Here is a 55,892-nt window from a genome sequence, read left to right as displayed (position 1 = left end):
GCGCGCACCGCGGCCTCGTCCAGATCGACCGCGACCACCCGCGCGCCGCCCGCGACCAGCCGGTGCGTGAGCGCCGCGCCGATGCCGGCACCCGCGCCGGTGACGACCGCGACCCTGCCCGAAATCTCCATGCCCCGCACCCTAGCCGGGCGGGCGCCCGTTGCGGGCCAGCCGGTGCAGCAGCGGGGTGCTGCGCGGGCCGACCAGCTCGCGCATGACCAGCGCCATATTGGTGCGCTCGACGCCGGGGATCTTCAGGATCTGCCCGGCGATGCGGTAGAGGTCGTCGGCGTCGGTGGCGACCACCCGGACGGTCAGGTCGGTCTCGCCGGTCATGCCGCACACCTCGGTCACCTCGGGGACCTCGGCCAGCTCGGCCACCACCGGATCGAGGCGGTGCTGATCCACCACCACCGCGACGAAGGCGGCGAGCGGGTAGCCGAGGGCGCGCGGCTCCACCCGGCGCTCCACGCTGCCGAGCACGCCGCTCGCCTCCCAGCGGTTCAGCCTGGCCTGCACGGTATTGCGGGAGAGGCCGAGCCGGGTGGCGAGCTCGACCCCGGTGGCGCGGGGGTTGTGCACGAGTTCGAGCAGGAGCCTGGCGTCGGTGGCATCGAGTGAACTGGACATGCGACGCAGTATGACAGCGACTGCGCCCTAGAGATTGCGCATTCTGCGCAGTCGTGTCGCTGTCGGTTGCGCGGATCGCGTGATGGTGGATGCTGAGTGGTACGGCTCACAAGGCCCGCACGACAGGAGACGGCACATGTCCGAGCGAGCGCGCGAACGCGCATACCCCGTGCAACTGGTCCAGCCCGACGGCAGGCGGGTGCTCGACCCCGAGTACGCCGCGCTGGTCGCCGATATCGGCGCCGCCGAGCTGCGCGAGCTCTACGCCGACCTGGTGATCGCCCGCCGGATCGATACCGAGGGCACCGCGCTGCAGCGGCAGGGGCAGCTCGGGCTGTGGGCGCCGCTGCGGGGACAGGAGGCCGCGCAGATCGGGTCGGCGCGCGCCCTGCGCCCCGACGACTACGTCTTCTGCAGCTACCGCGAGGCGGGGGTGGCGTGGTGCCGCGGCGTCGACCCGGCCGACATGACCCGGCTCTGGCGCGGGGTCGCGCACCACTGCTGGGATCCGGACGCCGTCGGGATGACCAACCCGGCCATCGTGGTCGGGGCACAGGGGCTGCACGCCACCGGCTACGCCTACGCCGCGCACCTGGACGGCGCCGAACTCGCCACCGTCGCCTACTTCGGCGACGGCGCGACCAGCCAGGGCGATATCGCCGAGGCGCTCGGTTTCGCGGCGAGCTGGGCCGCGCCGGTGGTCTTCTTCTGCCAGAACAACCACTGGGCGATCAGCGCGCCGGTCCGGGTGCAGAGCGCGGTGCCGCTGGTGCGCCGGGCCTACGGCTACGGCATGCCGGGTGTCCGGGTGGACGGCAACGACGTGCTCGCCGTGCTCGCGGTGACCAGGCAGGCGCTGGCGAGGGCGCGCTCCGGCGGCGGCCCCTCCTTCATCGAGGCGCTCACGTACCGCATGGGCCCGCACACCACCGCCGACGACCCCACCCGCTACCGCGCCGCCGCCGAGGCCGACGAGTGGCGCGGCCGCGATCCCATCGACCGGGTGCGGCGGCTGCTGGAGCTGGAGTCCGGCTGGGACGCGGAGTTCGAGCGCGCGGTGGCCGAGCGGGCCGACGCCGTGGCGCATCGCCTGCGCAGCGCCACGCTGGCGATGCCGGACCCGGCGCCGGAGACGCTCTTCGACCACGTGTACGCCACCCCGCACGCCGGGCTGGAGCGGCAGCGACGGGAGTTCGCGGAGTATCTGGCCGACGAGCCGGGTGCGGCCGTGCCGACCGGCCCGCACGCGTCCGGGCCGGTCTCGTCCAGCGCGGACGCCGAGCGGCAGGGGGTGCCCGCATGATCACCACCTTCGCCGCCGCGCTGAACGCCGGGCTGCGGGCCGCGCTCGACGACGACCCGAAGGTCGTGGTCATGGGCGAGGACGTCGGCAGGCTCGGCGGCGTCTTCCGGGTCACCGACACACTGCAGAAGGACTTCGGCGAGCACCGGGTGATCGACACCCCGCTGGCCGAATCCGGCATCATCGGAACGGCTTTCGGCATGGCGCTGCGCGGCTACCGTCCGGTCTGCGAGATCCAGTTCGACGGCTTCGTCTACCCCGCTTTCGACCAGATCGTCTCGCAGGTCGCCAAGATCCACTACCGCACCCAGGGCAAGGTGCGGGCCCCGCTCACCATCCGGATCCCGTTCGGTGGCGGCATCGGCTCGGTGGAGCACCACTCCGAATCGCCGGAGGCGTACTTCGCGCACACCGCCGGGCTGCGGGTGGTCGCGCCAAGCACGCCGGAGGATGCCTTCCACATGATCCGGCAGGCCGTCGCGCTGGACGACCCGGTGCTCTTCTTCGAGCCGAAGCGCAGGTACTGGGACCGTGCGGAGGTGGATTTCGACGCCCCGCCCACGCTCCCGCTCGACCGCGCGCGGGTCTGCGCCGAGGGCGACGACATCACGATCGCCGGGTACGGCGGCACCGTCGCCACCGCGCTGAAGGCGGCGGAAATCGCGGCGGCCGAGGGGCATTCGGCGGAGGTCGTCGACCTCCGCAGCCTGAGCCCGCTCGACCTGGAGACGGTCGAAGAGTCGGTCATGAAGACCGGGCGGCTGGTGGTGGTGCACGAGGCGCAGGTCTCCGGCGGGCTCGGCGCCGAACTCGCCGCGCGGATCTCCGAGCGCTGCTTCTACCACCTGGAATCCCCGGTGCTGCGAGTCGGCGGATTCGACATCCCCTACCCCCCGGCTAAGCTCGAGAAACACCACCTGCCCGACGCCGACCGCATTCTGGCCGCGGTCGACCGCTCCCTCGCCGCTTGAATCGCTCCGTGAGAGGTGCCCTTCGTGAACGATGCCGCCGTTCGAGACGCAGCCACCCCGGGTCCGGTGCTGGAATTCCGGCTACCCGACCTGGGGGAGGGGCTCGCCGACGCCGAGCTCGTCTCCTGGGCCGTCGCGGTCGGCGACGAGGTGGAGCTGAATCAGGTGATCGCCGAGGTGGAGACGGCCAAGGCGGTGGTGGCGCTGCCCTCCCCGTTCGCCGGAGTGGTCGCGGAGCTGCTCGCCCAGCCGGGCGAGACGGTGCCGGTCGGGTCGCCGCTCATCCGGGTGCGGGGGCGCGGTGCGGTTGCCGCGCCGGTGAAGTACTCGGCGCCGGAACCGGATTCGGCACCGCGGGGCGGGGTGCTGGTCGGGTACGGGCCGTCCGGGGAGACGGAGACGCGGCGCAGGCCGCGCAGTGCCGCCGAGGCGGCCGGGGCCGCGGCGCGCGCGATGGCGCGCGCGGAGCCGGGCCGCGGTCCATCGGCGATCGCGGGCGATATCGCCAATGCGGCGGCGGCGCCGCCGCCCGACCCCGCGGCGGCGCGGCAGAACCCGACCTCCGATGGGCGGGCTCGCTCGCCGCTGGGCGGTGATCCCAAGGCGCGCCGGGCCGCCGCGACCCCCGCTGCCCGCAAACTCGCCAAGGAACTCGGCATCGACCTGTGGTTCCTGGCCGGTTCCGGGCCGGAGGGCGCGGTCACCGTCGAGGACGTGCGCGGAGCCGTCCCCATCTCACAACCCCGGCGCGCACCGGGCGCCGAACCGGCCGCGGCGGAACCGCACGTCGCCTCGGACGCGCGCACCGGCGTCATCCGCCCGGTCTCCCGGGAGACCCGCACCCCGATCGCCGGGGTGCGCAAGCGCACCGCCGCCGCCATGGTGGTGAGCGCGCGGACCATCCCGCAGGCGGGCGCCTCGGTCACCGTCGACTTCACCGCCGCCATGGAGCTCCTCGACCACCTGCGCAGTACCGCGTCGTTCGAGGGGCTCCCGCTCACCCCGCTCACCCTGGTGGCCAAGGCGACGCTGGTCGCGCTCGGCGACTTCCCGGCTGTGAACGCCTACTGGGACGACGCCAACCAGCACATTGTCACCAAGCACTACGTGAACCTCGGCATCGCGGTGGCCACCGAGCGCGGCCTGCTCGTCCCGAATCTCAAGGAGGCGCACACGCTCTCGCTGCGCGAGCTGTGCCGGGAGCTGAGCTGGCTGGTGGAGACCGCGCGGGCGGGCAATGCAGGCACCGCCGACCTGCGCGGCGGCACCTTCACCATCACCAATATCGGGGTGTTCGGGGTGGACAGCGGGGTGCCGCTGGTGAACCCGGGCGAGGGCGGGATCCTCTGCCTCGGCGCGGTCCGCAAGCGGCCGTGGGTGGTGCGCGACGAGCTCGCGGTGCGCTGGGTGACCACGCTCGGCGTCGCGTTCGACCACCGGATGATCGACGGCGACACCGGCGCCCGCTTCCTCGCCGATATCGCGCACCTGCTGGAGGATCCGCTCACGCTGCTGAGCCGGGGGTGAGGGGGAGGGCTGCGCGCCCCCGGGGCCCTGTATCCGCCTGGGTAGCTCGGGCGGTCGCGGTCGGCGTGCGCTGCTCGGCCGGTCTCGTGCCGGTGCGCTGATCAGGCGGGATCCACCGGTCGCCGGAGCAGCACGGCACGCACCAGGAGCCCGGCCAGCAGGGCCCAGAAGGCGGCGCCGACGCCGAGGAAGCCGACACCGGAGGCGGCGATCAGGAAGGTCACCACACCGGCGGTGCGGTGCTGCTCGTCCGCGAGCGCGCCGGTCAGCGAGCCGGCGAGGGTGGCGAGCAGCGCGAGCCCGGCGACCGTCTCCAGCACCCCGGCGGGCGCCGCCGCGACCAGCGTCACCAGCGCGGCCGAGGCCGGGGCGAGCACCAGATAGCAGGCGCCGGTGCTGAAGGCCGCGATCCAGCGCCGCTGCGGATCCGGGTGCGCGGCGGGCCCGGCGGCCAGCGCCGCGCTGATGGCCGCCAGGTTGATGGCGTGTCCGCCCGCGGGGGCGCCGAGCACGGTGCCGATGCCGGTGACGGTCATGGCGGCGCGCCACGGCGCCCGGTACCCGAACGAGCCGAGCACCGCCGTCCCGGGAATGTTCTGCGAGGCCATCGTGACGATGTAGAGCGGCACCGCGAGCCCGATCATGGCCTGCCAGCTCCAGTGCGGCCAGGTGAGCTCGAGGGCGGGGACCATGGCGCCTGCGTCCAGCGGGGTGTGCCGCACCCCGATGGCGATGGCGGCGCCGACCGCGGCTGTGCCGAAGGCCGCGAGCACCGCCCAGCGCGGCGCGAACCGGGTGAGCACCAGCCACACCGCGATCACCGGCAGCACCACCGCGGGCGAGCTGCGCACCGCCTCGACCGGCGCCAGGCACAGCGGGACGAGCACCCCGGCCAGCATGGCCTGCGCGATCGGCACCGGGATCGCCGCCACCAGCGCGCCGAGCCGCCCCCATAGCCCGGTCAGCACGATCAGCGCCCCCGCCAGCACGAAGGCCCCGACCGCCGCGGGCCAGCCACCCGCCACCGCGCCGGTGCTCGCCAGCAGCGCCGCGCCCGGCGTCGACCAGGCCAGCGTGATCGGCATCCGGAACCAGCGGCTCAGCAGCAGCATGCCGACCGCCTGGGTGACGCAGAGCGCGGCCAGCCCGGAGGCCGCCTGCGCCGGGGTCGCGCCGACCGCGGTGATCCCGGCGAGCACCACCGCGAACGAACTGGTGAAGCCGACCAGCGCGGTCACCACGCCCGCGCCGACGGGTTGCGCCCGGTTCGCGGGTTGCTCGGTGTCGGCGGCGAGGCGCTCTGCGGGACCGTTCACCTCCGGCATCCTGCACCCCGGACCTCCCGGTGTCCGTAGCCGGTCGCGCGGAACTGGCCCGGTTCCGTACACCTTCGCGCGCTATGGTGTGCGGATTCCCACGCACTGACGCGTGACCGGCGACCATGAGGAGCTGTGGTGAGCGGGGTACTGATCTCGCCGTCCGAACTGCGCGCGAAGGTGGCGGAAGGGCGGGTCCGGCTACTGGACGTGCGCTGGGACCTCGGCGATCCCGAAGGCCCGCAACAGTATTCGGCGGGCCACATTCCGGGGGCGGTCTTCGTCGACCTGGATATCGAGCTCGCGGCGCCGCCGTCGCCCGCCCGCGGCAGGCACCCGCTGCCCGACCTCGGCTACCTCCAGCAGTGCGCCAGGAGCTGGGGCATCCACCGGGGCGATGCCGTCGTGGTCTACGACGCCACCGGCGGCCTGGCCGCGGCCCGCGCCTGGTGGTTGCTGCGCTGGGGCGGGATCGCCGACGTGCGGATCCTGGACGGCGGGCTGCCCGCCTGGGTCGCCGCCGGGCAGCCGGTCGCGACCGGCGCGGAGGCGGAGACGCCGCTCGGCGACGTGGTGCTGACCGCGGGCCACCTCCCGGTCATCGATGCCGACGCCGCCGCCCGCTGGCCTGGCGCGCTGCTCGACGCCCGCGCCGCCGAGCGCTTCCGCGGCGAGACCGAGCCGATCGACCCGCGCGCCGGGCACATCCCCGGCGCGGTGAGCGCCCCCGCCGCCGAGAACCTGGACGGCGACGGCCGCTTCCGCCCGCTCGACGACCTGCGCGAGCGCTTCGCCGGGCTGGACGGGCCGGTGGCGGTGTACTGCGGGTCGGGGGTGACGGCGACGCACCAGATCGCGGCGCTCGCCGTGGTCGGGATCGAGGCGGCGCTCTATCCGGGCTCCTGGTCGCAGTGGGCGCACGATCCCAAGCGGCCGGTGGCGACCGGGGCCTGAGCTACGGGCACTTCTCGGCGATGTCGCGCAGCGCGGCGCTGTCGGCGGCGGTGAGCGGGAGGTCGTAGTCGGTGGCGACGGCCAGGTACTTGCCCGCGTAGAAGCAGTGGCCCGAGGTCGCCGGTGGTAGCCATTCGCCCGGCGTGCCGTCGCTCTTGGCCTGGTTGGCGGCGCCCGCGGTGGCGACCAGGTTCACGGTGACGTCGTTGGCGAAGCGCACCCGGAGCGGTTGCGGCCAGGTGGCGGCGCCGAGATCCCAGGCGGCGGCCAGCGGGAAGACGTGGTCGATCTGTACGGCCCGCGCGTCGGCCTTGTCGAAGGTGATGTGGGTGCCGGTGTAGGGGTCGTCCAGGGAGCCCGCGACGACCACGCAATTCCGCGTCCCCGGGCGGAACCGCACGGCGGTGAGCTGGGCCGCGAGGACATTGTTGCGAGTGTCGCAGCCGTCGCGGCCGCCGGGAGCGTCGCTGGCATCGGTCCACGACTCCCCGAAGACGCAGGCCTGTCCGTCCTTGCAGCCGCGCTGGTAGCCGCCGGGGTGCGGGCGGTCCGGCACCACCCGCACCCGCCCGAGCAGCTGCTCGAGCTCGGCCCGGGTCGGGCTGCCCGGTGCGGGCGCGTCGGCCGGGCCGAAGGCGGCACAGCCGGTGAGCACGGTGCAGACGGCGGTGAGGGCGACTAGCGAGCGGAGCATCGGCGCTGGCATGAGCCCACCTGTACCGTGCGGCACCGACAGGCGCCTGCCCGGCCGGTGCCGGGCTGGGGATGGCGCGATTCGCTCCCCAACGAGCGCCGCCCCTGGCACCGGGCACGAGCCGGGTTGTCGGAGCCTGGTGCTTGGATGGGCTGATGCTGCACGCTCTGTGGTCGCCCGGCGCCGGCCTGCTGCTGTGGCGTGACGAGCGCCGGGGGGCGGAGCCGCCGGAACCGCTCGGCGGGCTCCTGGCTCGCGCCCGCTTCCGGCACCGCGCCGAGGCACTGCAGCCGACCGGCGCCGTCGCCGAGGTCCCCGCGCACGCCCTCGCCCCCGCGGCCGCCGCCGAGGTGCTGCGGCAGCGGCTGCCGCCGGAGAGCGCCGCGGGCGACCTGCGCTTCCTCGCGCACGTGGCGCACGGCATCGAGCGCTGGGTGCGCGCGGGCCGGGTGGTGCCGCAGCTGCGCCGCGCCGACGGGCAGTGGTGGGCCCGCTGGGAACTCGTCGGCGGCGCCCGCCAGCGCGCCTGGAGCGCCGAGCTCGCCGCCCTCATGCCCGCTGCCCTGCGGGTGCCCGGCAGACCGGCGGCGGTCCTGGAGGATCTGCTCGCCGAGCTCACCGACCCTATCGCCCGTTCCCTGCTCGGCCACGCCGCGCGCTCGCAGCACCCGCTGGTCGCCGGGCTGTACGACGACGAACCGGTGGAGCCGGGCGGCTACCGCCCGGCCGAGGTGCTGGAGCGCTGGCGCGCCGGCCTGGAGGCCGAGGAGTACGAGCTGGTCCTCCGGCTCGGCGAGCCCGACGGCGACGGCGGCGAATTCACCCTCTGGCGCCTCGAGGTCTGCGTCCGCGCCGACGAGGCGCCGGAACCCGTTGCCCTGCACGGTGACCCGGTCCGGCTGCGCACCGGGATGGCGAAGCTGGAGCAGGCGAGGGCCGCCTACCCCCGGCTGCGCGACCTGCCCGGCGACGACACCACCCTCGACCTGCTGCTCCCCACCGAGGTGGTGGCCGACCTGGTCGAGCACGGCGCCGCCGCGCTGCACGCGGCGGGCATCCGGCTGCTGCTGCCCCGACCCTGGACCGTCACCGCGCCCACCCTCAAACTCCGGGTGACCAGCCCGCCCGCCGCGGAGAGCGCCGTCGGGCTGCCCGGCATCCTCTCCTACCGCTGGGAGCTCGCGCTCGGCGACACCGAGCTCACCGAGGCCGAGATGCGCAGGCTCATCACCGCCGAATCGGACCTGGTGCGGCTGCGCGGCGAGTGGGTGCAGGCCGACCGCACGGCGCTGAGCGCGGCCGCGCGCTACGTGGCCGCGCACCGGGGCGACGAGGCGACGCTGGCCGCGCTCTTCGCCGAGCTCGCCCGCGAGCGGGTCGACGGCGTGCCGATCACCGAGGTCACCGCCACCGGCTGGGCCGCCGAGCTCTTCGACCGCCACACCGAGAGCGCCGAGGTGCCCGACCCACCCGGCTTCGGCGCCACCCTGCGCCCCTACCAGCGCCGCGGGCTGGCCTGGCTGGCCACCATGAGCAGGCTCGGTCTCGGCGCGATCCTCGCCGACGACATGGGCCTCGGCAAGACCATCCAGGTGCTGGCGCTGCTGCTGCACGAGCGCGCCGCCGCGCCGACGCTGCTGGTCTGCCCCATGTCGGTGGTCGGCAACTGGCAGCGCGAGACCGCGCGGTTCGCGCCCGGGCTGCGGGTGCTGGTGCACCACGGGGCCGGGCGGCTCTCCGGCGCCGCGCTCGCGGCCGCCGCGGCCGAGGCGGACCTGGTGATCACCACCTACGCCCTGCTCGCCCGCGACGTCGCCGACCTCGCCGAATGCCGCTGGGAGCGGCTGGTTCTGGACGAGGCGCAGCACGTGAAGAACGCCGCGACCAGGCAGGCGCGGGCGGCCCGCGCGGTGCGGGCCCGGCACCGGCTCGCGCTCACCGGCACCCCCATGGAGAACCGGCTGGAGGAGCTGCGGGCGCTGCTCGATGTCGTGGTCCCCGGGCTGCTCGGCAGCGCCCAGGCGTTCCGTGCCCGGTTCGCGGTGCCGATCGAGCGGGAGGCCGATCAGAACGCGGTCACCCGGCTGCGCGCCATCACCGGCCCCTTCGTGCTGCGCCGGGTGAAGACCGACCCGGCCGTCATCGACGACCTCCCGGAGAAGCTGGAGATGACGGTGCGCGCCAACCTCACCGCCGAGCAGGCCGCGCTCTACCAGGCGGTACTCGACGACATGGTGGAGAAACTGCGCTCCGCCGAAGGCATGGCGCGCCGCGGCGCGGTGCTGGCCGCGCTCACCCGGCTGGCCCAGGTGTGCAACCACCCCGCGCACTTCCTCGGCGACGGCTCGCCGGTGCTGCGCCGGGGGCGGCACCGCTCCGGGAAGCTGGCGCTGCTGGAGGACATCGTCGACGGTGTGCTCGGCGACGGCGAGAAGGCGCTGCTCTTCACCCGGTTCCGCGAATTCGGCGAGCTGGTGGTGCCGTTCCTCACCGAGCGGTTCGGCACCGCGGTTCCCTTCCTGCACGGCGGGGTGGCGCGCGGGGCGCGGGACGCCATGGTCGAGCGGTTCCAGAGCGCGGACGGGCCGCCGCTCATGGTGCTCTCGCTGGCCGCGGGCGGCACCGGGCTCACCCTCACCGCCGCCAATCACGTGGTGCACCTGGACCGCTGGTGGAATCCGGCGGTGGAGAACCAGGCCACCGACCGGGCCTACCGGATCGGGCAGCGCCGCGCGGTCCAGGTGCGCAAGCTGGTCTGCGTCGACACGCTGGAGGAGCGGATCGACGAGATGATCGCGCACAAGCGCAAACTCGCGGATCTCACCGTCGGGGTCGGCGAGAACTGGGTCACCGAGCTCGGCACCGACGAGCTCCGCGATCTCTTCGCGCTCGGCGCCGAGGCGGTGGGGGAGTGAGCCCCGCCGGGCGGGACGGTGCCCGCCGGGCAGGCGCGGCGCGATCCGCTCCGCGGTGGGGGCGGGCCCTGCTGGCCGGGATCGACCGGGTCGGGGAGCACGGGCGGCTGGCGCGGGGGCGGGCGGTGGTGCGGGCGGGACAGGTGCTGAGCTGGCGGGCCGAGCCGGGGGTGGTGGTCGGCGAGGTGCAGGGCAGCCAGCCGCGGCCGTTCACCGCGGCGCTCGTGGTGCGGCGCATGCGCCCGGAGGAGCTGGAGCTGCTGGTCGAGGAGATCCGCGCGACCCCAGGCACGCTCGCCGAGGTGGTCGCCGGACTCCCGCCCGCGCGCCTGGAGCCGCTCCTGCTCCCGGACACCGCCGCCGACCTCGACTTCGACTGCACCTGCCCGGATTCCGCCCGCCCGTGCAGGCACGTCGCCGCCGTCTGCCAGGTCTTCGCCGACCGGATCGACGAGCACCCGCGCGACCTGCTCACCGTGCGCGGCGTCGACCCGGACGCCCTGATCGGCGCGGTCGAACGGGAACGCGACAGCACCGACCCGGCCGACCCCTACGGCGAGAATCTGCACCTCCCCGCGCTGCCGCGCCCGGCCCCGCGCCCGGCCGTGGACGACCTGGACCCGGTCCTGCTCCGCCAGGCCCTGCGCAGCACCGCCCCGGACGAGGCGATAGCCACCGCGGGCTGGAAGGATCTGGCCGCGCTGTACCGCGCGCTGGAGGAGTGATGAACACCCGGCGCCGGGGCCGAAGACACACCGGGGCTCGTGGGCGGGGCCATCGGGTGTCGAGTGGGGGCCGGAACGTCCCGGCGTCGGGTGCCGTTCTCCAGTGTGATCCGGCTAACCGTCAGCCGGAAGGTAGCGGCGCTGCCCGCCCACTGCCCTACACCCGCCTCAGGCGGCGGAGAACCGGTAGTCGCCGAGATCGAAGTGCCCGGCCCGCCACGCCGCCTCCAGCGTCGTCGACGGCCGCAGCGGCACGTCGCCGTGCTTGTCGAAGTAGTAGCTGTTCGCGTTCGCGCAGCTGTCCTGCCAGAACACCTGACCGCCCCGGCGCGAGAGCATCTCCCGGAAGTACCGGTCGTTGGCCGCCTCGCTGATCTCCACCCGGGTCGCGCCGCGCGAGCGGGCGTGTTCGAGGCAGCGCAGGATGTGCTTCGTCTGGTTCTCGATGAGGGTGAAGTACGAGGCGCCGTTGTAGCCGTACGGCCCGATCACGCAGAAGAAATTGGGGAAGCCGGGAATGCTGACCCCCTCGTACGCCTGCAGCCGGTTCTCGTCCCACCACTGCTCCAGATCGCGCCCGCCGACCCCGCGCAGGTCGAAGGTCGGCATGCTGCCGGACTCCATCACCCGGAACCCGGTGGCCAGGATGAGCGCGTCGACTTCGTGCTCCACCCCGGACACCGTGCGCACCCCGGTCGCCGTGACGGCGGCGATCGGATCGGTCTCCAGCGCGACGTTCGCGCGGTTGAAGGTGCTCAGGTAGTCGTTGGAGAAGCTCGGCCGCTTGCACCCGAGCGCGTAGCGCGGCGTGAGCTTTTCGCGCAGCGCCGGATCGCGCACCGAGCGGCGCAGGTGCGCGTGGCCGATCCGCTCGGCGGCCGCCGCGGTGGGCAGGGTGGCGTAGTAGTGCGCGGCCACCGGGAAGGTGAGCTCCACGTAGGTCTGGCTGGCCAGCCGGGTGAGCAGTTTGCCGCCGGGCAGTTTCAGGGCCAGCCGGAGCGGGCCGGGCAGCGGCGCGTCCGGCCGGGGCAGGCACCAGATCGGGGTGCGCTGGAAGACGGTGAGCCGCTCGACCTCCGGCGCGATGGCCGGGATGATCTGCACCGCCGAGGCGCCGGTGCCGATGATCGCCACCCGCTTGCCGCGCAGTTGCTGCCCGTGGTCCCAGCGCGCGGTGTGCATGGTGATCCCGGCGAACTCCGCGATGCCGGGGATCTCCGGCGGCTTCGGCCTGCTCAGCGCGCCGGTTGCGCCGACGAGGAAGCGCGCGGTGAGCTCGGCGCCGTCGCCGGTGCGCAGCCGCCAGCGGTGCGCGGCCTCGTCGAACTCGGCCCGCTCGATGGTGGTGCCGAAGCGCAGGTGCCCGCGCAGCTCGTACTTGTCCACGCAGGATTCGGCGTACGCCTCGAGCTCCCGGCCCGGCGCGTAGACCCGCGACCACTCGTCGCGCTGCTCGAAGGAGAATTGGTAGCTGAAGGACGGAATGTCCACCGCGACACCGGGGTAGGTGTTCCAGTGCCAGGTGCCGCCGACCCCGTCCGCCTCGTCGACGATCAGGAAGTCGTCGAACCCGGCCCGGCGCAGCTGGATTCCCGCGCCGATGCCGGAGAAGCCGGCGCCGACCACGATGATCTCGCAGTCGGCGGCGCTCACCGGACCAGCCGTTCCATCAGCCCGGCGGCGCGGGTGTAGGCGGTGGGCACGAGCCGCTTGGTCGACCAGGCCAGCTTCGCCTCGACCTGCGGCACCACGTACAGCTCACCGCCGTCGACGGCGTCGAGCGTGGTTTTGGCGATGGCCTCCGGCGGCCGCCCGGTCCAGCGCAGCAGCGGGCCGCCGACCTTCGCGGCGAAGCCGTCCAGCGGCGCCTCCGGCGTGAGGATATTGGTCTTGACCGCCGTCGGGCAGAGCACCGTGACGCTCACTCCGGTGCCGGAGAGCTCGGCCGCCAGCGTCTCGGAGAGCGCGAGCACCCCCGCCTTGCTGACGTTGTACGCCGACATCCGTGGCGCCGTGCCGAAGGCCGCCGCCGAGGCGACATTGACGATCGCGCCGCGCCCCGCCGCACGCAGCCGCGGCGCGAAGACGTGGCAGCCGTAGATCACGCCCCAGAGGTTCACGTCCAGGGTGCGCTTCCAGTCGTCCAGGGTCACCTCGCCGACCAGCGGCCCGCCCTGGCCGATCCCGGCATTGTTGATCACCAGCGTCGGGTCGGCGCCGAAGTACTCCTCGGCGATTCCGGCCAGCAGCGCCACCTCGTCGGCCGAGCGCACGTCGCACCGGGTCTCGATGGCCTTGCCGCCCGCCCGGGCGACCAGCTCGACCGTCTCGGCCGCGCGGGTCTCGTCGATATCGGCGACGAGCACCCGCCCGCCGCGCCTGCCGAGCTCGACGGCGAAGGCCCGGCCGATGCCGCTGCCCGCGCCGGTGACCACCGCGTCGGCATTCGCGGTCCGCCGGGGGCCGCCGAAGGGATTGAGCCGCATGCACACTCCTCGAAAGTCGTGGAAGGGGCCCAACTGGTGTCGAGTGACCCCATTGTCCGCACCCGCCACCAATCACACGCGGCCGGTGGTACTTTGTCAACCGTGGCCGTACCTGTTCCCGCGCGCACCTGGGGTGGCCGCACGGCCGCCGAACGCAGCGCCGAGCGCCGGGCCCGGCTCATCGATGCGGCGCTCGCGCTGTGGGCGGAGAGCGGCTGGGCGGCGGTGACCATGCGTCAGGTCTGTACCCGCACCGGGCTGAACGATCGCTATTTCTACGAGCACTTCGCCGATCGCGAGGAGCTGCTCGGCGCGGCCTGGGACGATGTCTGCGCGGAGGTTTTCGCCGACCTCGCGAGCGCGGTCACCGCGGAGCGGCCGCCGCTGGAGATCCTGCGCGAGGCGGTGCGGCGCGCGGTGCGCTTCCAGGCCGACGACCACAGCCGGGCCCGCATCCTGCTCGCCGACCACGCGGGCAGCGCCGTGCTCGAGCAGCGCCGCCAGCGCATGATCGGCGACGCCACCGACCTCATGATCGAGCTCTCCCGCCCCTACCTGCGCCCCGGCGTGGACGAGACCGACTTCCGGATCAGCACGCTGATCGGCATCGGCGGCTTCGTGGAGCTGCTCACCGCCTGGCGCACCGGCACCATCGATATCGACGCCGACCGGATCGCCGAGCACATCCACCGGGTCGGCGCCGTGCTCGGCGCCCGCTTCCTTCCGGTGCCCTGAGGGTCAGTCCTCGATCCGGTACACCCGGCGCGCGTTCCCGCCGAACACCGCGCGCAGCTGTCCGGCATCACAGCCGGACTCGGCGAGGACGAGCGCGACGGCCTCGGCATTGCCGGGAATGGTGGAGATCGGCTTGTCCACCGGGAAGTTCGACCCCCAGATCAGCCGCTCCGCGCCGAAGACGCTGTGCGCGTGCGTGAGCAGCGGCCCGAACCGGTCCACCAGCGCGTCCACCGCGGTGGTGCTGCCGCGCTTCGGCACCGGGTGGCCGAGCACCGGCATCCCGAGGCCGCTCACCTTGGCTACCACGGCGGGGTGCGCGGCGAGCGCCGCGGTGTCGTCGCGCCAGCGCAGCAGCAGGTCGCGGCGGGTACTGGCATCCGCGCCGGTGCGGCTGCCGAGCCTGCCGAAGAGCCCCGCGGGGGTGCCCAGGTGGTTCAGCACGATCGGCACCTCCGGGTACCGCTCGGCGAGCGCGGTGACCTGCGGGATCTGGTGCGAGTAGACCCACGCCTCGAAGCTGAGCCCGCGCTCGGCGAGCGCCGCGAAGCCGTCCAGGAAGGCCGGGGTGGTGAGCGCGTCCGGGGTCGGGCCGAAGGAGCGGACGTCCGGGTCCGGGTGGTTGGCGACCATGGTGCGGATGCCGCGCAGCACCGGCGAGGCGGAGGCGTGCGCATCCAGCAGGGCGGTGAAGTTCGCGGCGGCGGGGTCGGCGGAGGCGATCAGCGCGGCCAGCGCCGGGGTGTCGACGCCGAAGGGCAGGCTCTGTACCCAGCGGGTCTCGTCCGCCTTGCCGAGCGGTGCGCTCGCGTGCCAGTCCACCTCGATGTGCACGATCCCGGCGACCGGGAGCTCGCCCGCGTCGGCGCGGTAGTCGGCGGGCAGGTAGGGCTTGGTGTAGGCGGTCGGGTCGCCGACGAACTCGCGGTCCCGCTTCTTCGCCACCCGGACCGCGAGGTCGATCGGCACCGGCAGGTACTTGAAGAGCTTGGCCAGCGAGCTGAAGTCGCGCGGGGTGCCGAGCGGGTCCCACTGGTGGATGTGCGCGTCGATGACGCGGAAATCGCCGAGCTCGGTACCGGCCAGCCGCATGCCTGGTCTCCTGTCGTCGGGGTGTGCGGCGATTGTCACACGGGCCCGGCGGATGGCTGCGGCGATCGGCCGGGTGTGCCGTACGCGGACAGGAACGTGCGCACGGCGGCCGCCGCGATGGCGTCGAGTTCGGTCGCGGGCAGCTCCCGCGTACCGAGCCGGGAGCGGTACTCCAGTACGCCGGTGAGTAGTGCGAGAAGCTGGTCGGCGGCGATATCCGGGTCCGGCGTGCGCAGTCGTCCGGCGAGGGTGAGCCGGGCCAGCCGGTCGGCGAGGGCGGAGCGCAGCCGCGCCGAGGTGGCGTCCTGGATCTCGTCGAGCAGCTCGGGGAAGGTGCTGCTCCCGGCCGCCGCCAGTCTGCGCAGCGCGCGGGAGCGCTCGTCGGAGCAGGCGGCGAGCAGCAGCCGTGCGGTCTCGGCGAGCGCGCCGGGCGCGTCGGTGGCGTCGCGCAGGGGCTCCACCGCGGCCGCGCACGCCGCGCCGACCTCCTCCGCCGCGGCTCGGAGCGCGCTGTGGAAGAGCGTCGCCTGATCGTCCACACCTTTCGTTTCAGCTTGCGGCCGGAGACCACGGCGGCGCAGCGGGAGCGGGTGCTCACGCTCCTGCGCAGCACCGCGGCGCTGGAGTCGGTGTCGTTCGGCACCGTCGGGCGCTGCTTCGGCGATGCCGACGGCTATACGCACGGCTATGTCGTCGGGATCGCCGACCTGGCGGCGCTGGAGCGGTACCTGCACGACCCCGTGCACCTGGCCGGGGATCCGGAGATCGTGCCGCACTTCGCCCGGCTCGGCGTCGGCCCGGAGGTCAGCGACGACCCCGACCCCGAGCTGCCCGCCAAGATCGAGGCGCTGAACGGCGCCAAGATCGCCAAGTACCCGGAGTGGGCCGCGCTGCCGGCGACCATCCCGGAGGTACGCATCTACTGACCCGCGTCCACCCCGGTTTCCGCTCGGCTCGAGCACAATCCGCGACTTCCGCGCCCGGACTCGCTGCAATGGCACGACGACCGCGATCCCCGGACCCCGCGAGGTGTGCACCGTGCCGACCCGAACCCGCACCGGCGAACTTCCCGCCCTCGGCCCGGCCGATGCGGGCGGGCTCATCGACCCGCGCGGCACCCGCCGCGACTTCCGCCCCGAGCCGGAGCCGCGCCCGCAGTTCGCGGGCGCGCCGCTCCTCGGCTTGGAGTGGCTGGCCCTCGGCGGGCTCGGCTGACCCGAAACTCGGCCGAATCCCGGAGAATCCGGGGCATGTCCTGGCAGATGCACGTCCTCGCCGGTTTCGTCCGGCTCACCCGGCACCGCCGCTACGCCACCGCGGCCAATGCCCGCGCCTACCTGGCCGAACCCAAGCGCCCGGCGCAGCCACCGGCCCGCATCCGGCAGCGGCTGAGCACCCGCGAGGTCGAGGGCTTCCCGGTGCACACCGTCGACCCGGAGACGCCGCGCGGCCGGGGCGGCACCGTCTACCTGCACGGCGGCGGCTACGTCGGTGCCATCGCCACCCAGCACTGGGACCTGGTCGCCGATATCGCCGAGGCCACCGGCCGCCCGGTGCACGTCCCCCGCTACGGCCTGGCCCCGCAGCACACCGCCCGTGACGCGCACACCCTGCTCACCGCCCTGCTCGCCGAACTCGACGGCCCGGTGCACCTGGCCGGTGACTCGGCGGGCGCCGGCCTCGCCCTCGCGGCCGCGCTGCAGGCCGAACCCACCGGCCTCACGCTCATCGCCCCCTGGCTCGACATCGCCCTCACGAACCCGGAGATCCCGGCCCTGGAGCGCCGCGACCCCTGGCTCTCGGCCGCCGGGCTGAAACTCTGCGGCGAGGTCTGGCGCGGCGACCTCGCCCCGGACGACCCGCTGGTCAGCCCGCTCTTCGGCGATCTCAGCGGGCTCCCGCCGATCGACCTCTACGTCGGCGGCCGCGATATCGCGCTGGCCGACTGCCGCCTGCTGCGCGACCGCGCCCCCGCCGTCACCCTGCACGAGGAGCCGGGCGCCATCCACGACTACCCGCTGCTCCCGTTCGCGCCGGAGTGCCTGGCCGCCCGCCGCACTCTGCTCGGCACGATCGCCACCGCGCTCGGCTGAGCGGGAGGATAATGGTGTGGTGGGTCACATTCGGTACCCCACCGGTAATTACTTGGACGTCCAACTATAGGATGCCCGTAGAACTCCCCGAGAGAACAGGACTGGGCATGGCTCGCGAACTCACCCACTTCGTCGGAGGCCGGCACGTCGCAGGCACCTCCGGCAATTTCGCCGACGTGTACGACCCCAACCTGGGGCAGGTGCAGGCCAGGGTCCCGCTGGCCAGCAAGTCCGAGGTCGAGGAGGTCATCGCCAACGCGGAGGCGGCGCAGGCGGCCTGGGCGGCCACCAACCCGCAGCGCCGCGCGCGGGTGCTGATGAAGTTCCTCACCCTGGTGCAGGACGAGATGGACAGCCTGGCCGCGCTGCTCAGCTCCGAGCACGGCAAGACCATCCCGGACGCCAAGGGCGACATTCAGCGCGGGCTCGAGGTGATCGAGTTCGCCGTCGGCATTCCGCACCTGCTCAAGGGCGAGTACACCGACAGCGCGGGCACCGGCATCGACGTCTACTCCATGCGCCAGCCGCTCGGCGTGGTCGCGGGCATCACGCCGTTCAACTTCCCGGCCATGATCCCGCTCTGGAAGGCCGGTCCCGCCATCGCCTGCGGCAATGCCTTCGTGCTCAAGCCCTCCGAGCGCGACCCGTCGGTGCCGCTGCGCCTCGCCGAGCTGTTCCTGGAGGCCGGGCTGCCGCCGGGCATCTTCAATGTGGTCAACGGCGACAAGACCGCCGTCGACACGCTCCTGCACGACCCGCGGATCAAGGCGGTCGGCTTCGTCGGCTCCACCCCGATCGCGCAGTACATCTACGAGACCGCGACCGCCAACGGCAAGCGTGCGCAGTGCTTCGGCGGCGCCAAGAACCACGCCATCGTGATGCCCGACGCCGACCTCGACGATGTCGCCGACCAGCTGATCGGCGCGGGCTACGGCTCCGCGGGCGAGCGCTGCATGGCCATCTCGGTGGCGGTGCCGGTCGGCGCGGAGACCGCGGACCGGCTGCTGGAGAAGCTCACCGAGCGGGTGCACAAGCTCAATGTCGGCAAGTCCGACGACCCGGGCGCCGACTACGGGCCGCTGGTCGGCCGGGACGGTGTCGACCGGGTGAAGAAGTACATCGACATCGGCATCGAGGAGGGCGCCGAGCTGGTGGTCGACGGCCGCGGGCTGGTGGTCGAGGGCGCCGAGGACGGCTACTTCGTCGGCGCGACGCTCTTCGACAAGGTCACCTCCGAGATGCGCATCTACAAGGAGGAGATCTTCGGCCCCGTGCTCACCGTGGTCCGCGCCAAGGACTACGAGGAGGGGCTGCGGCTGGCCAACGAGCACGAATACGGCAACGGCGTCGCCATCTTCACCCGCGACGGCGACACCGCCCGCGATTTCGCGGCCCGGGTGCAGGTCGGCATGGTCGGCATCAATGTGCCGATCCCGGTGCCGATCGCCTACTACACCTTCGGCGGCTGGAAGCGCTCCGGCTTCGGCGACCTGAACCAGCACGGTCCCGACTCGATCCGCTTCTACACCAAGACCAAGACCGTCACCCAGCGCTGGCCCGAGGGCGGAAGTCGAGCAGCGTCCCCGGGACGCTCCGCGGGCTCCGCGTCCAACGCCTTCGTCATCCCCACGATGGAATGACAATGTTCGACCTGGACGAGGACGAGCGCGCGATCCGGGACACGGCTCGCGAGTTCGCCGACGAATTCCTCGCGCCGAACGCGCTGGACTGGGACGAGCGCAAGCACTTCCCCATCGATGTGCTGCGCAAGGCGGGCCCGCTCGGGCTCGGCGGCATCTACGCGGGCGAGGAGCACGGCGGCTCCGGGCTGCGCAGGCTGGACGCGGTGCGCATCTTCGAGCAGCTGGCCACCGGCTGCCCGGCCATCGCCGCCTACATCTCCATCCACAACATGGCGACCTGGATGGTGGACCGCTACGGCGACGACGAGCAGCGCAAGCGCTGGTTGCCCGGGCTCACCTCGATGCAGCTGCTGGCCAGCTACGCCCTGACCGAGCCAGGCGTCGGCTCGGACGCGGCGGCGCTGAGCACCAAGGCGGTGCGCGACGGCGACGACTACATCGTCAACGGCTCCAAGCAGTTCATCTCCGGCGCCGGCTCGACCGACGTCTACGTGGTGATGGCCCGCACCGGCGCGCCCGGCGCGGGCGGCATCTCGGCCTTCGTCGTGGCGGCCGACACGCCGGGGCTCTCCTTCGGCGCCAACGAGAAGAAGATGGGCTGGAACGCCCAGCCGACCAGGCAGGTCATCTTCGAGAACGCGCGCGTGCCCGCCGCCAACCTGCTCGGTAACGAGGGCGACGGCTTCCGGATCGCCATGAACGGGCTGAACGGCGGGCGGATCAATATCGCCGCCTGCTCGGTCGGCGGGGCCCAGGCCGCGCTCGACCGGACCGTGCCCTACCTGGCCGAGCGCCAGGCATTCGGCCAGCCGCTGCTGAAGAACCAGGCGCTGCAGTTCGACCTCGCCGATATGCGCACCGAGCTGGAGGCCGCCCGCACCCTGCTCTGGCGGGCCGCGGCCGCGCTGGACGCGGACGCCCCCGACAAGGTGGAGTTGTGCGCCATGGCCAAGCGGTTCGCCACCGATGCCGGGTTCGAGGTTGCGAACAAGGCGCTGCAGTTGCACGGTGGCTATGGCTACCTGGCCGAGTACGGAGTCGAGAAGATCGTGCGCGACCTGCGCGTGCACCAGATTCTCGAGGGCACCAACGAGATCATGCGGGTGGTCGTCGCCCGCGCGGTGGTAGGAGTGGCATGAGCTACGGCTGGCCCGCGCTCCTGCCGGGAAGGGCGGAGCATGAGCGGAACGACTGAGCCGGAGGTCCTGATCGAGCGGCGGGACGGCCTCGGGCTGATCACGCTGAATCGGCCGAAGGCCATCAACGCGCTGAATCACGAGATGGCGCTCGCCATCACCGACGCGCTGCGCGAGTGGGCCGACGACGACGCGGTGCGCACCGTCGTCGTCACCGGGGCGGGGGAGCGTGGCCTCTGCGCGGGCGGCGATATCGTCGCCATCCACTCCGACGCCAAGGAGCTGGGCCGCGCGACCGGCGCCGCCGCTGCGGACTCGGCCACCGGCACGTTCTGGCGCGACGAGTACATCCTGAACGCGCTCATCGGCAGGTACGCGAAGCCGTACGTCGTGGTCATGGACGGCATCGTGATGGGCGGCGGCGTCGGGCTCTCCGGGCACGGCAGCCACCGCATCGTCACCGAGCGGTCGAAGATCGGCATGCCGGAGGTCGGGATCGGCTTCATCCCCGACGTCGGCGGCACCTACCTGCTCTCCCGCGCGCCGGGTGAGCTGGGCGCGCACGTCGCGCTCACCACCGCGCGGATGACCGCGGGCGATGCCATCGCGGCGGGCTTCGCGGATTACTACGTGCCATCCGAGCAGATCCCGGCGCTGCTGGACACCCTGCGCACCGAGAGCGCCGACGACGCCATCGCGAAGTTCGCCACCGCCGCGCCGGAGTCGGCGCTGGCCGCGCAGCGCTCCTGGATCGATGCCGCCTACAGCGCGGACACCGTCGAGGAGATCGTGGCCAGGCTGCAGGCGGGCGACGCGCCGGAGGCGAAGGCCGCCGCCGCGGACATCCTCGGCAAGTCGCCGGTGGCGCTCAAGGTCACGCTGCGCTCGCTGCGCCGCGCCCGCGAGCTGCCGAACCTGGAGGCGGTGCTGAACGAGGAGTACCGCGTCTCCATCGCCTCGCTCGCCTCGCACGACCTGGTCGAGGGCATCCGGGCGCAGGTCGTCGACAAGGACCGCAATCCGCAATGGCAGCCGGCCACCCTGGCCGAGGTCACCGACGGGCTGGTGGCGGAGTACTTCGCCGAGCTCGGCGATCGGGAGCTCGGGCTCACCACATCGGAGGACGAACAGTGAAGATCGGATTCCTCGGTCTCGGCCACATGGGTGCGCCGATGGCCGCCAACCTGGTGAAGGCGGGCCACGATGTGCTCGCCTTCGACCCGGTGCCCGCCGCCCAGGAGCAGGCCCGCGCCGACGGCGCCACCGTGGTGCCGACCGCCACCGAGGCGGTGGCCGGGCGCGAGGTGGTGATCACCATGCTGCCCAACGGCAAGCTGGTGCTCGACGTCTACGGCGACATCCTGCCCGCCGCCGAACCGGACACCCTCTTCATCGACTGCTCCACCATCGACGTCGCGGATGCCAAGACCGCCGCTGAGCGCGCGGTGGCGGCCGGGCACCGGGCCCTGGACGCCCCGGTCTCCGGCGGCGTCGCCGGTGCCGCCGCAGGCACGCTGACCTTCATGGTCGGCGGCGCGGAGGCGGATTTCGCGGCCGGGCTCCCGGTGCTGGAGGTCATGGGCGGCAAGGTGGTGCACTGCGGCGGCGCCGGCGTCGGCCAGGCCGCCAAGATCTGCAACAACATGCTGCTCGGGGTCTCCATGGTCGCGCTCTCCGAGGCGCTCGTGCTCGGTGAGAAGCTGGGGCTGAGCCACCAGTCCTTCTACGACGTGGTCTCCACGGCGTCCGGCCAGAGCTGGTCGCTCACCACCTACTGCCCGGTGCCGGGGCCGGTGCCGACCAGCCCCGCGAACAACGACTACAAGCCCGGCTTCGCCACCGCGCTCATGACCAAGGACCTCGGCCTCGCCGCGAACGCACTGCGGGACAACGGGGTCGACGGGCAGCTCGGCACGCTGGCCGCGCAGATCTACACCCGCTTCAACCAGGCGGATGCGGCGCGGGATTTCTCCGCTATCGTCACCGACATCCGTGACCGCTCGAACCAGGAGGCCCCCGAGTGACCGATTTCGAGACGATCCTGCTGGAGCGCAAGGGCACCGCGGAGACCGGTGTCGTCGGCTGGATCACGCTGAATCGGCCCAAGGCGCTGAACGCGCTGAACTCGCAGGTGCTCGACGACGTCCTCGCCGCGCTGGACGAGCTGGAGCGCGACGACGAGGTCGGCGCCATCGTGATCACCGGGTCGGAGAAGGCCTTCGCGGCCGGCGCCGACATCAAGGAGATGCAGCCCAGGTCGTACATGGACATGTTCCTGGACGACTACTTCGCCAAGTGGGAGCGGCTCGCGCAGTTCCGCAAGCCGACCATCGCCGCGGTGGCGGGGTACGCGCTCGGCGGCGGTTGCGAGCTGGCCATGATCTGCGACATCCTGCTCGCCGCCGACACCGCCAAGTTCGGGCAGCCGGAGATCAAGCTCGGGGTGATTCCCGGTATCGGCGGGTCGCAGCGGCTGACCAGGGCCATCGGCAAGGCCAAGGCGATGGATCTGGTGCTCACCGGGCGCAACATGGGCGCCGAGGAGGCCGAGCGGGCCGGGCTGGTCGCCCGGGTTGTCCCGGCCGCCGAGTTGCTCGATACCGCGCTGGAGGTGGCGCAGACGATCGCGTCGGTGTCGCTGCCGGTGGCCATGATCGCCAAGGAGTCGGTGAATCGGTCGTTCGAGACGACGCTCGCCGAGGGGCTGCGGTTCGAGCGGCGGGTGTTCCACTCGCTGTTCGCGCTGGAGGATCAGAAGGAGGGCATGAGTGCCTTCACCGAGAAGCGGAAGCCGAAGTTCGTGAATCGCTGAGCTTTTCGCTTCGCGTGCCCCGGTCCGGGTTCGGGCCGGGGCACGTTGTCTTTCCGGGCCGGGCCCGCGGGTTCCGGCGGTGGCAGTCCCGCGTCGTCGTTCCCCCGGGGCAAGCAGGTTCAGCGGGGGTGGGCGCGGGGTGGCAGTCCGGTGTCGTGCCGCGCCGTCGGCGGGTTCAGCCCGGGGTGGTGGTCGGGAGGTCGGCCACCTCAACGGTGGCGGGCGGTGCGACGGGAGCGGGGGAGTCCCGGTCGAAGATGAGCAGCCCGGCGACGGTGGCGCCCAGCACGACGGTGACGCCGGCTGCGGCGAGCACAGCGCGCCGGTTGCCGCGGTGCTCGGGCCCCGCCTGCCTGGCCGCCTCCCTGGCAGCCGCGGCCTTGGCGGGCAGCGCGGCCAGTGCCGCGCCGACCCGGCGGTGCCGCATCCGCACCTCACCGCCCCGGTGCCCGGCGGCGACCAGCACCGCCCCGCGCGCGGAGACGTACTCCGGCTCCGGGTCGTAGATCAGCGGCAGATCGACCAGCCCGGCCAGCTCGGCGCGCATCTCCGGATTGCGGGCGCACCCGCCGAGCAGCACCAGCGCGTACGGCGGCTCCTCGGCATCGTCCACCAACCTGCGGACCAGCGTCGCCGAGCGGCGCACGCTCTGCGAGCACAGCTCGGCCAGGTCGCTGCGGGTGATGACGGCGCGGCCGCCGGTATCCGGATCGCTGGCGGTGATCACCTTGGCCCGGCTCAGCGCCTCCCGGTGCTGCCGGACAGCGTCCTCGTCGGGCAGCACGCCGTCCTCCGCGAGCCGCTGCCGCAGCAGCGTGTCGTAGCGGTCACCGCTCACCGCGGCGCTGTGCAGGCTCTCCAGCACCGTCTCGGTGCCGGTGTCGGCGTGCGTCAGGGTGAGCCCCGAGCTGCCGAGGTCGTAGAGGAGCACCGGCGCGTCGTCGCTGACCTGCCCGGAGAAGCGCAGGTAGCGCAGCTGGGCCAGCGGCTCGTCCACGATGGTGACCCGCTCGATGCCCGCCGCCGCGCGCACCGTGTCGGCGTGCGGCGCGCAGCGACAGGTGACCGCCGTCCCGGTGATCAGCTCGTCCCGCGCGCTCGCGGCCGCGCGCATCAGCCGCACCGCCTCGAAGACGGCCGCCTCGACATTGTCCGGGGTGCCGGGCACGTGGCAGCGATCGATCGGCGGCAGGTGCGGCTGATCCGAATGCGTCAGTACCGCGCGGGCGCCGCCGGCACCCGCCGATACCCCCAGCACCAGCACCATGTCGTTCATGGTGAACCTTTTCCGGCACGGTGCCAAGCTCAGGCCGGTATCGGTTCGCTCCCGGCCCGCCGTCAGTCCGGAGTGCGGACCCGATCGCGGGCCGGCGCCCAGTGTGCCGGGTCCTCGCCCGCGTCGAAGTCGCCCGCCGCCCGCCGGAACTCCGCGAGCAGTTCGAGCAGCGTCTGCACCCGATCCGGCGCCAGCCCGGGCAAGGCGAAGACATTGCTGTTGAGCGCCTCGGTGGCTGCCGCGACCAGCGCGCGCCCCGCCTCGGTGATCTCGATCAGGATGGCCCGGCGATCACTCGGATGCGGCACCCGCAGCACCAGCCCCGCCGCCTCCAGCCGGTCGACGGTATTGGTGACGCTGGTCGGATGCACCTGCAACCGCTCACTCGCCTTCGCCATCGGCATCGCCCCCGTGCGGCTGAAGCTCAGCAGCTGGAGCAGCTCGTACCGGGAGAAGGTGAGGCCACTCGGTTTGAGCGCCTCGTCCACCCGCGCCATCACGATCTGCTGCGCCCTGACCAGCGACGTCACCGCCGCCATCCCGTCGGCGACCTCCCCCCAGCCGTGCGCCGTCCACTGGCGGTGCGCCTCCGCGATGGGATCCTGCGGCAGCGGGCGTGGGCGGGACATGCAGAGATCATATCGGCGCCCCCTTCCAATCAGCCTGAGTGCAACCGTGTTCCCGGCTGCCGCGATGCCGCAGGATCTACTCCAGTCACGCGGGCGTGGCTGAGTGGTTGAGGCAACGGTCTGCAAAGCCGTTTACGCGGGTTCGATTCCCGCCGCTCGCTCTTTCCGGCAGGGTGCGTTTCCGCACCCTGCCATCAGGCCTGATCCTCCGCCGAGCAGACCTTCCACGTGCCGTCTTCCTTCTTGACGTGCTCCTCGGTGTCGGTATCGGTGTCCGGGCTCTCACCCGGCAGCGTCAACGTCATCCGCCCGGAAATGGTCGCCGTAGCCCGATCCCCGGTAATGACGATGTCCTTGATCTCGTTGATCACCACCGACACCTGCGTCTGGTCGAACTCCTGCTTCTGCTCCTCGCTCAGCGCCTCGAACTCGGCCCGATCCCCGCTGCACGCCGTCGCCGCGGCGGCCGCGAAACCGTCCTCGCCGAGGGTTTCGTAGAAATCGCGGATCGCCACCTCGATCTGCTTCTCGTCCGAGGCGAGGGGTGTTCTGCCCTGGGCGGTCAGCACGATGCCCGCGGTGATGCCGCCGAGGATGACCACGAGAAGGACCACAAGGGCGACAATCAGCCCGGTCCGCTTCTTCCGAGGCGGCGGATAACCGGGCTGCTGTCCCCATTGCTGCCCATAACTCGGCTGCTGCCCGTAACCCTGCTGCGGATTCGCCCCGTACCCGGGCTGCGCGTTCCCGGGATTCTGCCCATAGCCAGGCTGCGCGTTCCCGGGACTCTGGCCATAGCCAGGCTGCGCGTTCCCAGGATTCTGGCCATAGCCGGGCTGCTGATAGCCGGGATTCTGCCCGTACCCAGGCGGCATGTTGCCCGGATTCGATCCGTGACCAGGCTGCTGCCCGTACCCGGGCTGCCCCTGATCCGGCCCATACCCACCCGGCGGATACCCGGACTGCGGCCCCCACCCCTGATTCGGATCCGGCTGCGACCCATACGGCGGATAGCTCATAGCGTCCTCCAACCCGGCTGTCCCCGCAGCCTACGGCAGCCGCACTCGATCCGCCCGCTACCGCGGGCCGCCCGTCAGGCGCCGCGAGGCGCCGGTTCGGTAATCCGCGTCACCTCCAGAAACGCCGCCCGTGCGGGCTCGAACACCTCCGGATTCCGCTCCGATATCGCCCAGGCCGACCGCGTCGCCCCGGCTGCCGCCCCCATCAGTGCATGCTGGTCGACATGGATGAACTCATACGGCGGCGAGTGATCGCCGAATGGGACGAGGAACTGCGGAAGAATAAGCGAAGGTGGGGGATCACCAGTGCGGAAGCGCCGTCAGGAGCCGACGTGGTGCGCGAGATTCGCGATGAGTACGACCAGGGGCGGTTCTCGCGGAAGTCGTAGGCGCCTGGTTCGAGAGCACGTCTCCAGCAGAACGATGGCCCCGACCGCACTGTGGTAATCCAGCAGTGCAACCGCTGCCGTGTGCTGCGCGTTCGATCAGTGCGGGATCGCGTTGATGATGGCGCGTGCGCCTTGACGCAGGAGGTCGGAGCCGACGAAGAATCCAAGCGCGGAGGGGTCTTCGGGGACACCCCAGTGGTGCGAGTCGAGCCATTGGGTGCCGTCGAGGCTGAACACTCTGCCGTGCAACGAGAGCCGCCCCGTCACGTCGGTGGTTGCCACTCCGGCGATCGGTGAATTGCAGTGCCCCTGCAGGGCGTGGAGCATCGCGCGCTCGGCGTCGGCTTGGCGGTGGGTCTCCGGGTCGTCCAGGGCCGCGGCGAGGTCGAGGAGTTCGGTGTCGTCGGACCGCGCGACGAGCGCGATGATCCCCGCGCCGATCGGCGGGCACATGGTGTCGATGGGCAGGGTCTCGGTGATGCGGTCCTGGTGTCCGACCCGGACCAGCCCGGACACGGCCGCGATGAGAATGTCGACGTGACCTTCGTCGAGCCTGGCCATACGGGTGTTGACGTTGCCACGCAACGGTTTCACGTCCAGGTGCGGGTAGTGCAGCCGCAGCTGCGCGGCACGGCGGACCGAGCTGGTGCCGACCACCGAACCGTCGGGTTGTTCGGCGAGGGGCCTGCCGTCGCGAGTGATGATGGCGTCGTGGACGTCTTCGCGGGCGGGGTATCCGCCGAACGCGAGTCCGGCGGTGATCGGGATGTCGCCAGGAATGTCCTTGAGGCAGTGAACAGCCAGGTCGGCGTCGCCGCGCAGCAGGGCGTCGTCGATCTCCTTGACGAACGCGCCCTTGCCGCCGAGTTTGGACAAGTCGCCCATCCAGCGGTCGCCGGCGGAGGTGACCTTCACCAGCTCGGTGACCACGCCGAGCCCGGCGAGGCCCGCGGCGATGTTCTCGGCCTGGGCCAGAGCCATCGGTGAGGATCGGGTGGCGATCCGGATGGTGCGCGAACTCGGCGGCATGGCGCGACTCTACCCCCGCACTCTCGCGCCGATGGCGAGGCCACTGGCCTGGTACAGGACGGTGACGATCAGGCCGGGCCGGGTCGCGATCTCGGCGCGGAATCGGTTGATGTGTGGGACTGCCACAGGCGCAGGAAACAGTGGTTACGCGTGTCAGGCCGAGTTGAGACCGCCGGTTCACGGCAACTCGACCTGACGCGGGCGCGCACTCGGCATGGCGGCGGCTCCTGCTGCTCGTCTTCGTGCTGCTGTGTGGGGTAGGGAACGAGACACAGGGCGAGGGTCACGCCGGCGGGCAGGGCTATCGCAATGGTCATGAGCAGCAACGTCATTGGCTCGCTGAGCACGGGGTGCGCCTCTCCACACTGGGGCTACGTGGTAGGCACCCGCCGCCGGGGATACAGCCAAACTGGGGAGGTGTGCGGGTTCGCTTGTCTGTGGGGCTCACCCGGCGGCGAGGCCGAGGCAGACGCTGTCAGCGCGGCAGTGATCTTCGATATGGCGGTACAAGGCGCGTTGCCCGCGAACCGTTAAGAAGTGACGAGAATGCTTGTGCTGCTTAGTATTCCAAGTTCACGAAGTCGGCCAACTCCCGCATGTCCGGCGTGAGGGTCCGGCGTTCCGAAACCACGGTCTGCACGATGTCACGGGCGTAGCGCTGCTGAGTCAGCCACTCCGGCGCGGCGGTGCGGAGTTCGGCGAGGGTGCCCATCGCTTCGGGCCACTGGCGCAACTGGGCATGTGCGTTGGCTACGTCGAGCCGGTGCCGAAGACGAGCGGCAACGTTCGCAGCCGGGATGGCTTGCGGGAGTCTTTCTGCAATCGCTAGCGCCCGAGTCGGCTCCTCGGCGATGACAGCGCTCTCCACGGCTGCGTGAGCCACCGAGACGGGTCCGAAAGCACGGAGCGGCAGACGCTCGAACACGGCCTCCCGGCCGATCCGCACAGCAGCGGCGCGTGCTACGGAAAGCGCATCGTCCGTCGCACCCGGCGAATTGTCCCGGACCGCGACGTTCGCGATGTAAAGGTAGAGCTTGCCCCAGCGCGCCAACTCCTTCGGGGTCGCGCGCGAAAACCGCTGCGGCTCGACCTCATCAGCCCAGTGCTCCGCGAGTCGGCGTGCCGCGTCGAGGTTTCCCTGTCGTAGATGTGACCAGATCAGTGCGTTGATCGCACCCATAACCGTCTCCGGGTCGGCCGCAGCGTCCACAGCCCGGTCCACGGTGAGCGCCGCCGTATCGAACTGCCGATTTTGCACCAGGGAATGCGCCGTGAACCGCAACACCCGCGCCCGGATCTCCCGTCCCTCGTCTCCCAGCGTGTTGGCGTCGGCGATCAGATCGGGCAGCATGGCGGCGACGTCGGCGTAACGGTGAGCTTCATCGAGCGCTGCCAGGGCAGCCAGGGACCCCTCCACATCAGCACTGGGCGGCTGTTCGTCGTCGCGGCGAGGGTTGTCAGGAGCGACCAGAGCGCGCCTCACAGGCTCCCAGATATCAGCAGTGGCGGGACTGGCGTGCTCGGCATCGGTAGAACCGCCCGGTTGCAGCACCGACGTACGCACGCGCAGGGCAACAGCGAGTTTCCGCAGCGTGGCGAGGCGCACCCCCTGATGACCACCTGTCTCGAGTTGCCTGATACGAGCGAGGCTCACTCCGGAAAGGTCGGCAAGCTCTTGTTGCGTCAGTGCTCGGCGCTTGCGAACCGAGCGGACCAGTTCCCCCAATTCGGCCATGCAACCAGGCTAGGCGCGGTACTCGCAGCCGTCGAGGCAGGCGGCGATGAGGTTGACGAGAACGGGCCTTGACCGGCATCACTGCTGGTCAAGGCCCGGGTGTCGGTGCCCTCGGCAGGATTCGAACCTGCGGCCTTCTGCTCCGGAGGCAGACGCTCTATCCCCTGAGCTACGAGGGCGGGATAGCGGGATGAAGCGTAACGCATGGCTCGCCGCCCCACCAAAACGTCAGTTGAGGGGCAGTGGTTCCGCGCCGCGGGCGGCGAGCATGCCGCTCATGAGCTGGGATTCGCCCTGCTGGGTCTGCACCATGGTTCCGGCCAGGCTGCGGACCGGCGTGGTCTCGGCGTGGTCGGCGGCGTAGCGGATCATCTCCAGCCCGCCCTGGTGGTGCCGGAGCATGAGCTGGAGAAACAACGTGTCGAGACCGGGGCCGACCGCCTGGCGCAGGGTGGCGAGCTCTTCCTGGGACGCCATGCCGGGCATCACTTGGACCGGAGAGGCCGGGGAAGACGAACCGCCGTGCGCGTGCCCGCCTTCGGTCGAACTCATCCACCCCATGTGCCCGTCGATGCTCTGCGCGGGCTCGTTCCACAGCTGCAACCAGCCCTGCATCCGCCCTACCTGGTTCTGCTGGGTGGTGAGGATGTCGTAGGCGAGCCGCCGCACATCGGTGTCCGTGCTGCGCACCAAGAGCACCCCGGCCATCTCCACCGCCTGCGCGTGGTGCGCGGACATGTCCTGGAGGAACCCGACATCCACCGGCCCTGGATCGGGCTGGCGGGCGCCGTCGATGGGCAGCCGGGCCAGCGCGCCCAGCGCGAAGCCGATGAGCATCGCGCCGAGCACGCCGAACACCAGCAGCGCGGTGCGCTGGCGCTGGAACTGGCCCGCCGGCGAAACCGGGCGTTCCTCGGTGGCGACGTCCCCGCTCACTGCGGCACGCCGGGCGTACCCGGCACCGGGAACTCGTTACCCGGCATCCCGGGCAGCCCGGGAATACCGCCGGGCAGCCCGCCCAGCTCACCCTGATCGGGGGTCAACCCGGCACCGTCCATGGGTACCGCGTCGGGGCCGGGCGGGGTGGCGTCGAAGGGCGGCGGGTTGTCGGTGTCGAAGGCGATGGTCGAGCAGTCCGCGCCGACCTCGGGGTAGGTGTAGTTGTTCAGCCGCAGCGCGGTGATGAACTGATTGATCCGCTTGTCGTCGACGCTGTCCACCTTGAGCTGGTGGCCCCAGGACTGCAGCGAGATCGCGGAGTCGAGGCCGGGGAAGGGGGACATCAGGGTGTACGGCTTGCCCTCGACCTTGGCCGCCAGGGTCTCGACGCCCGCGCTGTCCACCCGGTCGGGGTTGTAGGCGATCCAGACCGCGCCGTGCTCCAGCGAGTGCACCGCGTTCTCGGTGCGGATGGCCTCGTCGTAGACGACGCCGGTGCAGGTGGCCCAGGACGAATCGTGCGGGCCGCCGAAGGCCGGTGTCCTGTCGTAGGCGACGCGCTGGGTGGGGCCGATGTGCAGCCCGGCCGGGTACTCCTGCTTCACCACGCCGTCGATCTGGTCCGACGGGTCCTGCCGCTCGGCGCTCGGGGTGAATCGATCGAGCTCGGCCTGCTCCTGGTACTTGGGGACCAGGTAGTAGGCGAGCGCGCCGACTAGTGCGACAATGACCGCGGCCGCGCCGATCGTCATCCAGGGGATCTGTCGTCTCTGCAGGCCGCCGCCCTTGCGGTCACCGCCCTTGCCGGACGGCGCGACCTTTCCGGCGGCGCGGACGGCTTTCGCCGACTTGGAACCACCGGACGACCTCGGGGCGTTACTACTCGGCATCGCTCGCTGCGCTTCTTTCGACGTGACGGATGGGGCGTGGCCGCGCGGTGCCCACCTGCGGTGCACACCCGCCGAGACCATAGGATAGAGACTCGTGACTCCAGCTGACCTTGCAGATCTCCTTCGCGGTACCGCGGCGAAGGTGCTCGTCGAACGCGGGCTCGATCCCGCTGTGCTGCCCGACGAGGTCACCGTGGAGCGTCCCCGTAATCCCGACCACGGCGACTATGCCACGAATCTGGCGATGCGCGTCGGGAAGCCGGCCGGGGTAGCCCCCCGCGACCTGGCATCGTGGCTGGCAGAGGCGCTTTCCGCGGCCGACGGGGTGGCGTCGGCCGAGGTCGCCGGGCCGGGCTTCCTGAACATCCGGCTGGCCGCTTCCGCGCAGGGCGCCATCCTCGAGCAGGTGCTCGCCGCGGGTACCGGCTACGGCACCGCGCAGGCCCTCGCCGGCACCAGGATCAACCTGGAGTTCGTCTCCGCGAACCCGACCGGCCCGGTCCATCTCGGTGGCACCCGCTGGGCCGCGGTCGGCGACGCGCTGGGCCGGATCCTGGCCGCGCAGGGCGCCGACGTCACCCGTGAGTACTACTTCAACGACAACGGCGCGCAGATCGACCGCTTCGCGCAGTCCCTGGTCGCCGCCGCCACCGGCGCCCCGACCCCGGAGAACGGCTACGCCGGCGCCTACATCGGCGAGATCGCCGAGCGGATCACCGCCGCGCACCCGGGCGCCGCCGAGCTGCCCGAGCGGGAACGCCTCGAGCTGTTCCGGCGCGAGGGCGTCGAGCTGATGTTCGCGCAGATCAAGCAGGCCCTGCACGACTTCGGCACCGACTTCGACGTCTACTTCAACGAGTCCTCGCTCTTCGCCTCCGGGGCGGTGGAGCGCGCGGTGCAGACGCTGAAGAACTCCGGCGACCTGTACGAGAAGGACGGCGCCTGGTGGATCGCCAGCTCCGCGTACGGCGACGACCAGGACCGCGTGGTCATCAAGAGCGACGGCACCTCCGCCTACATCGCCGGCGATATCGCGTACTTCCAGGACAAGCGGGCCCGCGGCTTCGACCTGTGCATCTACATGCTCGGCGCGGACCACCACGGCTACATCGGCAGGCTGAAGGCGGCCGCGGCGGCGTTCGGCGACGACCCGGCCACCGTCGAGGTGCTGATCGGCCAGATGGTGAACCTGGTGCGCGACGGCCAGGCCGTGAAGATGAGCAAGCGGGCGGGCACCGTCGTCACCCTCGACGACCTGGTCGAGGCGATCGGCGTCGACGCCGCCAGGTACTCGCTGGTGCGCAGCTCGGTGAACTCCAGCATCGATATCGACCTGAACCTGTGGACCAGCCAGAGCACCGAGAACCCGGTGTACTACGTGCAGTACGCACACGCCCGCACCGCCTCGATCGGGCGCAACGCGGCGGAGTTCGGCTTCGACGCGGTCGCGCCCGACCTGGCGCTGCTCGCCGCCGACGAGGAGGGCGAGCTGATCCGCACCCTCGGCGAGTTTCCCCGGGTGCTCGGCGCCGCGGCCGGGCTGCGCGAGCCGCACCGCGTCGCCCGCTACCTGGAGGAGCTGGCCGGCGCCTACCACCGGTTCCAGACCAACAAGACCCTGCGGGTGCTCCCGCTCGGTGACGAGCCGGTCTCGCCGACCAACGCGGCGCGGCTCGTGCTGGTGAACGCGACCAGGCAGGTGCTCGCCAACGGCCTCGGGCTGCTCGGCGTCACCGCACCGGAGCGGATGTGAGCACCCCCATCGCCGGCGCGCACCGCGCGGCCAGGAAGGACCAACGATGAGCGCCCACCCCGCCGGGCCACGGCACGCCGCCGAGATCCCGAACTCGCCGAACCTGCCGGAGCGCCCGGCCGCCGCGAGCGCCATGATCGACCTGCCGGAGCACGTCTGGCCGCGCAACGCCGAGCGCGGCGCGGACGGCGTCGTCACTCTCGCCGGGGTCCGGGTGGACGCGCTGGCCCGGGAATTCGGCACCCCGCTCTTCGTGGTGGACGAGGACGACTTCCGCTCCCGCTGCCGCGACATGGTGCGCGCCTTCGGCCCGGACGCGCGGGTGCACTACGCCTCCAAGGCGTTCCTCTGCGGCGAGATCGCGCGCTGGATCCGGGACGAGGGGCTCTCGCTCGACGTCTGCTCCGGCGGCGAGCTGGCCATCGCGCTGCACGCGGGCTTCCCGGCGCACCGGATCGCGTTGCACGGCAACAACAAATCCGTCGCCGAGCTGGAGCAGGCGGTCGCCGCCGGGGTCGGGCACGTGGTGGTCGACTCGCTGATCGAGATCGAGCGGCTGGATGCGGCCGCCGGCCGCGCGGGCACCGTGCAGGACGTGCTGGTCCGGGTCACCGTCGGCGTGGAGGCGCACACCCACGAGTACATCTCGACCGCGCACGAGGACCAGAAGTTCGGCTTCTCGATCGCCGGCGGCGACGCCATGGAGGCGCTGGCCCTGGTCTTCGAGGCGGACAACCTGCGGCTGGTCGGGCTGCACAGCCACATCGGCTCGCAGATCTTCGAGATCGACGGCTTCGAGATCGCCGCGCGCCGCATGCTCGGGCTGCTCAGGGACGCGGTGGACAAGTTCGGCGCCGAGCGCACCGCGCAGATCGCGACGCTCGACCTCGGCGGCGGCCTCGGCATCTCCTACCTGCCGACCGACAACCCGCCGCCGCTGCCGGAGTTCGCGGCCAAGCTGCGCGAGCTGGTGGTGGCCGAGGCGGCACGCGCCGGGCTCGCGGTGCCCACCATCGCGGTGGAGCCGGGCCGCGCCATCGCCGGGCCGGGCACCGTCACGCTCTACGAGGTCGGGACGATCAAGGACGTCTCGCTGGAGGGCGGGCAGCGCAGGCGCTACGTGAGTGTGGACGGCGGCATGAGCGACAATATCCGCCCCGCGCTCTACCAGGCCGATTACGACTGCCGGCTGGTCTCGCGCTCCTCCGAGGCGCCCGCGGTGGTCGCCCGGGTGGTCGGAAAGCACTGCGAGAGCGGCGATATCGTCATCCGCGACACCTGGATGCCCGCCGACGCGGGCCCCGGCGACCTGGTGGCCGTCGCCGCCACCGGCGCCTACTGCTACTCGATGTCCAGCCGGTACAACCAGCTGACCCGGCCCGCCGTCGTCGCCGTGCGCGACGGCGAAGCGCGGCTGGTGCTGCGCCGCGAGACCATCGCGGACCTGCTCTCGCTGGAGGTCTGATGACGCGCGTCCGCGCATCCCGCGCCCCGGCGCGGGGTGCCCGGCGCATCAATACGGAGGTGGAAGCATGACCGGAGTCCCGCAGGGTGGGTGGGGGCCCGATCGGCCGATCGGGGTGGCCGTGCTCGGTATGGGCAATGTCGGCACGGAGGTGGTGCGCATCCTGCGCGACCACGCCGACGACCTGCGCGCCAGGGTCGGCGCGCCGGTGGTGCTGCGCGGCGTCGCGGTGCGCAGCACCAGGGACCGCGGTATCCCCGCGGAGCTGCTCACCACCGACCCCGACGAGCTGGTCGGGCGGGACGACGTGGACGTGGTGGTCGAGGTGATCGGCGGAATCGACCCGCCGCGCCGGCTCATCCTGGCCGCGCTGAACGCGGGCAAGTCGGTGGTCACCGCGAACAAGGCGCTGCTCGCCGACTACACCGGCGAACTCGCCGCCGCCGCCGAGCGCAGCCGCGCCGACCTCTACTTCGAGGCCGCGGTGGCGGGCGCCATCCCGGTGGTGCGGCCGCTCATCCAGTCGCTCGCGGGCGACCGGGTGAACCGCGTGGTCGGCATCGTGAACGGCACCACCAACTTCATCCTCTCCGCCATGGACGAGACCGGCGCCGACTACTCGGCCACGCTGGCCGAGGCCACCCGGCTCGGCTACGCCGAGGCCGACCCGACCGCGGACGTCGAGGGGTACGACGCCGCGGCCAAGGCCGCCATCCTGGCCACGCTCGCCTTCCACACCCGGGTCACCGCCGCGGACGTGTATCGGGAGGGCATCTCCCGGATCACCGCCGAGGATCTGGAGACCGCCTCCGCGGTGCACTGCACCGTCAAACTGCTTGCCATCTGCGAGCGGGTGCCGGAGGCGCCGGGCGAGCCCGCGCCCGCCGACGGCGGCAAGGAGCGGGTCTCGGTGCGGGTCTACCCGGCGCTCATCCCGCGCAAGCACCCGCTGGCCACCGTGAGCGGCGCCTTCAACGCGGTAGTGGTCGAGGCCGAGGCCGCGGGGCGGCTGATGTTCTACGGCCAGGGCGCGGGCGGCGCGCCGACCGCGTCGGCGGTGCTCGGCGACCTGGTCATGGCGGCCAGGAACAAGTTCTACGGCGGTCGCGCGCCCGGCGAATCGGTTTATGCTGAGCTACCGATCGCGCCGATCGGCGACACGCCGACCCGATACCACGTGAACCTGCAGGTCGAAGACCGGCCGGGGGTCCTGGAGAAGGTCGCGGGCGAATTCGCCGCGCACGGGGTGAGCATCTCGACGGTCCGTCAGGGCGGGCACGGCGAGGGCGCGCGCCTGGTCGTCGTCACCCACCACGCGGTGGAGTCGGCGCTCGCGGATACCGTCGCCGCACTCGCGGAGATGGAATCCGTCACATCAGTCACCAGCGTCCTGAGATTGGAAGGCACCGAGGAATGAGTACGACTGGCGTCGCGCCGCAGGCAGGGGTGCACTCCCGCTGGCCCGGCCTGATCGCCGCCTACCGCGACCGGCTCGCGGGCGCGGCCGACTGGGAGCCGGTCACCCTGCTGGAGGGCGGCACCCCGCTGGTGCCCGCTCCGCACCTCTCCGAGCTCACCGGGTGCGAGGTGTACCTGAAGGTCGAGGGCGCCAACCCGACCGGCTCGTTCAAGGACCGCGGCATGACCATGGCCATGACCGATGCCAAGTACCGCGGGCAGCGGGCGGTGCTCTGCGCCTCCACCGGCAATACCTCCGCCTCGGCCGCCGCCTACGCCACCAGGGCCGGGCTGCACTGCGCGGTGCTGATCCCGCAGGGCAAGATCGCCATGGGCAAGCTGGCCCAGGCCGTCATGCTCGGCGCGAAGATCATCCAGGTGCAGGGCAACTTCGACGACTGCCTGGAGCTGGCCCGCAAGGTGACCTCGGAGTTCCCCGAGGTCGGGCTGGTGAACTCGGTGAACCCGGCGCGGATCGAGGGGCAGAAGACCGCCGCCTTCGAGATCTGCGACGTGCTCGGCCGGGCACCCGACGTGCACGCGCTCCCGGTCGGCAACGCGGGCAATATCACCGCCTACTGGCGCGGGTACCGGGAGTACTACGCCGACGGCGTCACCGCCGGGCTGCCGCGCATGCTCGGCGTGCAGGCCGCCGGCGCGGCGCCGCTGGTCCACGGTGCCCCGGTGCAGGACCCGGAGACCATCGCCACCGCCATCCGGATCGGCGCGCCCGCCTCCTGGAACAGCGCGGTGGAGGCCAAGGAGCAGTCCGGCGGCGCGTTCAGGGCCGCCACCGACGACGAGATCCTGGCGGCGTACCGGCTGGTGGCGGCGCACGAGGGCGTCTTCGTCGAGCCCGCCTCCGCGGCCGGCGTCGCCGGGCTGCTCGCGGCCCGCGCCGAGGGCTGGCTGGAGCCGGGGCTCACCGTGGTCTGCACGGTCACCGGCAACGGCCTCAAGGACCCGGACACCGCGCTCTCCGGCATGCCGGAGGTGCAGGCCATCCCGGTCGACCCGATCCGGGTCGCGGCCGAACTCGAGCTGGCCTGACCGTGACCCCGCGCGACAGCCAGGTGCTGACCGGAGCCCTGCCCGCCGAGCTCACGGCGACCGCCCGGGTACCGGCCTCCACCGCCAACCTCGGCCCCGGCTTCGACTCGCTCGGCATGGCGCTCGGCATCTACGACGAGATCGAGGTGCGCACAACGGCTACCGGGCTGAGCGTCCGGGTCGAGGGCGAGGGCGCCGATGACGTGCCGTGGGGCCCTTCGCATCTCGTCGTCCGCGCGATCGAGCGCGGGCTGGCGGCGGCCGGGGTCTGGGCGGACGGCCTCGACGTGGTGTGCCGCAATGCCATTCCGCACTCCCGCGGCCTCGGCTCCTCGGCCTCCGCGGTGGTCGGCGGGCTGGCGGCGGGGTGCGCGCTGGCGGCCCGGTTCGACCCGGCCCTCGCGGTGAGCCCGGACCGGCTGGTGCAGCTGGCCTCGGAGTTCGAGGGCCACCCGGACAATGCCGCGGCCAGCGTGCTCGGCGGCATCGTGGTCTCCTGGACGGAATCGGCCGAGGTCGGGGCGGCCGCGCGGACGTACCGCGCGGTGCGGCTGGAGCCGCACGCCACGCTGCGCCCGGTGGTGCTCATCCCGCAGGAGCGCTCGTCCACCGCGCACACCCGCGGGCTGCTGCCCGAGACGGTGCCGCACGGCGACGCCGCCTTCAATGTGAGCAGGGCGGCGCTCGCCGTCGTCGCGCTCACTCAGCGCCCCGACCTGCTGCTGCCCGCCACCGCGGACCGGCTGCACCAGGGGCAGCGGGCGCCGGCGCTCCCGCTCACGACGGCCTGGATCGCGCGGTTGCGGGAGGCCGGGATCGCGGCGACCGTCTCCGGCGCGGGCCCCACCGTCCTTGCCCTCACGACCAGCGGATTCCCCGAGGAACTGCGCGAGCTCGCGGCTGCCGACGGGCTGCGGGTGCTGGAGCCGGGCATAGCCGAGGGAGTGCTGGCCGGCTGACGGCGAGTCCGTCTTGCCGAGTTTCACACCGGCCAGCTATCCTGGTGATGTCCGTACATCGTGCGCATCAGACGCCGGTGCTTCATCAGGGCAATCGCTCCAGCGGGCTCCGGCCTCGAACCTCCACTCCATGGAGGTGCTGCGCAGCCGCTGCAACTGGAATGATCTCTCCCACCTTTCACCATCGGTGGCGCCCCCGATGATCGAGCCGCCGGTCCGGCGGGCAGGCGATACGGCACAATCCCGGCTCGGCACAGTGCCCGGGCTGCGGAACGGACCCTCGAATCAGCACACGGCACTCGAGGGAAGGAAAGGATTTCCGTGACAGATACGGACCTGCTCGCGACACCCGGGGTGGAATCCAACCCACGTTCCCCGGGCGGCCGCGAAAGTGACTCCGGGCAGACATTGAGCGAGAACACCGACGTCGCACGATCGGGGCTGACTGGAATGTTGTTGCCGCAGTTGCGCGCGCTGGCCGGGGAGCTCGGTATCCGAGGCACCTCAGGCATGCGCAAGGGGGATCTGATCGCCGCCATCAAGGCGAATCAGGCCGGTGGCTCCGCTCCGGCGCCGAAGGCCGAGAAGCCCGCCCGCGGCGAGAAGCCGGCCAAGTCCGAGAAGACGGAGGCCGAGGCGCCCGCGGAGCCGCGCCGGAGCCGCGCCGCCAAGGCCGTGCAGGCGACGCTCGATGTCGCCCCGGCCCAGGCCGCGCCCGCCACGGACGCGCCGCGGGATGCCGCGCCGAAGGCGGCGCAGGGCGAGCCCGCGCCGAGCGCGGCGGCGGGGAACACCGCGCCCGCGGCGGACGCCGGGAAGACCGACGCGCCGCGGGGCGACGCCCCCAGGAACGACGCGTCGCGGGGCGACGCCCCCAAGAACGACGCGCAGGGGAACGACGCTCCCAGGAGCGACGCCAACCGGAACGACGCCAACCGCAATGGCGACGGCTCCGACGCCAGGAACGCCGACGGCGACAACTCCGGTGACGACTCCGGCCGGGATAGCGGCCAGCGCGGCCGCGGCAGGCAGCGGCGCGGCCGCGACCAGGCCCGCTCCGGCGGCGACGCGCAGGGCGATCCCCGCGGCAACAGCGGCGATTCCGACGGCGACCAGGGCGAGCGCAGGCAGCGCAACCAGGGCCAGAACGGCCGCAACGACAACCGTGGCGGTGACAACCGCGGCAATGATCGCGGCGGCGACAACCGTGGCGGCGATCGCGGCAACGACAGCCGCGGCGGCGACGACGACGAGGGCCGCGGCGGCAGGCGCGGCAGGCGCTTCCGCGAGCGGCGGCGCGGCCGTGACCGCGACGGCGGCACCGGCGTCGGCGACGCCCGCGAGCCGGAGCTCCGCGACGACGACGTGCTGCAGCCGGTCGCAGGGATCCTGGACGTGCTGGACAACTACGCCTTCGTCCGCACCTCCGGGTACCTGGCCGGGCCGAACGACGTCTACGTCTCGATGAACCTGGTGCGCAAGAACGGCCTGCGCCGCGGTGACGCCATCACCGGCGCGGTGCGCGCCCCGCGCGACGGCGAGCAGGGCAACCAGCGGCAGAAGTTCGACCCGCTGGTCCGGCTGGACACCGTCAACGGCGGCGACGTCGACGCGGCCAAGCGCCGCCCCGAGTTCGGCAAGCTGACCCCGCTCTACCCGAACCAGCGGCTCCGGCTGGAGACCCAGCCGAACAAGCTGACCACCCGCGTGATCGACCTGATCATGCCGATCGGCAAGGGCCAGCGCGCGCTCATCGTGTCGCCGCCGAAGGCGGGCAAGACCACGATCATGCAGGACATCGCCAATGCGATCGCGACCAACAACCCGGAGTGCTACCTCATGGTGGTCCTGGTCGACGAGCGTCCGGAAGAGGTCACCGACATGCAGCGCACGGTGCGCGGCGAGGTGATCGCCTCCACGTTCGACCGGCCGCCGGGGGATCACACCTCGGTTGCCGAGCTCGCCATCGAGCGGGCGAAGCGGCTGGTCGAGATGGGCAAGGACGTCGTCGTCCTGCTCGATTCGATCACCCGGCTCGGGCGGGCGTACAACAACTCCTCGCCGGCGTCGGGCCGCATCCTCTCCGGCGGTATCGACTCGACCGCGCTGTACCCGCCGAAGCGATTCCTCGGCGCGGCTCGGAACATCGAAAACGGCGGCTCGCTGACCATCATCGCCACCGCGATGGTCGAGACCGGTTCCACCGGCGACACGGTGATCTTCGAAGAGTTCAAGGGAACGGGTAACGCCGACCTCAAGCTCGACCGCAAGATCGCGGAGCGGCGGGTGTTCCCGGCCGTGGACGTGAATCCGTCCGGTACCAGGAAGGAAGACCTGTTCCTCAGCCCGGACGAGGCCGCGGTGCTGCACAAGCTGCGTCGCGTACTCTCCGGCCTGGACTCGCACCAGGCGATCGATCTGCTGATCGACCGGCTGAAGAAGAGCAAGAACAACCTGGAATTCCTGATGCAGGTCTCCAAGACCGCGCCGGGGGCGCTGGACGAATGAGCGCACGCGGCGGGCCGGACCCCGGCCCGCCGCGCCGCTTCACACCGCCCGTCCGAGGAAGTTCGACAGCGCAGGGATATTCGACGGTCAACAAGCCCCTGCGAAAATCGGATCGGCTCGGTGTTCGCTTCCGTGGAAAAATTCGCGGAGGTGCAGGCAGTGTTCAAGCAACGCGTCCGCTGTCCTGCCGCGTAGCACTGCCACATTCCGCCCCCTCCGACCGCGGTCCGCGGGCAGCGGGGCGAAGAAGAGCGCACCGACGAGGGCGGCGCCGACGATGAGGAACCCGATGATCAGCGCGGCCGGGTGGCCCGCCCCTGCGGCGGCGCCCGGCGAGTCCGCGGCGGTGGTGACAAGGGCCGTGCCGGGCGCCGCGGGCGGGCGGGGCAGCAGCGCGCCTGCGGCGGCGAGGACGGCGAGCAGCGAGAGAACGAGGGCAGCACCACGTACGGTCACGGCCCCTCCTTCGGTGTCGGCGGCTGACGTCGCCGTTCGACCGTAGGCCCCGGCTCGCGCCGAAGTCCCGAGTAGCGCACTACCCGACCGGCGGGAATGAACTGCCGAGCGGAGGCGTTTTGGGAGCGTAACGGCTGCTCTGGCATACTGAACGGCTGTTGCGCCTGCTCGCTCGAGCAGGGCTCCCGCCTAGTCGGTTCCGGTTCACGTCCACGCCAGTGGGCGACCCGGCGACCATTTCGAGAGGACACCCATGAAGGCAGGAATCCACCCCACCTACGTCGACACCACCGTCGTCTGCGGTTGCGGTAACACCTTCCAGACCAAGAGCACCAAGGAGTCGGGGCAGATCACCGTCGAGGTCTGCTCGCAGTGCCACCCCTTCTACACCGGCAAGCAGAAGATCCTCGACACCGGTGGTCGCGTGGCCCGCTTCGAGGCCCGCTACGGCAAGCGCGCAGGCAAGAAGGCCGACGCCGACGCCAAGTAGCGTTCCCGCCGACGCCCGGTCCTGCGCGAGCAGGCCGGGCGTCGGTGCTTTGTGGGCACCCGAACCGACGAAGGAAGCACCGTGACGCAACCGTCCGCGATCGACGACATCCTGGCCGAGCACGCGGGGCTGGAGACGCAGCTCGCCGATCCGGCGCTGCACAGCGACCCGGGCGCCGCCCGCCGGGTCGGCAAGCGCTTCGCCGAGCTGGCGCCGGTCATGAGCACCTACCGCAAGCTGGCCGCCACCCGCGACGACCTCGCGGCCGCCGAGGAGCTGGCCGCCGACGACGCCTCCTTCGCCGCCGAGGTGCCCGAGCTGCGCGCCCAGGTGGAGGAGCTGGAGCGCACCCTCGCCGACCTGCTCGCCCCGCGCGACCCGCACGACGGCGACGACGTGGTGCTCGAACTCAAGTCGGGGGAGGGCGGCGAGGAGTCCGCGCTCTTCGCCTCCGACCTGGCCCGGATGTACCTGCGCTACGCCGAGCGGCACGGCTGGCGGGTCGAGATGCTCGATGCCACCCCGTCCGACCTGGGCGGATACAAGGACGCCACGCTCTCCATCAAGAGCCGCGACCCGGCACGCGACGGCGTGTGGTCGCGGCTCAAGTTCGAGGGCGGGGTGCACCGGGTGCAGCGGGTGCCGGTCACCGAGTCGCAGGGCCGGATCCACACCTCGGCCGCCGGGGTGCTGATCTACCCGGAGCCGGACGAGGTCGAGCAGGTGCAGATCGACGAGTCCGACCTGCGGGTCGACGTCTACCGCTCGTCCGGCAAGGGCGGCCAGGGCGTCAACACCACCGACTCCGCGGTCCGCCTCACCCACCTGCCCACCGGCATCGTGGTGACCTGCCAGAACGAGCGCTCGCAGCTGCAGAACAAGGCGCGGGCCATGCAGGTGCTGGCGGCCCGGCTGCAGGCGCTGGCCGAGGAGCAGGCGGAGCAGGAATCCGCCGCCGGGCGGGCGGCGCAGATCCGCACGGTCGACCGCTCCGAGCGGATCCGCACCTACAACTTCCCGGAGAACCGGATCACCGATCACCGCATCGGCTTCAAGGCGCACAATCTGGACGCCGTCCTCGACGGGGAGCTGGACGCCGTCCTGGACGCCCTCGGGAAGGCGGATCGCGAAGCGCGCATGGCGGCGGAGTAACCGCGGCGCCGCGGGCCTGTCGCGCTCCGCGCGGCAGCGTCCCTCGCGACGCGGCGTGACTGCTCGCGCCGAGGTGCCGCCCCTTGTGACGGGCGCGGCTCTTGCGCCGGAGGCGCGCCTGTCGAGGTGCGGCGCGCTCCCTCGGGGCTGGGCGCGGCCTCGGCGGGGTCGTGGCCCCCGACGGGCGCGCCCCTCGCCCCAGGTGCCGCCCCGGTTTAGGGGTGTCGAGCCGGGGTGCGGCAGAGTGACGCCGTGAGCCGCCTTCCCCTCCGCCCCGAGATCCAGGCCGCTGCTGAGCGCCTCGCCGACACCGGTGTGCCGAGCCCGCGCGCGGATGCCGAGCAGTTGGCCGCGCACGTGCTCGAGGTCGAGCGCTCCCGGCTGCTGCTCGCCCCGCTGCTCGAACCCGAGCAGGTCGAGCGTTACCGCGCGCTGGTCGAACAGCGTGCGCGGCGCATTCCGCTGCAACACCTCACCGGCACCGCACCGATGGGCCGGATAGACCTGGCCGTCGGCCCCGGCGTCTTCGTCCCGCGCCCGGAGACCGAACTCCTCTTCGCCTGGGCCCTCGCCCACCTGGAGTCCGTGCACGCCCCGCTCGTCGTCGACCTCTGCACCGGCTCGGGAGCGCTCGCGCTCGCCATCGCCAACGCCCGCCCGGACGCCGCCGTGCACGCCGTCGAGCTGGACCCCGCCGCGCTCACCTGGGCCCGGCGCAACGCCGACGCCCGCGCCGCCGCGGGCGACACGCCGATCACCCTGTACGCGGGCGATGTCACCGCCGCCGACACCCTCGCCGAGCTGAACGGCCGCGTCGACCTCCTGGTCGCCAACCCGCCCTACGTCCCGGCCGCCGCCGAGCTCGATCCCGAAGTGGCCGAACACGATCCACCGCAGGCGCTGTTCGGCGGCGCCGACGGCCTGGACGTCATCCGGGCCATGCTGCCCAGCATCACCCGCCTGCTCCGCGCAGGCGCCCCGGCCGGCGTCGAGCACGACGACTCGCACGGCGCCCAGGTCGCGCGGCTCTTCACCGCCGCCGGGTACACCGCGACCACCGAGCACCGCGACCTCGCGGACCGCCCCCGCTTCGTCACCGCCACCCGTGGCTGAGCCGGGCGAACCCCGCGTGACAGGATGGGGCCCGTGAGTACCGTCTACGACTGCGCGGATCCCGATTCGCGCGCGGCCGGACTGACCGCCGCCACCAGCGCGCTGAAATCCGGCCGCCTGGTGGTGCTGCCGACCGACACGCTCTACGGCCTCGCCGCCGACGCCTTCGACTCCTCGGCCGTCGCCGCGCTGCTCGCCGCCAAGCGGCGCGGGCGCGACATGCCGGTGCCGGTGCTGGTGGGCTCCTGGAACACCATCGACGGCCTGGTCTTCTCGGTCCGCCCGCAGGCTCGTGAGCTGATCCAGGCATTCTGGCCGGGCGGGCTCAGCCTGGTGGTGGAGCAGGCGCCCTCGCTGGCCTGGGATCTCGGCGACACCCGTGGCACCGTCATGCTGCGGATGCCGCTGCACCCGGTGGCGCTGGAGTTGCTGCGCGAGGTCGGGCCGCTCGCGGTCTCCAGCGCGAACGTCTCCGGGCAGCCGCCGGCCACCACCGCCGCGCAGGCCCGCGAGCAGCTCGGCGAGCTGGTCGGGGTGTACCTGGACGGCGGCCCGGCCGAGCACGCGGTGGCCTCCACCATCGTCGACCTGACCGCCGACCAGCCGCGCGTGCTGCGCGAGGGCGCCGTCTCCGCGGCCGATATCGCCGAGGTGCTCGGCATGTCGCCGGAGGCGCTGAGCAGCCCCGTCTCCCGGTAGCCGGGGGTTCGATCTCACCGATGATCGGTTCGGGCGCTGTTGTCCCCCTGCGCGAGCTCGTGCTCGTGCTGCTCGTCTCCGCCACCGTCACCTTCCTGGCCACCGGCGGCATCCGGGTGCTGGCGATCGCCTTCGGCGCGGTCGCCGTCCCGCGCGACCGCGACGTGCACGTCAAGCCGATCCCGCGGATGGGCGGCGTCGGCATGTACGTCGGCGTCGTCGCCGCGGTGCTCTTCGCGCATCAATTGCCCGCGCTGCGCCGCGGTTTCGATTACGCCCCCGACATCCCCGCGGTGCTGGTCGCGGCGACCATCATCGTCGCCGTCGGCATCGTGGACGACCGCTGGGGGCTGGACGCGCTGACGAAGTTCGCGGGTCAGGTCACCGCCGCGGGGGTGATGGCCGTGATGGGGCTGAGCTGGTACGTCGTCTACAACCCGTTCGGCAACACCACCGTGGTGCTGGACGCGCTGCAGGGCGGGCTGGTCACCGTCGCGGTCAGCGTCACCCTGATCAACGCCATGAACTTCGTGGACGGGCTGGACGGCCTCGCCGCCGGGCTCGGGCTGATCTGCGCCGTTGCGGTCTTCGTCTTCTCCGTCGGGCTGCTCTACGAGCAGGGCGGCGACGTGAACACCTACCCGCCCGCGCTGCTCGCGGCGGCACTGGCCGGTGGCTGTCTCGGCTTCCTTCCGCACAATTTCCAGCCCGCTCGGATCTTCATGGGCGACTCCGGCTCCATGCTGATCGGGCTCATGCTGGCCGCCGTCTCCACCGGCGCCTCCGGCCGGATCCCGCTCACCGGGTACGGCCCGCGCGACTTCGTCGGCCTGCTCTCGCCGCTGCTGCTGGTCGGCGCGGTGATGTTCATCCCGGTGCTGGACCTGCTGCTCGCCATCGTGCGCCGGGTGCGCGCCGGGGTCAGTTTCTCCACCCCGGACAAGATGCACCTGCACCACCGGTTGCTGCAGATCGGCCACTCGCACCGGCGCGTCGTGCTGCTCATCTACCTGTGGGTCGGCGTGCTCGCCTTCGGCGCCGTCGGCACCTCCCTGATGGACCGCCGCCTCGTGGTGCTGCTGATGGCGGGCGGGCTGGTGTTCGCGCTGGTCGTGACGGCCGTGCCCGGGGTCAGGCAGCGCCAGCGGACCGAGCACTGAACCGCCTTCGGTAGAGTCGCCCCCGTGACTTCCGCGCCCCGCACCGAATCAGGTCCCGACGCGCCGATGCGCGCCGCGCTGCGGTACGGGGTGATCGGCCTCGGCGTACTGCTGGTGGCCTCGGTGGCGCTGGCCACCGCGGTGGCAGGCACCGCGGGGCTCTGGGGCGCCCTGCTCGGCTCGGCCATCGGCGGCGGCTTCATCCTCGCCACCGCGGCCATGGTGCTCTTCACCGGCAAGCTGGCGCCGAGCACCGCCCAGCTGGTGATCCTGGCGAGCTGGGCCGGGAAGCTGCTGCTCGCCCTTGTCGTGGTCGGCGTGCTGCGCCGTTTCGATTTCTTCGACCCGGTCGCGCTGTTCTTGACCGTGGTCGCCGCATTGCTCATCGTGCTCGGCGCCGAGACCTACGGCGTGCTCAGCCAGAAGGTCCCGTACGTCGATCCACCGACCGAAAACGCCAGCGAAACCGCTGGTCAAAGCTGAATACGCCCCACCTACACACTGTCGTAGACAACTTGGTAAAGTAAGAGTAAGCAAGCGGCCGCGCGGGTGGATCCGAAAGGTCCCGAACCGGACGCTATGCTTACTGCCGTACCGGGCCGGGAGGCCTCGGTTCTGCATGTCGACGAATGTCGCCGACACACGTACAGACGCCAACGCGGAATCCCGCCCAGCTGCTGACGACCTCGCGCCGACCTGAGTCGACCACCCTGATCGTCAATGTCCGATCGAACCGCGGATACGAGAGAACCCGCGGCCCGAACACGGGAGAGAACGCTGAGCGTCACCACTTTGGCCGCGGAATTCCACGCGCCATCGCTAACCGACTTCTTCCCTCCGGCGCTGCTGTTCGAGGGAACCCCGTTCGAACTCGATCGTTTGATGCTCGTCCGGCTGCTGATGACGGCGGTGCTGGTCGCGTTCTTCCTGCTGGCCTTCCGCAGCCCGCGGCTGGTGCCGCGTGGCCTGCAGAATATCGGCGAGACCGCGGTGGTCTTCGTGAAGGAGCAGATCGCCGACGAAGTGCTCGGGAAGGAAACCGGCCGCCGATTCCTGCCGCTCATCGCGACCATCTTCTTCACGGTTCTCTTCCTGAACTTCTCCGGCATCATCCCGGGGCTGAACATCTCCTCGAACGCCCGCATCGGAATGCCGCTGGTGCTGGCCGCGATCGCGTACATCACCTTCAACTACGTGGGCATCAAGAAGTACGGCTTCCTGAAGTACATGCGGAGCAGCATCGTGGTGCCGAACGTCCCGCCCGCGCTGCACCTGCTGCTGATTCCGATCGAATTCGTCTCGACGTTCATCCTGCGGCCGTTCACGCTCACCGTCCGGCTCATGGCCAACATGCTGGCCGGGCACATCATGCTGGTGCTCTTCTTCAGCGCCACCTGGTACTTCCTGTTCGACGCCACGGCGTGGATGAAGGTGTTCTCGCCCTTCTCGCTGCTCGCGGGAATCGGGTTCACCCTGTTCGAGCTGCTGGTCGTCTTCCTGCAGGCCTACGTGTTCGCGCTGCTGACCGCGGTGTACATCAGCCTCGCGCAGCACGCCGACTCTCACTGACCGCATACCGCATACCGCATACCTGCTGCACCCAGCCGACCGGCGGGTGAGCAACAGAAAGGGAATGGAAGACTCATGAGCCTCTCGTACCTGGCCCAGGAAGCTGCCACCAACACCGAATCGACGATCAGCGGACTCGGCGCCGTCGGTTACGGTCTGGCCGCCATCGGCCCGGGCATCGGCGTCGGCATTGTCGTCGGTAAGGCGATCGAGGGCATCGCCCGCCAGCCCGAGCTGCAGGGCACCATTCGGACCAACATGTTCCTCGGCATCGCGTTCACCGAGGCGCTGGCCCTGATCGGCCTCGTCGCCGGCTTCATCTTCTGATTCCGATGAATGCCTACGCCGTATTCGCAGCGACCGAGGGCGAGGATGTGAATCCGCTCCTCCCCGAGACCTACGACATCGTCTGGTCGATCGTCTGCGTCGTCATCATCGGGTTCGTCTTCTACAAGTACGTGATCCCGCGCCTGACCAAGGTGCTCGACGAGCGCTCGGACAAGATCGAGGGCGGCATCGCGCGCGCCGAGGCCGCGCAGGAAGAGGCCAAGCAGACGCTGCAGCAGTACCAGCAGCAGCTGACCGACGCCCGCACCGACGCCGCGCGCATCCGCGAGGAGGCGCGCACCCAGGGTCAGCAGATCCTCGCGCAGCTGCGCGCGGAAGCCCAGGCCGAGAGCGACCGCATCGTCGCCTCCGGTCACGCCCAGCTGGAGGCCCAGCGCCAGCAGATCCTCACCGAGCTGCGCTCCGAGGTCGGCCGGACCGCCGTCGACTTGGCCGAGAAGATCATCGGTCAGTCGGTGTCGGACGAGGCCAAGCAGGCCGCCTCGATCGACCGGTTCCTGAACGAGCTCGACCAGTCGGATGCCGGCATCGGGGTCGGAAGGTAGCGACGCGAAAGTGAGAAGCATGTACGCAGCGAGCCGAGAGGCCAGCTCCCGGTCCCGGGAGGCGCTTCGGGCCGCTCTGACCGGAAGCGACAGCGCAGCCGCCACCACGGGGTCGGAACTGTTCGCCGTTGTCTCCGTGCTGGACGACCAGCGTTCGCTGCGTGTGGCGCTCGCGGACGTGTCGGTGCCGGGCTCGGCGCGGGCCGAGCTCAGCGAGCGGGTCTTCGGCGGCAAGGTCAGCCCCGCCACCCTCGCGGTGCTGACCACCGCCGTCGCCCAGCACTGGTCGCGCACCTCCGACCTGATCGACACCCTGGTCCTGCTCGGCCAGGAGGCGTTGCTCGCCTCCGCGTCGGACAGTTCCCGGCTGGACGCGGTCGAGGACGAGCTGTTCCGGCTCGGCCGGATCATCGCCGACAACCCGGAGCTGGAGCAGGCACTCTCCGACCGGAGCAAGCCCGCCGATGGCAAGCGCGCGCTGCTCGACCGGCTGCTCTCCGGCAAGACCGAGAGCATCACCCTGACCCTCGCGGAGCAGGTGGTCTCCCGGCAGCGCGGATCGCTCGGCGCGGCCTTCGACGACCTGTCGTCGCTGGCGGCGGCGCGTCGCGAGCAGATCGTCGCCCACGTGCGCGCGGCGGTCGAGCTGACCGAGCAGCAGCGCGACCGGCTCGCCGGTTCGCTGCAGCGCATCTACGGCAAGCCGGTCACGGTGCACGTCGAGGTCGACCGGAGCTTGCTGAGCGGCCTGACCGTGCGCATCGGCGACGACGTGATCGACGGCAGTGCCACCGGCCGACTGGAGCGGCTGCGCCGGGCGCTGGCCTAGCCGGTTCAGGGCGCGCCCACCCCCCGACATTCGAGACAGCGAGAGCAGGAAGAACATGGCGGAGCTGACGATCTCCACCGACGAGATCCGTAGCGCGATCGAGAGCTACACCCAGAGCTACACCCCCGAGACCTCCATCGAAGAAGTAGGTGTCGTCACCGACACCAGCGACGGCATCGCGCATGTCAGCGGCCTGCCCTCGGCGATGTCGAACGAGCTGCTCGAGTTCCCCGGCGGCGTGCTCGGCGTGGCGCTGAACCTGGAGGACCGCGAGATCGGTGCGGTCATCCTCGGTGAGTACGCGAACATCGAGGAGGGCCAGCAGGTCCGGCGCACCGGCAACGTGCTCTCGGTCCCGGTCGGCGACAAGTTCCTCGGCCGCGTGGTCAACCCGCTCGGCCAGCCCATCGACGGCCTCGGCGACATCGAGTCCGACGAGCAGCGCGTGCTGGAGTTGCAGGCGGCGTCCGTGCTGGAGCGCCAGCCGGTCGAGGAGCCGCTGGCCACCGGCATCACCGCCATCGATGCCCTGACCGCCATCGGCCGCGGCCAGCGCCAGCTGATCATCGGCGACCGCAAGACCGGCAAGACCGCGGTCGCGATCGACGCCATCCTGAACCAGAAGGCGAACTGGGAGACCGGCGACCCGGCCAAGCAGGTCCGCTGCATCTACGTCGCGATCGGCCAGAAGGGCTCCACCATCGCGGGCGTGAAGACCGCCCTCGAGGAGCACGGCGCGCTGGAGTACACCACCATCGTGGCGGCCCCCGCCTCCGACTCGGCCGGCTTCAAGTGGCTGGCCCCGTACACCGGCTCGGCCATCGGCCAGCACTGGATGTACCAGGGCAAGCACGTCCTGATCGTCTTCGACGACCTGACCAAGCAGGCCGAGGCCTACCGCGCCATCTCGCTGCTGCTGCGCCGCCCGCCGGGCCGCGAGGCGTACCCGGGCGACGTCTTCTACCTGCACTCCCGGCTGCTGGAGCGCTGCGCCAAGCTCTCCGACGAGATGGGCGCGGGCTCGATGACCGGTCTCCCGATCATCGAGACCAAGGCCAACGACATCTCGGCCTTCATCCCGACCAACGTCATCTCGATCACCGACGGCCAGGTCTTCCTGGAGTCCGACCTGTTCAACAAGGGCGTCCGCCCCGCGATCAACGTCGGCACCTCGGTCTCCCGCGTCGGTGGCGCGGCCCAGACCAAGGGCATGAAGAAGGTCGCGGGCTCGCTGCGCCTGGAGATGGCCCAGTACCGCGAGCTGGAGGCGTTCTCCGCCTTCGCCTCCGACCTGGACGCCGCCTCGCTGGCCCAGCTGGAGCGCGGTGCGCGCTGGACCGAGCTGCTCAAGCAGGACCAGTACACCCCGGTCGCGGTCGAGGACCAGATCGTCTCGATCTACCTGGTCGACGCCGGCTACTACGACTCGGTGCCGGTGGCGGACGTCCGCCGCTTCACCCGGGATCTGCTGGCCGACCTGCACAGCAGCGCGCCCGAGGCGTTCGAGTCGATCGCAGGCGGCAAGGTGCTGCAGGGCGACGCCGCCGACGCCATCAAGGCCGCGACCGACAACTTCAAGCAGGGCTTCCTCGCCTCCGACGGCAGCCGCGTGGTGAACGAGGCCGACGCGGGCGAGCTCGGGCACGAAGAGGTCGAGTCGCTGTCGGTCACCCGCAAGACGATCGACAAGTGACGGGCAGCCCGACCACGCCGAACGAAGGGAGTGTGATCAGCGATGCCGAGCTTGCGTGAACTGCGCTCCCGCATCCGTGGCGTGAACTCGATCAAGAAGATCACCAAGGCCCAGGAGCTGATCGCGACCTCGCGCATCTCCAAGGCGCAGGCGCGGGTCGCCGCGGCCAAGCCGTACGCCGAGGAGATCACCAAGGTGCTCGGCGAGCTGGCGAGCGCGTCGAAGAACCTGACGCACCCGCTGCTCACCGAGCGGGAGAACCCGCGCCGCGCCGCCATCCTGGTCGTGACCAGCGACAGCGGCATGGCCGGTGGCTACAACTCGAACGTGCTCAAGCGCGCCGAGGAACTCATCACCACGCTGCGCGGCGAGGGCAAGGAGCCGGTGCTGTACGTCATGGGCAACAAGGGCCTGACGTACTACACCTTCCGCAACCGCCCGGTGGTCGCGTTCTGGACCGGGTTCTCGCAGCAGCCGAAGTACACCGATGCCTCGCCCGCGTGCAGGCACCTGGTGGAGGCCTTCATGGCCGGTTCGGCGGGCACCGTTCCCGCGCCGGACGGCACCGGCGACATCGATGGCGTCGACGAGCTGCACATCGTGTACACCCGGTTCGTCTCCATGCTGACGCAGACCCCCGAGGTCCGCAGGCTGGCGCCGATCCAGGTGAGCTTCGTCGACGAGCACATCGAGATGGGCGAGGACAGCCTGAGCGACTCGCCGAACGCCGACCAGGTGACGGCGCAGTACGAGTTCGAGCCCGACGCCGACGTACTGCTGGCGGCGCTGCTGCCGAAGTACGTGAACACGCGTATCTACGCGTCGTTGCTCGACGCAGCGGCATCCGAGTCAGCGGCTCGGCGCACCGCAATGAAGGCCGCCACCGACAATGCCAACGAACTGGCGAGCGTCCTGTCCCGGCAGGCGAACTCGGTGCGTCAGGCCCAGATCACGCAGGAAATCAGCGAGATCGTCGGCGGCGTGAACGCCCTGGCGGCCAGCTCGGACCGCGACTGAGCACATCGACATCAGGAAGAGAACCAACCAATGACCGCAGCTGTCACCCAAGACAACACGAGCCGGACCGGTGCGGCCGCAGGCCGCGTCGTCCGGGTCATCGGCCCCGTCGTGGACGTCGAGTTCCCGCGCGGCGCGATCCCCGAGCTCTTCAACGCGCTGAACGCCGAGATCACCCTGACCGCGGTGGCCAAGACGCTCACGCTCGAGGTCGCGCAGCACCTCGGCGACAACATCGTGCGCACCATCTCGATGGAGCCGACCGACGGCCTGGTCCGCGGCACCACCGTGACCGACTCCGGCAAGCCGATCTCGGTGCCGGTCGGTGACATCGTCAAGGGCCACGTCTTCAACGCGCTCGGCGAGTGCCTGGACAGCCCCGGCCTCGGCCGGGACGGCGAGCAGTGGGGCATCCACCGCAAGCCGCCGAGCTTCGACCAGCTCGAGGGCAAGACCGAGATCCTGGAAACCGGCATCAAGGTCATCGACCTGCTGACCCCGTACGTGAAGGGCGGCAAGATCGGCCTCTTCGGCGGCGCGGGCGTCGGCAAGACCGTGCTCATCCAGGAGATGATCACCCGTATCGCGCGCGAGTTCTCCGGCACCTCGGTGTTCGCCGGCGTCGGCGAGCGCACCCGCGAGGGCACCGATCTCCGCCTGGAGATGGAGGAGATGGGCGTCCTCCAGGACACCGCGCTCGTCTTCGGCCAGATGGACGAGCCGCCGGGCACCCGCATGCGGGTCGCGCTCTCAGCGCTGACCATGGCGGAGTACTTCCGCGACGTGCAGCACCAGGACGTGCTGCTCTTCGTGGACAACATCTTCCGCTTCACCCAGGCCGGCTCCGAGGTCTCCACCCTGCTCGGCCGCATGCCGTCGGCGGTCGGCTACCAGCCGACGCTGGCCGACGAAATGGGCGAGCTGCAGGAGCGGATCACCTCGACCCGCGGCCGCTCGATCACCTCGCTGCAGGCGATCTACGTCCCCGCGGACGACTACACCGACCCCGCGCCTGCCACCACCTTCGCCCACCTGGACGCGACGACCGAGCTCTCCCGCCCGATCTCGCAGAAGGGCATCTACCCCGCCGTCGACCCGCTGACCTCGACGTCGCGGATCCTGGAGGCGTCGATCCTGGGCGAGCGGCACTTCGCGGTGGCCAATGAGGTGAAGCGGATCCTGCAGAAGTACAAGGAGCTGCAGGACATCATCGCCATCCTCGGCATGGACGAGCTCTCCGAGGAGGACAAGGTCCTCGTCGGCCGCGCCCGCCGGCTGGAGAAGTTCCTCGGCCAGAACTTCATCGTGGCCGAGAAGTTCACCGGTCAGCCGGGCTCGGTGGTTCCGCTGGAGCAGACCATCGAGGACTTCGAGCGGGTTACCAAGGGTGAGTTCGACCACCTGCCGGAGCAGGCGTTCAACTCCTGCGGCGGGCTCGACGACGTCGAGGCGGCCGCCAAGCGGATCGCCGGGAAGTAGCGGCAATGGCTGAAATGTCGGTCGATCTGGTCGCGGTCGAGCGCAGGCTCTGGTCCGGCACGGCGTCCTTCGTCAGTGCGCAGACCACCGAGGGCCAGATCGGCATCATGCCCGGCCACGAGCCGCTGCTCGGCCAGCTGGTCGAGGGCGGCACCGTGAGCATCGTGCCCACCGAGGGCGAGCGCATCGTCGCGGCGGTGCACGGCGGCTTCTTCTCGGTGACCGCCAACACGGTCCGCGTGCTCGCCGAGTCGGCCGAGCTCGCGGGCGAGGTCGACGTGGAGGCCGCGCGCAGCGTGCTCTCCGACGCGTCGGCCGCCGAGGACGAGGTGCGGATCGCACAGGGCCGGGTGCGCGCCTACGAGCGCAACGCCGAGGCCTGACCCGCGCAGCGAATATGCCCACTGTCGGCGGCGAGAACTTCTCGCCGCCGACAGCGGCGTTTCGGCGGTTGTGCAGGGGATGTTCGGCTTCCGCCGGGCCACCCGGGATTCCGGCACTTCCGGCTCGTGATTGAATGGCGACGAGGGACCCGCGAATCGGCGGTGCGAGCGAGAGGACCACAGCATTGGGAACCGGGATGATTCTGTTGATCATTCTGGTGCTGCTGCTCGTCTGTCTCGCCCTCGCCTCCACCTATCGCCTGATCATGTTGCGGCGCGGCGGAACCGCCGCGCTGCTGCGTTTGCTGCCCGCGCGCGGCGGCCAGCGCTGGCGGCACGGGCTGATCCGCTACGACGAGGATCGCCTCGTCTTCTACAAACTCACCAGCCTGAAATTCGGGCCGGATTCGGTGATCACCCGGCTGGGCATCGAGATCGGCGAGCGCCGCGGCCCGCGCGGTGACGAGTTCGACATCATGACCGACGACATCGTGGTGATCGCGGTGGCGGACAAGGAGGGCGAGTTCGAGCTGGCGCTGGACCGCAACTCCCTCACCGCCTTCCTCTCCTGGGTGGAGTCGCGCCCGTCGGACCGCTCCCGCCGCATGCAAGGCAGATGACATGAACGTGCACCTCACCCGGATCTACACCCGCACCGGCGACGACGGCAGCACCGGGCTGAGCGATTTCTCCCGGGTCTCCAAGAACGACCCGCGGCTCGCGGCCTACGCCGACTGTGACGAGACCAATGCCGCGCTCGGTGTCGCGCTCGCGCTCGGGGCGCCGCCGCCGGAGCTCGCGGAGGTGCTGCGCGGCATCCAGAACGACCTCTTCGACGCAGGCGCCGACCTCTCCACCCCGGTGGTCGCCGAGCCGAAATACCCGCCGCTGCGGATCACCGAGCCCTACATCGAGCGGTTGGAGCGGTGGTGTGACGAGTTCAATGCCGAACTGGCGCCGCTGAATTCGTTCATCCTGCCGGGCGGGACCCCGCTCGCGGCGCTGCTGCACACCGCGCGTACCGTCGCCCGCCGGGCCGAGCGCTCGGCCTGGGCCGCGATCGAGGCACACCCGGACGACACCTCGGTGCTTCCGGCCAAGTACCTCAACCGGCTCTCGGACTTGCTCTTCATCCTGTCCAGGGTCGCCAACCCGGGCGGCGATGTGCTCTGGCAGCCGGGCGGCGGCCGGGACCGCGGGGCCGGAGCCGCCGACCCGGCGGCGGCGGATACCGCGGCGGACGGCCTTGGCGCCTGAGCCGACCCACCGGGTCGATCCGGATACCGGCAACCTGCGCGTGGAGCCCACCGGCGGCCCGCGTCGCAACTATCCTTGCATCCAACGGTGCGCCGACAATGCGGAGAGGCGGCATGGAACGGTTTCTGGTCACGGGCGGTAATCGCCTGGTCGGCGAGGTCGAGGTGGGGGGCGCGAAGAACAGCGTTCTCAAACTGATGGCAGCCGCCCTGCTCGCCGAGGGCACCACCACCATTACCAATATCCCGGACATCCTCGACGTCCCGCTGATGGCCGACGTGCTCCGCGGCCTCGGCTGCGAGGTGGCGATCGAGGGCTCGTCGGTGGTCATCAACACGCCGGCCGAGCCCAAGTACCACGCCGACTTCCCGGCGGTCACCCAGTTCCGCGCCTCGGTGTGCGTGCTCGGGCCGCTCATGGCGCGGTGCAAGCGGGCGGTGGTCGCGCTGCCGGGCGGCGACGCCATCGGCTCCCGGCCGCTGGACATGCACCAGGCCGGGCTCCGGCTGCTCGGCGCGACCAGCGAGATCGAGCACGGCTGCGTGGTCGCCAGGGCCGACGAGCTGCAGGGCGCCCGCATCCGGCTGGACTTCCCCTCGGTCGGCGCCACCGAGAACATCCTGATGGCAGCGGTGCTCGCCGAGGGCGAGACGGTGCTCGACAATGCCGCCCGCGAGCCGGACATCGTCGACCTCTGCACCATGCTCAGCCGGATGGGCGCGCGGATCAGCGGCGCGGGCACCTCGGTGCTCACCATCCAGGGCGTGAAGCGGCTCGCGCCGACCACGCACCGGGTGATCGGCGACCGCATCGTCGCCGCCACCTGGGGCATCGCCGCCGCGATGACCAAGGGCGACGTCCGGGTGACCGGGGTGAACCCCAAGCACCTCTCCCTGGTGCTGGACAAGCTGCGCTCGGCGGGCTCGCGGATCTCCTTCGAGCCCAACGGCTTCCGCGTGGTGCAGCCGGAACGTCCACGCGCGGTGAATTTCTCGACGCTGCCCTTCCCCGGCTTCCCGACCGACCTGCAGCCCATGGCCATCGGCCTGGCCGCGGTGGCCGACGGCACCTCGATGATCACCGAGAACATCTTCGAGGCACGATTCCGCTTCGTGGAGGAGATGATCCGGCTCGGCGCCGACGCCAGGACCGACGGTCACCACGCCGTGGTGCGCGGAATCCCGCGGCTCTCCAGCGCCCCGGTCTGGTCCTCGGACATCAGGGCGGGCGCCGGGCTGGTGCTGGCCGGGCTGGTCGCCGATGGCACCACCGAGGTGCACGACGTCTTCCACATCGACCGCGGGTACCCCCGGTTCGTCGAGCAGTTGCAGGAGCTCGGTGGCGCAGTGCAGCGCGTAGCCGTTGAAAAACGTTCCTGACCAGGCGATTTGACATCGCACAGCGAGCGACGTAACTTTTAACCCGTCAGAGCGACACGGACACCGACCCGGGAGACCGGGACACGAGGTTGGACGGTTGAGCGCCTGACGGATTTGGATCCTTGCTCTCGATGAGTTAAGCTGATCCAACTGCCTCACTGAAACTCCGGAGAAAATCTGGCGCGAAGGTGT

The 55,892-nt window shown here is 71.5% G+C and carries 55 protein-coding genes and 2 tRNA genes (1 of these 57 running past the window's edge); 40 read left to right on the top strand and 17 right to left on the bottom strand.

The features are described 5' to 3' along the window. A protein-coding gene (locus tag NH2_RS00280) for an SDR family oxidoreductase (RefSeq protein WP_067646319.1) crosses the window boundary here: on the bottom strand, positions 1-131 show its start. 670 nt of this gene lie to the left of the window's left edge; only the first 131 of its 801 coding nucleotides appear in the window; the start codon lies at positions 129-131; its stop codon lies off the left edge, out of view. A 10-nt stretch (positions 132-141) separates the two neighbouring features. Next, the gene (locus tag NH2_RS00275; RefSeq protein WP_067646316.1) at positions 142-630 is read right to left on the bottom strand and encodes an Lrp/AsnC family transcriptional regulator; all 489 of its coding nucleotides are present in this window, start codon (positions 628-630) and stop codon (positions 142-144) included. A gap of 136 nt (positions 631-766) precedes the next feature. Here NH2_RS00275 and pdhA point away from each other — a divergent pair, with 136 nt between their 5' ends. The 3 genes from pdhA to NH2_RS00260 are packed head-to-tail and all read left to right on the top strand — an operon-like array spanning position 767 to position 4,431. Further along, positions 767-1,933 (top strand): pyruvate dehydrogenase (acetyl-transferring) E1 component subunit alpha, encoded by a 1,167-nt coding sequence (gene pdhA / locus NH2_RS00270; protein ID WP_084505100.1) that lies wholly within the window; start codon positions 767-769, stop codon positions 1,931-1,933. Beyond that, complete coding sequence (locus NH2_RS00265; RefSeq protein WP_067646313.1) at positions 1,930-2,904, top strand: alpha-ketoacid dehydrogenase subunit beta; 975 nt, start codon at positions 1,930-1,932, stop codon at positions 2,902-2,904. The genes pdhA and NH2_RS00265 overlap by 4 nt, the downstream gene beginning before the upstream one ends. A gap of 24 nt (positions 2,905-2,928) precedes the next feature. Beyond that, a complete protein-coding gene (locus NH2_RS00260; protein ID WP_067647542.1) occupies positions 2,929-4,431 on the top strand; it encodes a dihydrolipoamide acetyltransferase family protein in 1,503 nt (500 codons plus the stop codon). 101 nt (positions 4,432-4,532) lie between these two features. Here NH2_RS00260 and NH2_RS00255 read toward each other — a convergent pair whose 3' ends face one another. Further along, a complete protein-coding gene (locus NH2_RS00255; protein WP_067646310.1) occupies positions 4,533-5,756 on the bottom strand; it encodes a benzoate/H(+) symporter BenE family transporter in 1,224 nt (407 codons plus the stop codon). A 129-nt stretch (positions 5,757-5,885) separates the two neighbouring features. Here NH2_RS00255 and NH2_RS00250 point away from each other — a divergent pair, with 129 nt between their 5' ends. Beyond that, a complete protein-coding gene (locus tag NH2_RS00250; RefSeq protein ID WP_157103540.1) occupies positions 5,886-6,701 on the top strand; it encodes a sulfurtransferase in 816 nt (271 codons plus the stop codon). Position 6,702: 1 nt separating this feature from the next. Here NH2_RS00250 and NH2_RS00245 read toward each other — a convergent pair whose 3' ends face one another. Then, positions 6,703-7,407 carry an HNH endonuclease family protein gene (locus tag NH2_RS00245; protein WP_067646308.1) on the bottom strand — a complete coding sequence of 235 codons (705 nt, stop codon included), beginning with the start codon at positions 7,405-7,407 and terminating at the stop codon, positions 6,703-6,705. A gap of 143 nt (positions 7,408-7,550) precedes the next feature. Between NH2_RS00245 and NH2_RS00240 the strand changes: the two genes are divergently transcribed. After that, positions 7,551-10,310, top strand: a complete 2,760-nt coding sequence (locus NH2_RS00240; protein WP_067646305.1) for a DEAD/DEAH box helicase — start codon at positions 7,551-7,553, stop codon at positions 10,308-10,310. After that, positions 10,307-11,035 (top strand): SWIM zinc finger family protein, encoded by a 729-nt coding sequence (locus NH2_RS00235; protein WP_067646302.1) that lies wholly within the window; start codon positions 10,307-10,309, stop codon positions 11,033-11,035. The genes NH2_RS00240 and NH2_RS00235 overlap by 4 nt, the downstream gene beginning before the upstream one ends. 168 nt (positions 11,036-11,203) lie before the next feature. On the opposite strand, the gene NH2_RS00230 is transcribed toward NH2_RS00235, so the two are convergent. Beyond that, positions 11,204-12,688: a flavin-containing monooxygenase gene (locus tag NH2_RS00230; RefSeq protein WP_067646299.1), complete on the bottom strand. Its 1,485-nt coding sequence runs from the start codon at positions 12,686-12,688 to the stop codon at positions 11,204-11,206. After that, a complete protein-coding gene (locus NH2_RS00225) occupies positions 12,685-13,521 on the bottom strand; it encodes an SDR family NAD(P)-dependent oxidoreductase (RefSeq protein ID WP_067646296.1) in 837 nt (278 codons plus the stop codon). The genes NH2_RS00230 and NH2_RS00225 overlap by 4 nt, the downstream gene beginning before the upstream one ends. A gap of 102 nt (positions 13,522-13,623) precedes the next feature. Between NH2_RS00225 and NH2_RS00220 the strand changes: the two genes are divergently transcribed. Then, positions 13,624-14,256 (top strand): TetR/AcrR family transcriptional regulator, encoded by a 633-nt coding sequence (locus NH2_RS00220; protein ID WP_067646293.1) that lies wholly within the window; start codon positions 13,624-13,626, stop codon positions 14,254-14,256. A gap of 3 nt (positions 14,257-14,259) precedes the next feature. Here NH2_RS00220 and NH2_RS00215 read toward each other — a convergent pair whose 3' ends face one another. Both NH2_RS00215 and NH2_RS00210 read right to left on the bottom strand, forming a co-directional pair. Further along, positions 14,260-15,348, bottom strand: a complete 1,089-nt coding sequence (locus NH2_RS00215) for an amidohydrolase family protein (RefSeq protein WP_067646290.1) — start codon at positions 15,346-15,348, stop codon at positions 14,260-14,262. 35 nt (positions 15,349-15,383) lie between these two features. Then, positions 15,384-15,887, bottom strand: coding sequence for a TetR/AcrR family transcriptional regulator C-terminal domain-containing protein (locus NH2_RS00210; protein WP_218021646.1), 504 nt, complete (start codon positions 15,885-15,887; stop codon positions 15,384-15,386). Between NH2_RS00210 and NH2_RS00205 the strand changes: the two genes are divergently transcribed. From NH2_RS00205 to NH2_RS00170, 8 genes are all read left to right on the top strand, one after another. Continuing rightward, positions 15,861-16,274, top strand: coding sequence for a Dabb family protein (locus NH2_RS00205; protein WP_245650359.1), 414 nt, complete (start codon positions 15,861-15,863; stop codon positions 16,272-16,274). The genes NH2_RS00210 and NH2_RS00205 overlap by 27 nt on opposite strands. A gap of 112 nt (positions 16,275-16,386) precedes the next feature. Next, complete coding sequence (locus tag NH2_RS00200; RefSeq protein WP_157103539.1) at positions 16,387-16,563, top strand: hypothetical protein; 177 nt, start codon at positions 16,387-16,389, stop codon at positions 16,561-16,563. Between the two features lie 35 nt (positions 16,564-16,598). Continuing rightward, complete coding sequence (locus NH2_RS00195) at positions 16,599-17,441, top strand: alpha/beta hydrolase fold domain-containing protein (protein ID WP_067646284.1); 843 nt, start codon at positions 16,599-16,601, stop codon at positions 17,439-17,441. A gap of 107 nt (positions 17,442-17,548) precedes the next feature. After that, positions 17,549-19,081, top strand: coding sequence for a CoA-acylating methylmalonate-semialdehyde dehydrogenase (locus NH2_RS00190; protein WP_067646281.1), 1,533 nt, complete (start codon positions 17,549-17,551; stop codon positions 19,079-19,081). Positions 19,082-19,083: 2 nt separating this feature from the next. After that, a complete protein-coding gene (locus NH2_RS00185; RefSeq protein WP_067646278.1) occupies positions 19,084-20,223 on the top strand; it encodes an acyl-CoA dehydrogenase family protein in 1,140 nt (379 codons plus the stop codon). A gap of 39 nt (positions 20,224-20,262) precedes the next feature. After that, entirely contained in the window at positions 20,263-21,354 is a 1,092-nt protein-coding gene (locus tag NH2_RS00180) for an enoyl-CoA hydratase/isomerase family protein (protein ID WP_067646275.1), read from the top strand. After that, positions 21,351-22,244 carry a 3-hydroxyisobutyrate dehydrogenase gene (gene mmsB, locus NH2_RS00175; RefSeq protein WP_281202000.1) on the top strand — a complete coding sequence of 298 codons (894 nt, stop codon included), beginning with the start codon at positions 21,351-21,353 and terminating at the stop codon, positions 22,242-22,244. The genes NH2_RS00180 and mmsB overlap by 4 nt, the downstream gene beginning before the upstream one ends. Further along, entirely contained in the window at positions 22,241-23,032 is a 792-nt protein-coding gene (locus tag NH2_RS00170; protein WP_067646272.1) for an enoyl-CoA hydratase, read from the top strand. The genes mmsB and NH2_RS00170 overlap by 4 nt, the downstream gene beginning before the upstream one ends. 175 nt (positions 23,033-23,207) lie before the next feature. Here the strand turns inward: NH2_RS00170 and NH2_RS00165 are convergent, their stop codons facing one another. Both NH2_RS00165 and NH2_RS00160 read right to left on the bottom strand, forming a co-directional pair. Next, on the bottom strand, positions 23,208-24,308 hold the full coding sequence (locus NH2_RS00165) for an Hsp70 family protein (RefSeq protein ID WP_067646270.1): 1,101 nt from the start codon (positions 24,306-24,308) through the stop codon (positions 23,208-23,210). A gap of 62 nt (positions 24,309-24,370) precedes the next feature. After that, entirely contained in the window at positions 24,371-24,937 is a 567-nt protein-coding gene (locus NH2_RS00160; protein WP_067646267.1) for a MarR family winged helix-turn-helix transcriptional regulator, read from the bottom strand. An 89-nt stretch (positions 24,938-25,026) separates the two neighbouring features. Between NH2_RS00160 and NH2_RS00155 the strand changes: the two genes are divergently transcribed. Next, positions 25,027-25,098, top strand: a tRNA-Cys gene (locus NH2_RS00155). 33 nt (positions 25,099-25,131) lie between these two features. Here the strand turns inward: NH2_RS00155 and NH2_RS30375 are convergent. Beyond that, complete coding sequence (locus NH2_RS30375; protein ID WP_084505097.1) at positions 25,132-25,812, bottom strand: Rv0361 family membrane protein; 681 nt, start codon at positions 25,810-25,812, stop codon at positions 25,132-25,134. Positions 25,813-26,168: 356 nt separating this feature from the next. Here NH2_RS30375 and NH2_RS28500 point away from each other — a divergent pair, with 356 nt between their 5' ends. Continuing rightward, entirely contained in the window at positions 26,169-26,345 is a 177-nt protein-coding gene (locus NH2_RS28500; protein ID WP_157103538.1) for a hypothetical protein, read from the top strand. 96 nt (positions 26,346-26,441) lie between these two features. Here NH2_RS28500 and hemC read toward each other — a convergent pair whose 3' ends face one another. The 5 genes from hemC to NH2_RS00125 form a co-directional block, all read right to left on the bottom strand. Then, positions 26,442-27,374, bottom strand: coding sequence for a hydroxymethylbilane synthase (gene hemC, locus NH2_RS00145; protein ID WP_084505096.1), 933 nt, complete (start codon positions 27,372-27,374; stop codon positions 26,442-26,444). A gap of 559 nt (positions 27,375-27,933) precedes the next feature. Further along, positions 27,934-29,109: a helix-turn-helix domain-containing protein gene (locus tag NH2_RS00140; RefSeq protein ID WP_067646257.1), complete on the bottom strand. Its 1,176-nt coding sequence runs from the start codon at positions 29,107-29,109 to the stop codon at positions 27,934-27,936. A gap of 106 nt (positions 29,110-29,215) precedes the next feature. After that, positions 29,216-29,288, bottom strand: a tRNA-Arg gene (locus NH2_RS00135). A 49-nt stretch (positions 29,289-29,337) separates the two neighbouring features. Continuing rightward, positions 29,338-30,045 (bottom strand): DUF305 domain-containing protein, encoded by a 708-nt coding sequence (locus NH2_RS00130; protein WP_067646254.1) that lies wholly within the window; start codon positions 30,043-30,045, stop codon positions 29,338-29,340. Then, complete coding sequence (locus NH2_RS00125; RefSeq protein ID WP_067646251.1) at positions 30,042-30,938, bottom strand: thioredoxin-like domain-containing protein; 897 nt, start codon at positions 30,936-30,938, stop codon at positions 30,042-30,044. Before NH2_RS00125 ends, NH2_RS00130 begins: the two co-directional genes overlap by 4 nt. A gap of 94 nt (positions 30,939-31,032) precedes the next feature. Here NH2_RS00125 and argS point away from each other — a divergent pair, with 94 nt between their 5' ends. The 6 genes from argS to rho all read left to right on the top strand — a co-directional run bounded on the left by argS (position 31,033) and on the right by rho (position 40,131). Next, positions 31,033-32,691, top strand: a complete 1,659-nt coding sequence (argS, locus tag NH2_RS00120) for an arginine--tRNA ligase (RefSeq protein WP_067646247.1) — start codon at positions 31,033-31,035, stop codon at positions 32,689-32,691. A gap of 46 nt (positions 32,692-32,737) precedes the next feature. Then, a complete protein-coding gene (gene lysA / locus NH2_RS00115) occupies positions 32,738-34,156 on the top strand; it encodes a diaminopimelate decarboxylase (protein ID WP_067646244.1) in 1,419 nt (472 codons plus the stop codon). Between the two features lie 67 nt (positions 34,157-34,223). Further along, on the top strand, positions 34,224-35,573 hold the full coding sequence (locus NH2_RS00110) for a homoserine dehydrogenase (RefSeq protein WP_067646241.1): 1,350 nt from the start codon (positions 34,224-34,226) through the stop codon (positions 35,571-35,573). Next, positions 35,570-36,664, top strand: coding sequence for a threonine synthase (gene thrC / locus NH2_RS00105; RefSeq protein WP_067646238.1), 1,095 nt, complete (start codon positions 35,570-35,572; stop codon positions 36,662-36,664). Before NH2_RS00110 ends, thrC begins: the two co-directional genes overlap by 4 nt. 26 nt (positions 36,665-36,690) lie before the next feature. Then, a complete protein-coding gene (thrB, locus tag NH2_RS00100) occupies positions 36,691-37,623 on the top strand; it encodes a homoserine kinase (RefSeq protein WP_067647528.1) in 933 nt (310 codons plus the stop codon). 450 nt (positions 37,624-38,073) lie between these two features. Then, positions 38,074-40,131, top strand: coding sequence for a transcription termination factor Rho (rho, locus tag NH2_RS00095; protein ID WP_218021645.1), 2,058 nt, complete (start codon positions 38,074-38,076; stop codon positions 40,129-40,131). Positions 40,132-40,218: 87 nt separating this feature from the next. On the opposite strand, the gene NH2_RS29135 is transcribed toward rho, so the two are convergent. After that, positions 40,219-40,587 carry a hypothetical protein gene (locus NH2_RS29135; RefSeq protein ID WP_067646233.1) on the bottom strand — a complete coding sequence of 123 codons (369 nt, stop codon included), beginning with the start codon at positions 40,585-40,587 and terminating at the stop codon, positions 40,219-40,221. A gap of 253 nt (positions 40,588-40,840) precedes the next feature. Here NH2_RS29135 and rpmE point away from each other — a divergent pair, with 253 nt between their 5' ends. The 17 genes from rpmE to murA all read left to right on the top strand — a co-directional run bounded on the left by rpmE (position 40,841) and on the right by murA (position 55,700). Then, positions 40,841-41,077 (top strand): 50S ribosomal protein L31, encoded by a 237-nt coding sequence (gene rpmE, locus NH2_RS00085; RefSeq protein WP_067646230.1) that lies wholly within the window; start codon positions 40,841-40,843, stop codon positions 41,075-41,077. Between the two features lie 81 nt (positions 41,078-41,158). Beyond that, on the top strand, positions 41,159-42,229 hold the full coding sequence (prfA, locus tag NH2_RS00080; protein WP_067646227.1) for a peptide chain release factor 1: 1,071 nt from the start codon (positions 41,159-41,161) through the stop codon (positions 42,227-42,229). Between the two features lie 252 nt (positions 42,230-42,481). After that, positions 42,482-43,342: a peptide chain release factor N(5)-glutamine methyltransferase gene (gene prmC / locus NH2_RS00075; RefSeq protein ID WP_067647525.1), complete on the top strand. Its 861-nt coding sequence runs from the start codon at positions 42,482-42,484 to the stop codon at positions 43,340-43,342. Between the two features lie 33 nt (positions 43,343-43,375). Next, positions 43,376-44,041, top strand: a complete 666-nt coding sequence (locus NH2_RS00070; protein WP_067646224.1) for an L-threonylcarbamoyladenylate synthase — start codon at positions 43,376-43,378, stop codon at positions 44,039-44,041. Positions 44,042-44,061: 20 nt separating this feature from the next. Continuing rightward, positions 44,062-45,201 (top strand): MraY family glycosyltransferase, encoded by a 1,140-nt coding sequence (locus tag NH2_RS00065; protein WP_067646221.1) that lies wholly within the window; start codon positions 44,062-44,064, stop codon positions 45,199-45,201. Between the two features lie 66 nt (positions 45,202-45,267). Then, positions 45,268-45,684 (top strand): Cg1360 family ATP-synthase-associated protein, encoded by a 417-nt coding sequence (locus NH2_RS00060; RefSeq protein ID WP_169811437.1) that lies wholly within the window; start codon positions 45,268-45,270, stop codon positions 45,682-45,684. Positions 45,685-45,921: 237 nt separating this feature from the next. Next, complete coding sequence (gene atpB / locus NH2_RS00055; RefSeq protein WP_084505095.1) at positions 45,922-46,770, top strand: F0F1 ATP synthase subunit A; 849 nt, start codon at positions 45,922-45,924, stop codon at positions 46,768-46,770. Between the two features lie 75 nt (positions 46,771-46,845). Further along, positions 46,846-47,097, top strand: a complete 252-nt coding sequence (locus NH2_RS00050; protein ID WP_067646214.1) for an ATP synthase F0 subunit C — start codon at positions 46,846-46,848, stop codon at positions 47,095-47,097. A 5-nt stretch (positions 47,098-47,102) separates the two neighbouring features. Further along, entirely contained in the window at positions 47,103-47,663 is a 561-nt protein-coding gene (locus tag NH2_RS00045) for a F0F1 ATP synthase subunit B (RefSeq protein ID WP_067646211.1), read from the top strand. Positions 47,664-47,682: 19 nt separating this feature from the next. Beyond that, a complete protein-coding gene (locus NH2_RS00040; RefSeq protein WP_067646208.1) occupies positions 47,683-48,492 on the top strand; it encodes a F0F1 ATP synthase subunit delta in 810 nt (269 codons plus the stop codon). Between the two features lie 55 nt (positions 48,493-48,547). Next, positions 48,548-50,185 (top strand): F0F1 ATP synthase subunit alpha, encoded by a 1,638-nt coding sequence (gene atpA / locus NH2_RS00035; RefSeq protein WP_067646205.1) that lies wholly within the window; start codon positions 48,548-48,550, stop codon positions 50,183-50,185. Positions 50,186-50,227: 42 nt separating this feature from the next. Beyond that, positions 50,228-51,202 (top strand): F0F1 ATP synthase subunit gamma, encoded by a 975-nt coding sequence (locus NH2_RS00030; RefSeq protein WP_067646202.1) that lies wholly within the window; start codon positions 50,228-50,230, stop codon positions 51,200-51,202. Between the two features lie 30 nt (positions 51,203-51,232). Next, complete coding sequence (atpD, locus tag NH2_RS00025; protein ID WP_067646199.1) at positions 51,233-52,681, top strand: F0F1 ATP synthase subunit beta; 1,449 nt, start codon at positions 51,233-51,235, stop codon at positions 52,679-52,681. A gap of 5 nt (positions 52,682-52,686) precedes the next feature. Continuing rightward, positions 52,687-53,064, top strand: coding sequence for a F0F1 ATP synthase subunit epsilon (locus NH2_RS00020; protein WP_067646196.1), 378 nt, complete (start codon positions 52,687-52,689; stop codon positions 53,062-53,064). A gap of 197 nt (positions 53,065-53,261) precedes the next feature. Next, the gene (locus NH2_RS00015; protein WP_067646193.1) at positions 53,262-53,684 is read left to right on the top strand and encodes a DUF2550 domain-containing protein; all 423 of its coding nucleotides are present in this window, start codon (positions 53,262-53,264) and stop codon (positions 53,682-53,684) included. 1 nt (position 53,685) lies between these two features. After that, positions 53,686-54,321, top strand: a complete 636-nt coding sequence (locus NH2_RS00010) for a cob(I)yrinic acid a,c-diamide adenosyltransferase (RefSeq protein WP_084505094.1) — start codon at positions 53,686-53,688, stop codon at positions 54,319-54,321. Positions 54,322-54,434: 113 nt separating this feature from the next. Next, positions 54,435-55,700: a UDP-N-acetylglucosamine 1-carboxyvinyltransferase gene (murA, locus tag NH2_RS00005; RefSeq protein WP_067646190.1), complete on the top strand. Its 1,266-nt coding sequence runs from the start codon at positions 54,435-54,437 to the stop codon at positions 55,698-55,700. The last annotated feature ends 192 nt before the right edge of the window (positions 55,701-55,892 follow it).

Source organism: Nocardia harenae NBRC 108248, from assembly GCF_001612885.1.
GTDB lineage: Bacteria > Actinomycetota > Actinomycetes > Mycobacteriales > Mycobacteriaceae > Nocardia > Nocardia harenae.
Note: the sequence above shows the minus strand (reverse complement) of the source record. Positions and strands in the feature narration are given on the sequence as shown.

Bases quoted from the DNA above. Each gene is read 5' to 3' on its own strand.
- NH2_RS00275 (WP_067646316.1), bottom strand. From the start codon at position 630: ATGTCCAGTTCACTCGATGCCACCGACGCCAGGCTCCTGCTCGAACTC.
- pdhA (WP_084505100.1), top strand. From the start codon at position 767: ATGTCCGAGCGAGCGCGCGAACGCGCATACCCCGTGCAACTGGTCCAG.
- NH2_RS00265 (WP_067646313.1), top strand. From the start codon at position 1,930: ATGATCACCACCTTCGCCGCCGCGCTGAACGCCGGGCTGCGGGCCGCG.
- NH2_RS00255 (WP_067646310.1), bottom strand. From the start codon at position 5,756: ATGCCGGAGGTGAACGGTCCCGCAGAGCGCCTCGCCGCCGACACCGAG.
- NH2_RS00245 (WP_067646308.1), bottom strand. From the start codon at position 7,407: ATGCCAGCGCCGATGCTCCGCTCGCTAGTCGCCCTCACCGCCGTCTGC.
- NH2_RS00240 (WP_067646305.1), top strand. From the start codon at position 7,551: ATGCTGCACGCTCTGTGGTCGCCCGGCGCCGGCCTGCTGCTGTGGCGT.
- NH2_RS00225 (WP_067646296.1), bottom strand. From the start codon at position 13,521: ATGCGGCTCAATCCCTTCGGCGGCCCCCGGCGGACCGCGAATGCCGAC.
- NH2_RS00215 (WP_067646290.1), bottom strand. From the start codon at position 15,348: ATGCGGCTGGCCGGTACCGAGCTCGGCGATTTCCGCGTCATCGACGCG.
- NH2_RS00195 (WP_067646284.1), top strand. From the start codon at position 16,599: ATGTCCTGGCAGATGCACGTCCTCGCCGGTTTCGTCCGGCTCACCCGG.
- NH2_RS00190 (WP_067646281.1), top strand. From the start codon at position 17,549: ATGGCTCGCGAACTCACCCACTTCGTCGGAGGCCGGCACGTCGCAGGC.
- NH2_RS00185 (WP_067646278.1), top strand. From the start codon at position 19,084: ATGTTCGACCTGGACGAGGACGAGCGCGCGATCCGGGACACGGCTCGC.
- NH2_RS00180 (WP_067646275.1), top strand. From the start codon at position 20,263: ATGAGCGGAACGACTGAGCCGGAGGTCCTGATCGAGCGGCGGGACGGC.
- NH2_RS00165 (WP_067646270.1), bottom strand. From the start codon at position 24,308: ATGAACGACATGGTGCTGGTGCTGGGGGTATCGGCGGGTGCCGGCGGC.
- NH2_RS00160 (WP_067646267.1), bottom strand. From the start codon at position 24,937: ATGTCCCGCCCACGCCCGCTGCCGCAGGATCCCATCGCGGAGGCGCAC.
- NH2_RS30375 (WP_084505097.1), bottom strand. From the start codon at position 25,812: ATGCCGCCTGGGTACGGGCAGAATCCCGGCTATCAGCAGCCCGGCTAT.
- NH2_RS28500 (WP_157103538.1), top strand. From the start codon at position 26,169: ATGCTGGTCGACATGGATGAACTCATACGGCGGCGAGTGATCGCCGAA.
- hemC (WP_084505096.1), bottom strand. From the start codon at position 27,374: ATGCCGCCGAGTTCGCGCACCATCCGGATCGCCACCCGATCCTCACCG.
- NH2_RS00140 (WP_067646257.1), bottom strand. From the start codon at position 29,109: ATGGCCGAATTGGGGGAACTGGTCCGCTCGGTTCGCAAGCGCCGAGCA.
- NH2_RS00125 (WP_067646251.1), bottom strand. From the start codon at position 30,938: ATGCCGAGTAGTAACGCCCCGAGGTCGTCCGGTGGTTCCAAGTCGGCG.
- lysA (WP_067646244.1), top strand. From the start codon at position 32,738: ATGAGCGCCCACCCCGCCGGGCCACGGCACGCCGCCGAGATCCCGAAC.
- NH2_RS00110 (WP_067646241.1), top strand. From the start codon at position 34,224: ATGACCGGAGTCCCGCAGGGTGGGTGGGGGCCCGATCGGCCGATCGGG.
- thrC (WP_067646238.1), top strand. From the start codon at position 35,570: ATGAGTACGACTGGCGTCGCGCCGCAGGCAGGGGTGCACTCCCGCTGG.
- rho (WP_218021645.1), top strand. From the start codon at position 38,074: ATGTTGTTGCCGCAGTTGCGCGCGCTGGCCGGGGAGCTCGGTATCCGA.
- rpmE (WP_067646230.1), top strand. From the start codon at position 40,841: ATGAAGGCAGGAATCCACCCCACCTACGTCGACACCACCGTCGTCTGC.
- NH2_RS00065 (WP_067646221.1), top strand. From the start codon at position 44,062: ATGATCGGTTCGGGCGCTGTTGTCCCCCTGCGCGAGCTCGTGCTCGTG.
- NH2_RS00060 (WP_169811437.1), top strand. From the start codon at position 45,268: ATGCGCGCCGCGCTGCGGTACGGGGTGATCGGCCTCGGCGTACTGCTG.
- atpB (WP_084505095.1), top strand. From the start codon at position 45,922: ATGTCCGATCGAACCGCGGATACGAGAGAACCCGCGGCCCGAACACGG.
- NH2_RS00050 (WP_067646214.1), top strand. From the start codon at position 46,846: ATGAGCCTCTCGTACCTGGCCCAGGAAGCTGCCACCAACACCGAATCG.
- NH2_RS00045 (WP_067646211.1), top strand. From the start codon at position 47,103: ATGAATGCCTACGCCGTATTCGCAGCGACCGAGGGCGAGGATGTGAAT.
- NH2_RS00040 (WP_067646208.1), top strand. From the start codon at position 47,683: ATGTACGCAGCGAGCCGAGAGGCCAGCTCCCGGTCCCGGGAGGCGCTT.
- atpA (WP_067646205.1), top strand. From the start codon at position 48,548: ATGGCGGAGCTGACGATCTCCACCGACGAGATCCGTAGCGCGATCGAG.
- NH2_RS00030 (WP_067646202.1), top strand. From the start codon at position 50,228: ATGCCGAGCTTGCGTGAACTGCGCTCCCGCATCCGTGGCGTGAACTCG.
- atpD (WP_067646199.1), top strand. From the start codon at position 51,233: ATGACCGCAGCTGTCACCCAAGACAACACGAGCCGGACCGGTGCGGCC.
- NH2_RS00020 (WP_067646196.1), top strand. From the start codon at position 52,687: ATGGCTGAAATGTCGGTCGATCTGGTCGCGGTCGAGCGCAGGCTCTGG.
- NH2_RS00015 (WP_067646193.1), top strand. From the start codon at position 53,262: ATGATTCTGTTGATCATTCTGGTGCTGCTGCTCGTCTGTCTCGCCCTC.
- NH2_RS00010 (WP_084505094.1), top strand. From the start codon at position 53,686: ATGAACGTGCACCTCACCCGGATCTACACCCGCACCGGCGACGACGGC.
- murA (WP_067646190.1), top strand. From the start codon at position 54,435: ATGGAACGGTTTCTGGTCACGGGCGGTAATCGCCTGGTCGGCGAGGTC.